General features: G+C 65.6%; 45 protein-coding genes and 4 pseudogenes. 21 read left to right on the top strand and 28 right to left on the bottom strand.

Annotated elements, in window-relative coordinates:
- Window positions 1–367: 367 nt before the first annotated feature.
- From AC3ENJ_RS12680 to AC3ENJ_RS12670, 3 genes are read right to left on the bottom strand one after another with little or no spacing between them, the layout of a single operon-like run.
- A complete protein-coding gene (locus AC3ENJ_RS12680) occupies window positions 368–2,059 on the bottom strand; it encodes an AMP-binding protein (RefSeq protein ID WP_431814298.1) in 1,692 nt (563 codons plus the stop codon).
- A 22-nt stretch (window positions 2,060–2,081) separates the two neighbouring features.
- Window positions 2,082–3,350: an acyl-CoA dehydrogenase family protein gene (locus AC3ENJ_RS12675; protein ID WP_431814297.1), complete on the bottom strand. Its 1,269-nt coding sequence runs from the start codon at window positions 3,348–3,350 to the stop codon at window positions 2,082–2,084.
- A gap of 46 nt (window positions 3,351–3,396) precedes the next feature.
- Window positions 3,397–5,496, bottom strand: coding sequence for a 3-hydroxyacyl-CoA dehydrogenase NAD-binding domain-containing protein (locus AC3ENJ_RS12670; RefSeq protein ID WP_431814296.1), 2,100 nt, complete (start codon window positions 5,494–5,496; stop codon window positions 3,397–3,399).
- Window positions 5,497–5,638: 142 nt separating this feature from the next.
- On the opposite strand from AC3ENJ_RS12670, the gene AC3ENJ_RS12665 reads away from it, so the two are divergent.
- Window positions 5,639–6,193 carry a GNAT family N-acetyltransferase gene (locus tag AC3ENJ_RS12665; RefSeq protein WP_431814295.1) on the top strand — a complete coding sequence of 185 codons (555 nt, stop codon included), beginning with the start codon at window positions 5,639–5,641 and terminating at the stop codon, window positions 6,191–6,193.
- Here the strand turns inward: AC3ENJ_RS12665 and AC3ENJ_RS12660 are convergent.
- Genes AC3ENJ_RS12660 through AC3ENJ_RS12650 form a run of 3 tightly spaced genes read right to left on the bottom strand, consistent with a single transcriptional unit; the run spans window position 6,157 to window position 8,909 of the window.
- Window positions 6,157–6,924, bottom strand: coding sequence for a TetR/AcrR family transcriptional regulator (locus tag AC3ENJ_RS12660; RefSeq protein ID WP_431814294.1), 768 nt, complete (start codon window positions 6,922–6,924; stop codon window positions 6,157–6,159). The genes AC3ENJ_RS12665 and AC3ENJ_RS12660 overlap by 37 nt on opposite strands.
- A gap of 48 nt (window positions 6,925–6,972) precedes the next feature.
- Window positions 6,973–8,145 carry an N-acetylglucosamine-6-phosphate deacetylase gene (nagA, locus tag AC3ENJ_RS12655; RefSeq protein WP_431814293.1) on the bottom strand — a complete coding sequence of 391 codons (1,173 nt, stop codon included), beginning with the start codon at window positions 8,143–8,145 and terminating at the stop codon, window positions 6,973–6,975.
- Window positions 8,142–8,909 (bottom strand): FadR/GntR family transcriptional regulator, encoded by a 768-nt coding sequence (locus AC3ENJ_RS12650; protein ID WP_431814292.1) that lies wholly within the window; start codon window positions 8,907–8,909, stop codon window positions 8,142–8,144. The genes nagA and AC3ENJ_RS12650 overlap by 4 nt, the downstream gene beginning before the upstream one ends.
- A 253-nt stretch (window positions 8,910–9,162) precedes the next feature.
- Between AC3ENJ_RS12650 and AC3ENJ_RS12645 the strand changes: the two genes are divergently transcribed.
- From AC3ENJ_RS12645 to nagB, 5 genes are read left to right on the top strand one after another with little or no spacing between them, the layout of a single operon-like run.
- A complete protein-coding gene (locus AC3ENJ_RS12645) occupies window positions 9,163–10,752 on the top strand; it encodes a sodium:solute symporter family protein (protein ID WP_431814291.1) in 1,590 nt (529 codons plus the stop codon).
- A gap of 10 nt (window positions 10,753–10,762) precedes the next feature.
- Window positions 10,763–11,680, top strand: a complete 918-nt coding sequence (locus AC3ENJ_RS12640; RefSeq protein WP_190807746.1) for a dihydrodipicolinate synthase family protein — start codon at window positions 10,763–10,765, stop codon at window positions 11,678–11,680.
- Window positions 11,677–12,624 (top strand): ROK family protein, encoded by a 948-nt coding sequence (locus tag AC3ENJ_RS12635; RefSeq protein ID WP_308495938.1) that lies wholly within the window; start codon window positions 11,677–11,679, stop codon window positions 12,622–12,624. The genes AC3ENJ_RS12640 and AC3ENJ_RS12635 overlap by 4 nt, the downstream gene beginning before the upstream one ends.
- The gene (locus AC3ENJ_RS12630; protein WP_431814290.1) at window positions 12,621–13,310 is read left to right on the top strand and encodes an N-acetylmannosamine-6-phosphate 2-epimerase; all 690 of its coding nucleotides are present in this window, start codon (window positions 12,621–12,623) and stop codon (window positions 13,308–13,310) included. Before AC3ENJ_RS12635 ends, AC3ENJ_RS12630 begins: the two co-directional genes overlap by 4 nt.
- A gap of 4 nt (window positions 13,311–13,314) precedes the next feature.
- Window positions 13,315–14,106: a glucosamine-6-phosphate deaminase gene (nagB, locus tag AC3ENJ_RS12625; protein ID WP_431814289.1), complete on the top strand. Its 792-nt coding sequence runs from the start codon at window positions 13,315–13,317 to the stop codon at window positions 14,104–14,106.
- Between the two features lie 120 nt (window positions 14,107–14,226).
- Here nagB and AC3ENJ_RS12620 read toward each other — a convergent pair whose 3' ends face one another.
- The 5 genes and pseudogenes from AC3ENJ_RS12620 to AC3ENJ_RS12600 all read right to left on the bottom strand — a co-directional run.
- Window positions 14,227–16,968, bottom strand: a complete 2,742-nt coding sequence (locus tag AC3ENJ_RS12620; protein WP_431814288.1) for an aminotransferase class I/II-fold pyridoxal phosphate-dependent enzyme — start codon at window positions 16,966–16,968, stop codon at window positions 14,227–14,229.
- 150 nt (window positions 16,969–17,118) lie between these two features.
- Entirely contained in the window at window positions 17,119–18,033 is a 915-nt protein-coding gene (locus tag AC3ENJ_RS12615) for an SMP-30/gluconolactonase/LRE family protein (RefSeq protein ID WP_431814287.1), read from the bottom strand.
- Window positions 18,030–18,479 carry an acyl-CoA thioesterase gene (locus AC3ENJ_RS12610; RefSeq protein WP_190782303.1) on the bottom strand — a complete coding sequence of 150 codons (450 nt, stop codon included), beginning with the start codon at window positions 18,477–18,479 and terminating at the stop codon, window positions 18,030–18,032. The genes AC3ENJ_RS12615 and AC3ENJ_RS12610 overlap by 4 nt, the downstream gene beginning before the upstream one ends.
- Window positions 18,480–18,673: 194 nt before the next feature.
- Window positions 18,674–18,757: pseudogene (locus tag AC3ENJ_RS12605) on the bottom strand (hypothetical protein); the annotation flags it as partial.
- A 245-nt stretch (window positions 18,758–19,002) separates the two neighbouring features.
- Window positions 19,003–20,214, bottom strand: a pseudogene (locus AC3ENJ_RS12600) (AMP-binding protein); the annotation flags it as partial.
- Window positions 20,215–20,413: 199 nt separating this feature from the next.
- On the opposite strand from AC3ENJ_RS12600, the gene AC3ENJ_RS12595 reads away from it, so the two are divergent.
- Window positions 20,414–21,988, top strand: a complete 1,575-nt coding sequence (locus AC3ENJ_RS12595) for a molybdopterin-dependent oxidoreductase (protein WP_431814286.1) — start codon at window positions 20,414–20,416, stop codon at window positions 21,986–21,988.
- Between the two features lie 97 nt (window positions 21,989–22,085).
- Window positions 22,086–23,348 (top strand): MFS transporter, encoded by a 1,263-nt coding sequence (locus AC3ENJ_RS12590; RefSeq protein WP_431814285.1) that lies wholly within the window; start codon window positions 22,086–22,088, stop codon window positions 23,346–23,348.
- Window positions 23,349–23,429: 81 nt separating this feature from the next.
- Here the strand turns inward: AC3ENJ_RS12590 and AC3ENJ_RS12585 are convergent, their stop codons facing one another.
- From AC3ENJ_RS12585 to AC3ENJ_RS12575, 3 genes are read right to left on the bottom strand one after another with little or no spacing between them, the layout of a single operon-like run.
- Complete coding sequence (locus AC3ENJ_RS12585; protein ID WP_431814284.1) at window positions 23,430–24,314, bottom strand: SDR family oxidoreductase; 885 nt, start codon at window positions 24,312–24,314, stop codon at window positions 23,430–23,432.
- A gap of 53 nt (window positions 24,315–24,367) precedes the next feature.
- Window positions 24,368–25,063: a class F sortase gene (locus tag AC3ENJ_RS12580; protein WP_095798532.1), complete on the bottom strand. Its 696-nt coding sequence runs from the start codon at window positions 25,061–25,063 to the stop codon at window positions 24,368–24,370.
- A 41-nt stretch (window positions 25,064–25,104) separates the two neighbouring features.
- Window positions 25,105–25,881: a hypothetical protein gene (locus AC3ENJ_RS12575; RefSeq protein WP_095798531.1), complete on the bottom strand. Its 777-nt coding sequence runs from the start codon at window positions 25,879–25,881 to the stop codon at window positions 25,105–25,107.
- Here AC3ENJ_RS12575 and AC3ENJ_RS12570 point away from each other — a divergent pair.
- From AC3ENJ_RS12570 to AC3ENJ_RS12550, 5 genes are all read left to right on the top strand, one after another.
- Window positions 25,787–26,932 (top strand): sigma-70 family RNA polymerase sigma factor, encoded by a 1,146-nt coding sequence (locus AC3ENJ_RS12570; protein ID WP_431814283.1) that lies wholly within the window; start codon window positions 25,787–25,789, stop codon window positions 26,930–26,932. The two genes, AC3ENJ_RS12575 and AC3ENJ_RS12570, sit on opposite strands and share 95 nt — an antisense overlap.
- Window positions 26,929–27,801, top strand: a complete 873-nt coding sequence (locus tag AC3ENJ_RS12565; protein ID WP_431814282.1) for an anti-sigma factor — start codon at window positions 26,929–26,931, stop codon at window positions 27,799–27,801. Before AC3ENJ_RS12570 ends, AC3ENJ_RS12565 begins: the two co-directional genes overlap by 4 nt.
- 132 nt (window positions 27,802–27,933) lie before the next feature.
- Window positions 27,934–28,728, top strand: a complete 795-nt coding sequence (locus AC3ENJ_RS12560) for a ferritin family protein (protein WP_368629687.1) — start codon at window positions 27,934–27,936, stop codon at window positions 28,726–28,728.
- Entirely contained in the window at window positions 28,725–29,519 is a 795-nt protein-coding gene (locus tag AC3ENJ_RS12555) for a hypothetical protein (protein WP_431814281.1), read from the top strand. Before AC3ENJ_RS12560 ends, AC3ENJ_RS12555 begins: the two co-directional genes overlap by 4 nt.
- Before the next feature lie 182 nt (window positions 29,520–29,701).
- Complete coding sequence (locus AC3ENJ_RS12550) at window positions 29,702–30,889, top strand: Fic family protein (RefSeq protein ID WP_431814280.1); 1,188 nt, start codon at window positions 29,702–29,704, stop codon at window positions 30,887–30,889.
- A gap of 119 nt (window positions 30,890–31,008) precedes the next feature.
- On the opposite strand, the gene AC3ENJ_RS12545 is transcribed toward AC3ENJ_RS12550, so the two are convergent.
- The 3 genes from AC3ENJ_RS12545 to AC3ENJ_RS12535 are packed head-to-tail and all read right to left on the bottom strand — an operon-like array spanning window position 31,009 to window position 33,374.
- A complete protein-coding gene (locus AC3ENJ_RS12545; protein WP_431814279.1) occupies window positions 31,009–31,500 on the bottom strand; it encodes a MarR family winged helix-turn-helix transcriptional regulator in 492 nt (163 codons plus the stop codon).
- Window positions 31,497–32,165: a CE1759 family FMN reductase gene (locus AC3ENJ_RS12540; protein ID WP_431814278.1), complete on the bottom strand. Its 669-nt coding sequence runs from the start codon at window positions 32,163–32,165 to the stop codon at window positions 31,497–31,499. Before AC3ENJ_RS12540 ends, AC3ENJ_RS12545 begins: the two co-directional genes overlap by 4 nt.
- Before the next feature lie 30 nt (window positions 32,166–32,195).
- Window positions 32,196–33,374 carry an LLM class flavin-dependent oxidoreductase gene (locus tag AC3ENJ_RS12535; RefSeq protein ID WP_431814277.1) on the bottom strand — a complete coding sequence of 393 codons (1,179 nt, stop codon included), beginning with the start codon at window positions 33,372–33,374 and terminating at the stop codon, window positions 32,196–32,198.
- Between the two features lie 164 nt (window positions 33,375–33,538).
- On the opposite strand from AC3ENJ_RS12535, the gene AC3ENJ_RS12530 reads away from it, so the two are divergent.
- From AC3ENJ_RS12530 to AC3ENJ_RS12505, 6 genes are all read left to right on the top strand, one after another.
- Window positions 33,539–34,018 carry a transporter substrate-binding domain-containing protein gene (locus tag AC3ENJ_RS12530; RefSeq protein WP_431814276.1) on the top strand — a complete coding sequence of 160 codons (480 nt, stop codon included), beginning with the start codon at window positions 33,539–33,541 and terminating at the stop codon, window positions 34,016–34,018.
- Window positions 34,015–34,992, top strand: a complete 978-nt coding sequence (locus AC3ENJ_RS12525) for a cation diffusion facilitator family transporter (RefSeq protein ID WP_190782291.1) — start codon at window positions 34,015–34,017, stop codon at window positions 34,990–34,992. The genes AC3ENJ_RS12530 and AC3ENJ_RS12525 overlap by 4 nt, the downstream gene beginning before the upstream one ends.
- A 71-nt stretch (window positions 34,993–35,063) precedes the next feature.
- Window positions 35,064–35,822 (top strand): LamB/YcsF family protein, encoded by a 759-nt coding sequence (locus AC3ENJ_RS12520; RefSeq protein ID WP_431814275.1) that lies wholly within the window; start codon window positions 35,064–35,066, stop codon window positions 35,820–35,822.
- Window positions 35,819–37,465 (top strand): 5-oxoprolinase subunit B/C family protein, encoded by a 1,647-nt coding sequence (locus AC3ENJ_RS12515; RefSeq protein WP_431814274.1) that lies wholly within the window; start codon window positions 35,819–35,821, stop codon window positions 37,463–37,465. Before AC3ENJ_RS12520 ends, AC3ENJ_RS12515 begins: the two co-directional genes overlap by 4 nt.
- Window positions 37,462–39,207 carry an acetyl/propionyl/methylcrotonyl-CoA carboxylase subunit alpha gene (locus tag AC3ENJ_RS12510; RefSeq protein WP_431814273.1) on the top strand — a complete coding sequence of 582 codons (1,746 nt, stop codon included), beginning with the start codon at window positions 37,462–37,464 and terminating at the stop codon, window positions 39,205–39,207. The genes AC3ENJ_RS12515 and AC3ENJ_RS12510 overlap by 4 nt, the downstream gene beginning before the upstream one ends.
- A gap of 20 nt (window positions 39,208–39,227) precedes the next feature.
- Entirely contained in the window at window positions 39,228–39,935 is a 708-nt protein-coding gene (locus AC3ENJ_RS12505) for a GntR family transcriptional regulator (RefSeq protein ID WP_431814272.1), read from the top strand.
- A 4-nt stretch (window positions 39,936–39,939) separates the two neighbouring features.
- Here AC3ENJ_RS12505 and AC3ENJ_RS12500 read toward each other — a convergent pair whose 3' ends face one another.
- The 6 genes from AC3ENJ_RS12500 to AC3ENJ_RS12475 form a co-directional block, all read right to left on the bottom strand.
- Window positions 39,940–40,740, bottom strand: coding sequence for a putative hydro-lyase (locus AC3ENJ_RS12500; protein WP_431814271.1), 801 nt, complete (start codon window positions 40,738–40,740; stop codon window positions 39,940–39,942).
- Between the two features lie 5 nt (window positions 40,741–40,745).
- Window positions 40,746–42,005 (bottom strand): NRAMP family divalent metal transporter, encoded by a 1,260-nt coding sequence (locus AC3ENJ_RS12495; protein ID WP_431814270.1) that lies wholly within the window; start codon window positions 42,003–42,005, stop codon window positions 40,746–40,748.
- A gap of 133 nt (window positions 42,006–42,138) precedes the next feature.
- Window positions 42,139–42,372, bottom strand: a complete 234-nt coding sequence (locus AC3ENJ_RS12490) for a hypothetical protein (protein ID WP_270264277.1) — start codon at window positions 42,370–42,372, stop codon at window positions 42,139–42,141.
- A gap of 16 nt (window positions 42,373–42,388) precedes the next feature.
- Window positions 42,389–43,708: a S8 family serine peptidase gene (locus AC3ENJ_RS12485; RefSeq protein WP_270451850.1), complete on the bottom strand. Its 1,320-nt coding sequence runs from the start codon at window positions 43,706–43,708 to the stop codon at window positions 42,389–42,391.
- 126 nt (window positions 43,709–43,834) lie between these two features.
- The gene (locus AC3ENJ_RS12480; RefSeq protein WP_190807771.1) at window positions 43,835–44,290 is read right to left on the bottom strand and encodes a DUF4870 domain-containing protein; all 456 of its coding nucleotides are present in this window, start codon (window positions 44,288–44,290) and stop codon (window positions 43,835–43,837) included.
- A 74-nt stretch (window positions 44,291–44,364) separates the two neighbouring features.
- A complete protein-coding gene (locus AC3ENJ_RS12475; RefSeq protein ID WP_190807772.1) occupies window positions 44,365–45,972 on the bottom strand; it encodes a DUF3533 domain-containing protein in 1,608 nt (535 codons plus the stop codon).
- A gap of 96 nt (window positions 45,973–46,068) precedes the next feature.
- Here AC3ENJ_RS12475 and AC3ENJ_RS12470 point away from each other — a divergent pair, with 96 nt between their 5' ends.
- Together AC3ENJ_RS12470 and AC3ENJ_RS12465 are read left to right on the top strand one after the other, a co-directional pair.
- The gene (locus tag AC3ENJ_RS12470) at window positions 46,069–46,713 is read left to right on the top strand and encodes a TetR/AcrR family transcriptional regulator (RefSeq protein ID WP_431814269.1); all 645 of its coding nucleotides are present in this window, start codon (window positions 46,069–46,071) and stop codon (window positions 46,711–46,713) included.
- A gap of 242 nt (window positions 46,714–46,955) precedes the next feature.
- Window positions 46,956–48,569: an ATP-binding cassette domain-containing protein gene (locus AC3ENJ_RS12465; protein WP_431814268.1), complete on the top strand. Its 1,614-nt coding sequence runs from the start codon at window positions 46,956–46,958 to the stop codon at window positions 48,567–48,569.
- Between the two features lie 361 nt (window positions 48,570–48,930).
- Here AC3ENJ_RS12465 and AC3ENJ_RS12460 read toward each other — a convergent pair whose 3' ends face one another.
- From AC3ENJ_RS12460 to AC3ENJ_RS12440, 5 genes and pseudogenes are all read right to left on the bottom strand, one after another.
- Window positions 48,931–49,440, bottom strand: coding sequence for a hypothetical protein (locus AC3ENJ_RS12460; protein WP_431814267.1), 510 nt, complete (start codon window positions 49,438–49,440; stop codon window positions 48,931–48,933).
- A complete protein-coding gene (locus AC3ENJ_RS12455) occupies window positions 49,424–49,993 on the bottom strand; it encodes an ImmA/IrrE family metallo-endopeptidase (protein WP_498957871.1) in 570 nt (189 codons plus the stop codon). The genes AC3ENJ_RS12460 and AC3ENJ_RS12455 overlap by 17 nt, the downstream gene beginning before the upstream one ends.
- 270 nt (window positions 49,994–50,263) lie before the next feature.
- Window positions 50,264–51,333 (bottom strand): annotated as a pseudogene (locus tag AC3ENJ_RS12450) (IS110 family RNA-guided transposase).
- A gap of 285 nt (window positions 51,334–51,618) precedes the next feature.
- Window positions 51,619–52,565, bottom strand: a pseudogene (locus tag AC3ENJ_RS12445) (IS481 family transposase); the annotation flags it as partial.
- Window positions 52,566–52,984: 419 nt separating this feature from the next.
- Window positions 52,985–54,046 carry an IS110 family RNA-guided transposase gene (locus AC3ENJ_RS12440; protein WP_498957873.1) on the bottom strand — a complete coding sequence of 354 codons (1,062 nt, stop codon included), beginning with the start codon at window positions 54,044–54,046 and terminating at the stop codon, window positions 52,985–52,987.
- Between the last annotated feature and the right edge of the window lie 174 nt (window positions 54,047–54,220).

Raw genomic sequence — 54,220 nt, 5'->3', positions numbered from 1 at the left:
ACAATAAACCGTTAGGCTCTTTGTTGGTTGGTCTTGCCGCTAGATTCGGGAGCTTTTCGCTCTCCCCTGCGGCAACCTCTCCAGCTTATCCATCCGTTTACCTTTTCGCAAACTCTCGTTCGCGACTGAGCTGGGCTCGGTAAGTGGTTGGTTGCTGTCGGCGGTACCGGGGAGGCGATCTCTCGCTTGTCCGTCCTTGCGGCGACTCGGAATACATTACACAGGGTTCGGCCACCGCGCAAAGCGGCGGCCGGACCTGTGTTATAAGTGGCCCGGGTCACTACCCGCAGATCATCCGGACCCGCAGAGGTCTTCGGCCGGGTTACCGGAAACTGCGGCGGAGAAGATCCACCCGGGGCCGCGCCGGCTATCCCCGCAGCACGTTCTTTCGCACCTTGCCCGTGGCCGTCCGCGGCAGCTCATCACTGAAGGTCACGGTGTCCGGCACCTTGAAGCCGCTCAGGCGTTCGCGCACGTGCTCCCGCAGCTCGTCCCCGGTGACCGAGGAACCCGCCGAACGCACCACGTATGCCACCGGTCGCTCACCCCACTTCTCATGGGCAACACCGATCACGGCCACGTCGGTCACGTCCGGATGGGAATACAAGGCCTGCTCCACCTCGATGGACGAGATGTTCTCTCCGCCGGAAATGATGATGTCCTTGGCGCGGTCTCGCAGCTGGATGTACCCGTTGGGGTGCATGACGCCCAGGTCACCGGTGTGGAACCAGCCACCGAAGAACGCCTGCTCCGTGGCTTGCGGGTCCTTGTAGTACCCGATCATCACGTTGTTGCCGCGCAGCACCACTTCACCCAGTGTCTCGCCGTCCGCGGGGACATCGTTCATCTCGGTATCCACGATGCGCGCGACCTCCGCCTGCACCATGCCCACTCCTTGGCGGGACATCTGCTGGGCGCGCTCGTGCGGGGACAGTTCTTGCCACTCCTCTTGCGGTTCACAAATGGTGATGGGGCCAAACACCTCGGTGAGCCCGTACACGTGCACGATCCCGAACCCGGCACTCTCGAGGCGTTCAATGATGCTAGGTGCCGGCGGGGCTCCCGCCGTGGTGATGCGAATGGGGTTGTCGAGTGCATGAGCCTCGTCCGCGTCCACGATGATGGAGCACACGGCGGGCGCACCGCACAGGTGTGTGATGGCCTGGTTGTCGAACGCGTCCCAGATCGCATCCGGGCGCACGGCCCGCAGGCACACATGGGTGCCGCCGGCGGCGGTCACGGCCCACGTGGTGCACCACCCGTTGCAGTGGAACATCGGCAGGGTCCACAGGTAGCGGGTCGCCCCGTCGAAGCCGTTGTGGAAGACCTCCCCCAAACTGTTCAGGTACGCCCCACGGTGCCCGTACAGCACACCCTTGGGGCGGCCCGTGGTCCCGGACGTGTAGTTGAGGGTGATGGGCGAGTTCTCGTCCGTCACCCCGTAGCTCACACCCGGCTCGCCCGACGACGCCGCACGGCCGGCCTCCCAGGGCTCCACATCGATGAACTGCTCGAACGTGGGGATCTCACCGTAGGAGTGCTCCCGCACCGGCTCGATGCCGGCCTGCTCATCGGGCAGTTGAACGAGCGTGATGCCCTCTTTGCCATTCATTGCGGAGACCACCGTGTCCAGCACGGACGAGTCCGCGATGACCACGCGCGCCTCGCTGTGCTCCAGGATGTAGTCGAGCTCGCGCGTGGACAACCGCGGGTTCAACGGCACCAGAACCGCACCCGCAGCCGGAACCGCGTAATGGGCCATCAGCATGGCCGGAAGGTTGGGCGCAATCACGGCCACCGTGGGCAGGGACCGTGTCAGTTGCTCTGCACCCCGATACTCGTGTTCGGCGGCGTCACCGGACCCGGCGGCGTCGTCCCCCGAAACCGCAGCGGAAGAAAGATACGGCAGGAGCGCGGTGGCGAATCGCCGCACGTCCCGCTCGAACTCCCGGTAGGTCCACGACTGGTCGCCGTACACAATGGCTTCTCGCCGGGGAAAGACTTCCGCGCTGCGCTCGATGAATCGCAGCGGAGACAGGGGCTGTGCGTTGGCGTACATGGGTGCTCCTGTAATGGGTGACTCAGTTGTAGGCCGAGAAACCGGTGATGGACTTGCCGATGATGAGGGCCTGAACGGTTTCGGTGCCCTCGTAAGTGTGTAGCGCCTCGACGTCTGCAAAGTGACGCGCCACACGATTTTCCACCAGAATGCCGTTGCCGCCCAAAAGATCGCGCGCGTTCGCCGCAACACCACGGGCCGTACGGGTTGCGGTGTACTTGGCCAGCGAGGCCTGAGGCCCGGTCAGCGTGCCGGCGGCTTCCTTGCGGGCCATGGCCATCACGATCGTCTGCATGGAGGTCAACTCACTGAGCATGCGCGCCAGCCGCTCCTGCACGATCTGCGACGCGGCCAGCGGCCGGCCGAACTGCTTGCGCTGCGCCACGTACTGAACGGCGGTCTCGTAGCAGGCCACCGCCTGCCCGACCGCGGCCCAGGCCACACCAATGCGGGTTGCGAACAACACCGCGGAGGTGTCCCGGAACGAACCGGCGCCCGGCAGCACGTTCTCCGCGGGAACAAAGACGTTCTCCATGCGAATGTGGGCCTGGTGGATGGCGCGCAACGCCAACTTGCCGCGAATAGTTGTGCCGCTGTAGCCCTCCGACTCCTGCGGAACCACAAAGCCCTGCACCGCATGGGTGACATCGTTGCGAGCCCACACCACGGTGATGCCGCCCATGGAGCCATTACCGATCCACTTCTTCTCGCCGTTGAGAACAAAGCCGCCCTCGGTGGGGGTGGCGCGGGTTTCCAGGCCGATCGAGTCCGAGCCGTGCGTGGGTTCGGTCAGCGCGAACGCGCCCAGCAGCTTGCCGGAGGCCATGGCGGGCAGCCAGCGTTGCCGCTGTTCGTCGTTGCCGCACATGGCGATCGAGCGCATGGCCAGCCCGCCCTGCACGCCGCTCACGGTGGAGATGGAGCCGTCCCCGCGGGAGAGTTCCATGGCCACCAGTCCGGCGGCCATTTTGGACATCGGCGCGTACCCGGGCACGTCCACACCGTCGCGCAACAGGTCCAACTCGCCCATGCGCGCCACCAGGTCCAGCGGGTACTCGCCGCGGTCCCAGTGTTCGTGGATCACTCCCAGCAGCTCGTCCTGCACGAACGCGCGGGCACGCATCCAGTGGGCGCGGTCCTCGTCGGTGATGTCCGCGTAGACACCGGCGGTGTCCGTGTCGAGGACATCGTTGAGCGAGTATTCGGGTTCCACGGTGCCCTGTGGGAACAGCTGCTGGCTACCCGTGGAGGGTTCGGTGGTGGACTGTGTGGTGGTGGGCTGCTCGGTCATGCCGTGATCTCTTTCGCGAAGTCGTGGTGGTTCTCGGTGGGGTGGATCAATTCTGTGCGGCGTCGAATCGCCGGCCGCGCATACGCTCGGATGCGCCGCAACGGTCCAGGTACGGGGTGATGCCGCCCAGGTGGAACGGGTAGTTGGCGCCCAGGATCATGCACAGGTCGACATCCCGCGCGGAGGCCACCACGCTCTCGTCCAACATGCGGCCGATCTCGTCCGCGAGCGCGTCCTGCACGCGGCTGAGCAACTGACCGTTCGCGCCGTCGTCCCCCGCCGACGACGCCGTCCGCTCGCCCTGCGTGCGATCCCGGGCCTGCTCCGCCTGCGGGGTGAGGTAAGTGTCGGAGTTTTCGCCGCGCTGGGGCAGCACACGGGTGAGGCCGGCCTCGGCCACGGCGTCCAACCACGGGGAGAGCGTGAAGCGGTCCGGGTAGGCCTCGTGCATCGTGTGGGTGATGTGCACGAGTACCGCGGGGCCCACGAAGTCCAGCAGCTGCAACGGCGTCATGGGCAGTCCCATGGGGGCAAGTGCCCGGTCCACGGTCTTGGGGTCACCGCCGGCGTCTATGGCGCGGCCGATCTCGTCGTACATGCGGGTCAGTACGCGGTTGACCACGAAGCTCGGGGCGTCCTTGACGAGCACGGCGATCCGGCGCAGCGTGGCCGCGACATCGAATGCGGTGGCCACCGTGGAGTCATCGGTGGCTTGGGTCGCCACGATCTCGAGCAGCGGGGTGACCTCCACGGGGTTGAACACGTGGAAGCCCACGAGTCGTTCGGGGTGCTGCAGGTCTTCGCCCATGGCGGTGACGGACAGCGATGAGGTATTGGTGGCGAGGATCGCGTCATGGCGCAGCACCGGCTCCCACTGGGCGAAGACCTTCTTCTTGACGTCGAGCTCCTCGAAGACCGCTTCGATCACGAAGTCCGCGTCCGCGAGATCCTCGGGGTTCTTGGCGCCGGTGATCAGTGAGCCCAGCTTCTCGGCCTGTTCTGGACTCATGCGGCCCTTTTCGGCCTGCGCGGTGAACCGGTCGCGGGTGCGCTGTACGCCGGTGGCCAAGCGCTCGTCGTCCAGGTCGGTCATGACCACGGGGATCTGGGCGCCCTGGGCCATGAGGCTCGCGAGCTGGCCCGCCATCAGGCCCGCGCCGATGACCGCCGCCTTGCGGATGGGTCGCACGGGGGCCTCCGGCACGTCGGCGGCTGCGCGGCGTCGGGCGGTGACCAATTCGAAGGCGTAGAGGGAGGCCTTGGCGGCGTCGGTGCGCAGCACGGACGAGGCCAACTGCACCGCCGCTGCGGCATTGGCGTGCCGGGAATCCGTTCGGGCGCGACTCACCAGATCAATGGCCGCGACCGGACCCGGCGCGGCACCGTGCCAGGCGCGCTCGGCCTTGGCCCGGGCGGCATCGACGGCTTCCTGCCATGCGGTGTCGTCGTCGGAGGAGCTGCGCGGCTCGTGCTTGCCCTCGAGAGCATCGACGACCCACCGCTGCCACTGCTGATCCCATTCGGGCGTGCCGGGTACCGCATCCAGTACGGCGTCGACCATGCCGATCTCCAGGGCCTGCTGAGGCTTGAGGTTCCGGCCGCGCATGGAATCGGTGATGATCACGTCGAGGGCGGCCCGGGCGCCAACCAGGTGCGGCAACAGGTAGACGCCGCCCCAGCCGGGGAAGAAGCCCAGGTGGCACTCGGGCAGGCCGAGCTGCGCCTTCCCCGAGGTGGCCAGGCGGTAATCCGAATGCAGCGCGAGCTCCATGCCCCCGCCCAGGGCCATGCCCGTGACGAGTGAGAAGGTGGGCACGGGCATGTCTGCGAGCACGGCGAACGTTTCGTGGCCGGCCCAGATGTAATCCTCCGACACATCGTGGAGCTGAGCGTGCCGGATCTCCTTGAGGTTCGCCCCGGCACCGAAGGATGTGGTGTTACCCGTGACAACCACGGCCTCAACCGCGGAGGTGTCGATTGCCGTGAGCTCGCGGCGCAGCTGGTGCAGCGCCTCGGAGCCCCAGATGATCAACCCGTTGGAGTTCGAGGAATCCAGGCTGACCAGCGCAATCGGGCGTTCGTGCCCGGGCAGGACCGGATAATCCACACCAATGGTCACGGTGGAGGGGAACTGGGTCTCGGTCACGCTGAACTCCTGAGCACTGAGGGAATGGTGGCCCGCGCCACATCATCATCCCCCAGATTGCACTGAGACTGCGTATCACGTCAAGATATTGCGTGTCATCCGGGGCGGCTTACCAGGGTGCACGGTCGATAGGCTGAACGGGATGAAAAATGTGCTGCCCCTGCGCTCACAGCGCCTGACGTTCCGCCGGCTCACCGAGGCAGATATCGAGCCGATGCACTCCTACCAGTCCCGCGAAGACTACGCAGTGCACGCGTGGCGCGGGCCGCGGAACATGGCTGATGTCATTGGCATGACCAAGGACCACATGGGTGAGCGCCGCTGGACCGAGGACGGGGACCAGATTCGTCTTGCCGTGTCGCCGCACGATATGGACGAGCTGGTCGGGGAGATCGTGTTGACACTCGCCGATGCCGAGGCGTGCCAGGTCGAAATCGGTTGGGCCTTGCACCCGGACCACACGGGCAAGGGTTACGCCGCGGAGGCCGCGAACGCAGCCGTAGACGCCGCCTTTGACAGGCTGGGGGCGCACCGCGTTTTTGCGCGCCTGGATAGCCTCAACGTGGCCTCGGCCAAGGTGTGCGAGCGCATCGGAATGCGACACGAGGCCACCCTGCGCGAAAGCCACTTCCAACTGGGCGAGTGGCGCGATGAACTGATCTATGCGGTGTTGGTCTCGGAGCGCGACGCCGACTGACCGCGAGCGGTAACCAGTGCTTCATAGACCGAACGCGCCGTCTGCTCCGCCGCCTCCCGGGGATCGGCCCCTTCCTGAAGCACCACAACCACCGGCGGGGCCGACGCCGTCGCGTCGGATTGCCGCGGCGCACCCGCGAGGCGTGCGGCCCCCGGTGACAGACCGAATGCCGCGCACAGCCAGCCAATGCGCTGGTTGAGACCCGCCGCGAGCTGTTCGCCATTGTTGGCCTGCGGATCCCTCAACCACGTGCGCAGATACGCGTTGTGCACGGCCACCGTTGCCGAGGCCAGGGACACCGCGGTGACGCGCTGATCCGCGTTCTCGGGCAGCGCCCTGCGCAGGAATCCCTGGAACAGTCGCTCGTAGCGATGTGAGGTGGCCAGCTCCCTGTCCCGGAGGGGTTCCACGTCCTGCAGCAGGTGATGCCGTGCAACGGCCCGGTCCGCGTAATCGAGGTTGTGCCGGAACACGAGTTGAACGCCCTCCGCCAGCCCCGCCTGCGGGGTGAGGTTCGGCCGGTTCAACAGCTGTTCGAGGCGTTCCAAGTTGGAGGCGTGATCCGCAAAGACAATGTCTTCCTTGGACCCGTACTTGCGGAAAAACGTGGCGCGACTGACCCCTGCGGCCTGCGCCAATTGATCCACGGTGGTCGCGTGGTAACCCTGCGCGGCCAACAGGCGGATTGCTTGGGTGACGACGTCACTGGTCGCCCCGGGTGCGGTACTCATCTGGCCTCCTGCCGAGATGGTAGCCCGTGTCAGCGCTCGCGCCGCCCCTCATTGCAGTTTCTCGCCGGCCACGTAGACATCGGCAACGGTGAGGTCTTGGGTGAGTACTACAAGATCGGCTCGCAATCCCGGTGCCAACCGGCCACGATCTTCGCCCGCATTGATCGCGCGCAACGGCGCTTGAGTGGCGGCGTAGACGGCCTGTTCCAACGGCAGGCCCACTTCTTCGACCGCGCGCTTGACGGCCCTGTCCATGGTGAGTGTGGAACCGGCAATGGTGTCGCCCCCGGTCAGGCGGGCCACCCCGTCCGTCACGGTCACGGGAAGCGCGCCGAGGGTGTAGGCGCCGTCATGCATACACGTGGCGGACATGGCGTCCGTGATGAGCACGGTACGTTCCGGGGCCGAAGCGAACACCGTGGCTATGACACGGGGGTGCACGTGGACTCCGTCGCTGATCACCTCGATCGAGACTCCCGGGCATTCGAGGGCGGCCCCCACGGGTCCCGGCCGGCGGTGATGCAGCGGATTCATGGCGTTGAACGCGTGGGTCAGAACACCGGCACCGGCGCGAAAGGCTCGCAGTGCGTCGTCGAAGCTGGCGTCCGTATGTCCGACGGCCACCGTGACGCCCGCGGCTCGCAGCTGCTCGATGGCTTCGGCGGCCCCGGGGAGCTCGGGGGCCAGGGTGAGCTGTCGAAGAGTGTCCTCCGCTGCGTCGATGAGCTGCTCAATTGCCGCCGGCGTGGGTGTGACCAGCAGGTCCTGAGCATGAGCCCCCCGATGGCCCGGATCCAGGAACGGGCCCTCCGCGTGCGAACCGAGCACGGTGGGGTTCTCACGCGTGAGCTTAGAGACCCATGCAAGCCGCTCTGCCATGGCCGGCACGGCATCCGCGACAAAGGACAGCACGGAGGACGTGGTGCCGTGCTGTCGGTGGACGTCGATTGCTTTGAGGGCAGCCGCGGGTCCGTCATCGAACGCGTAGCCGCCCGCCCCGTGGCAGTGGATATCCACGAACCCCGGGGTCAACCAGGCTCCCCGCAGGTCAACCTCATGTGTTTGACCTGCTGCATCCTCCTGATTGCCGTTCACCCGCGAGCGCCAAGAATCCCCTGTTCCCAGGTCTTGGATGACACCGCCAGTGAGCAGTAACCATCCGTCCCGGATGATCTGTTGATCGGTGATCAGGTGGGCATGATGAATCAGTGTGTGGGTCATCGGCTCACCGGTTGCAGGGGCCCGGTTTCGGGCTGCGAATTCGCGGTTGCCCGCTCAATCAACCGTCTGATGCCCACGAAATGACCACTTAGCAACCGGGCGGCAGCCGCCGAGTCGCCCGCCTTGACGGCATCAAGAATCTCGCGATGAGCGGCAGCCGTGTCCGTGACGTGCTCAGTGGTCTCCCCCGTGGGCGTCTCCAAGCTCTGGTGGATGCCGCTGTAGACGTGCCAGAACGTGGTGAGCAGTTCGGCCAGGATCGCGTTGTCGATGGGCTCGAACAGTACCCGGTGAAAGTCCTTGTCCTCGGCCCGCACCGTCTCCCCGCGCTGCGCTCGCGCTTCCATGGCGCAGACAATGGCGTCCAACCGCTGCAGGCGTTCGGGGTCCATGGCCGCAATGGCGCGTCCCACTAAGCCGCACTCGAGCGCTTCGCGCACGTCCACCAACTCCTGCGCGGCCACCCCGGAGCTCTGCAAAGACAAGCGGGCCCGGAATTCGAGGGTGCGTCCCAGTGCCGCGAGGGGGTGCCCCGAAACGAACGTGCCGTAGCCGTGGCGGATCTCCACGATCCCGACCGCCTGCAGCATCTTGAGCGCTTCGCGCAAAGAATTACGGGAAACTCCAAAGATCTCGCGCAGCTCGGACTCTGGCGGAACCGGGTCTCCGACCCTCAGACCTCGATCCAGAATCAGGTCCGTGATGCGCTGCTGCAGTTGCTCCATGGTGTGCCGGCCGCGCCCAGGGGCAGCGAGATCACTCATGCGGGGCATCCTCCTTTGGCCGTCGGGGCGGGGTTACTTCTTGATGTCATAGTGCCTCAATTTGTTGTGGGCTCTCACTCCGGACTTTCCGTGCGGGACCACAGTGCACACGGCAGCGGCGTCCGGGTGGCCTCTTGTGTGCTCCGTCACGACCAAGTATATTCCACACGTAGGACGTCCTACGTCCGGAAGATCATTGAGGATCACCCGCGTTTTCGAGGGGCTGGTCCCCGCCCTCACGAAAAGGACTCTTATGGAAACCCCGGGACTCGGCGGGCTCAACTGGGCCGTCATTGTCGTTTATTTACTCGGTACCCTGGCCATCGGCGTGTGGTTCACCCGTAAGGCGAGCACCGGCACCGACTCGTTCTTCACTGCCAACGGACGAATTCCCGCGTGGGCTGCAGGCTTCAGCATTTATGCCACCACACTGTCCGCCATCACTTACATGTCCACACCGGAACAGGCGTTCCTGACGGACTGGTCCTACGCGGCCGGCAACGTGGCGATCTTCGCCATCATCCCGCTGCTGATCTGGTTCTACATCCCGTTCTTCCGCAAACTCAACGTCACCACGGCGTACGAGTACCTGGAGGAGCGGTTCGGTCCGAGTATTCGCGTCATTGGCTCGGTGCTGTTCGTGCTGTTCCACGTGGGCCGCGTGGCAATCGTGATCTACCTGCCCACGTTGGCCATCAGCTCCGTCACCGACATCAACCCAGCGGTGGTGGCCGCGGCGGTGGGCGTACTGTCCGTCGTCTACACGTTCCTGGGTGGCATCGAGGGCGTGATCTGGTCGGATGTGGTCCAGGGCATCATCCTGCTCCTGGGTGCCGTGCTCATCCTGGCCTTCGGTATCGCGGCCATCAATGGTGGTTTGGGCACCGTGGTCACCGATGCGGTCAATGATGACAAGTTCATCACCGCCCGGAACTGGCAGATCGGCGGGGCGGCGGCGGCCATCCCGATCATCTTCCTGGGGTCGGTCTTCAATAACCTGCACCAGTACACCGCCAGCCAGGACGTGGTGCAGCGCTACCAGACGACCACGTCACTGAAGCAGACGTCGCGCTCTCTTCTGGTCAACGGGTTCTTGGCATTGCTGACCATCCCGCTGTTCTACGGCATCGGCACGGTTCTCTACAGCTACTATCAGCACGCGGGCAATCTGCCCGAGGGTTTCAACACCTCGGCACTGGTCCCCTACTTCGTGGTGACCGCGCTCCCCATGGGTGTGGCCGGCTTGTTGATCGCCGCGATTTTCGCTGCCGCTCAGTCAACGATCTCCTCCAGCCTCAACTCGATTTCCGCGTGTGTGACCGTGGACCTGCGCGATCGGTTCTTCCCCCGCGAGGACGGCCAGACACGTCAAGGCGTAGGCTTCGCCCGCGTGGTCATCATCGTCTCCGGCGGGTTCTCCGTGGCGGTGGCCCTCTATCTCTCCGCCACGGATCAGGCCGAGACCTGGAACTTGTTCCTGAGCATCACCGGTCTGTTCGGGGTGCCGCTGGCCGGCGTCTTCGCTCTGGGAATCTTCACCAAACGCGCCAACACCGTGGGCGTGATCGGCGGCTTGGTCCTGGGCGCAGCGACAGCGTTCTGGGTCCAGCAGAACACCGAGTTCACTCCGTTCGCCGTGTCCGCGGCGGCCTTCGTGGGCGCGGTCGTCTTCGGCTACATCGTCTCCGCGCTCGCGGGGGCACTGCTGGGTAAGAACCCCCATGACGTGGTGCCCCTGACCATTTACGGCAAGAACTCCGAGTATGTCCGCCGCACCTCATCCCCGGTAGCACCCGCGGGCACCCCACTGGTGACCACGGCAGCCACCGACACCGTCAAGTAAAGGAGTCATCATGACTGCATTTCATGGAATCGTCCCTCCCCTCCTCACACCCCGTACCACCGACGGCGAGCTGGACCTGGATAGTCTGAACGCGCTGGTCAATCACCTGATCGACGGAGGTGTGCACGGCATTTTCGCGTTGGGTTCCTCCGGTGAAACCCCGTACCTGACCGCGGCTGAGCGTGATCGGGTCCTGGGCGCAACCATTGCGGCGACCGCCGGTCGGGTACCCGTGATGGTGGGCCTCAACGAGCAGTCCACGGCGCGCGTTCTGGACGAAGCGGACCGTGTGCTCGCCATCGGTGGCGACGCCGCCGTGGTCACCACTCCGTACTATGCGTTGTCCGACGCCGCCGAGATCGAACACCACTTCCGCGCGGTCGCCGAACACGTGGATGTGCCGGTCTTCGCCTACGACATTCCGGTGCGCACGCACCAGAAGCTGCCGTTGGACGTGGCGATCCGCCTCGCCCACGACGGCGTCCTGGCCGGCGTCAAGGATTCCTCCGGTGACGATATTTCGTTCCGCCAGCTCCTTCTGGACACCAAGGATCTTCCTGAGTTCGCCGCGTTCACGGGACACGAGGTGGCCGCCGACGGCGCGCTCCTGGGCGGCGCCGCGGGGGTGGTTCCCGGGCTGGGTAACGTGGACCCCGCCGGCTACGTTCGCATGTTCGACGCCGCTCGGGAGGGTGATTGGACCGCGGTCGCCTCCGAACAGGATCGCCTGGCTCGGCTGTTCCGCATCGTACTGGCGGCCACCCCCGGTCGTGTCTCCGCGGGCGCCGCAGGGCTGGGTGGTTTTAAGACCGCGCTGCAGCTGATGGGCATCATCGAGTCCAACCGGATGTCCGAGCCGATGGCCTCACTGGAGGAGGACGAGACCGACGCGATTCGGAAGATCGTTGTCGCCGAAGGACTCCTGTGACCTCAAGACCCGTGATTGCCGTGGATCTGGGCGGCACCAAGATCCGCGCCGGTGTCGTGACCGGGGGCAGGGTCACCAACGTGCATTCCGCCCCCACCCCGGCCCGGCTCGGCGCCTCGTCGGTCCTGGACGCCGTGGCCGATCTGGTGGCTCGGGCACTGACGGCCGTGGCTCCCCACGATCAGGCTCCCCTGCTCCTGGCCGTGGGCTCTGCCGGAGTGATCGATCCCGACAGCGGCTTGGTCATCTCGGCAACCGATGCGCTTCCCGGGTGGGCGGGCACGAATCTCATCACGGAACTACAGCATCGAACGCGGCTGTCCGTTCGAGTGGTCAATGACGTGCACGCCCATACCCTGGGTGAGGCATCCTACGGTGCCTCTGCCACCGCGCGTGATTCGCTACTCGTGGCGGTGGGTACGGGAATCGGGGCGGGCGTGATCTGCAACGGCCGGCTGGTGACCGGACGGCATGCAGCCGCCGGGCACCTGGGACACATGCCCTCGTCTTTGGCGGCGGGACTACCGTGCCCGTGCGGCGGGGCGGGACACCTTGAGGCCATTGCGTCCGGCCCCGCCGTCCTGAACGAGTACCGACGGGCGGGCGGGCGAGCGACGTCGTCGTCCGCGGCGGAGCTGGCGGAGCAAGCTCGGGAGGGGGACGCAACCGCCCGGGAGGCGTTCGCCACAGCCGGCCGCGCCCTCGGGTCGGCGCTGGGAGGCGTCGCGAATATTCTGTCCCCGGAAGTGATCGTTCTGAGTGGTGGATTGGTCCAGGCCGGCGACCTGTGGTGGCCGCACCTCGAGCAGGCCTTCGCGGAAGAGTTGATCCCCGCCGTCCGCGGGTTGTCTGCGCAACGCGCCCAGCTGGGGGCCGATGCCGCGTTGATAGGGGCCGCGAGTCTCTGGGACGGAGCAACCACCGAGATCGAGGAGAGTCAATGACGTATACCCAGCACCAAGTGATCGAGTCCCTGGCCGGGCGGTTGATCGTCTCGGCCCAGGCCTACCCCGGCGAGCCCATGAGAGATCCGCGCACCATGTCCCAGGTCGCCGCATCCGCGGTGCGGGGCGGAGCGGCGGCCGTGCGGGTCCAAGGCATCTCCGATATTCACGCGGTGCGTTCCGCGGTGGAGATGCCGGTGATCGGATTGTGGAAGGACGGGGACTCCGGCGTGTACATCACGCCCACGTATCAGCACGCCTACGCCGTGGCACTGGCGGGCGCGCACGTGGTGGCCATCGATGGCACTCGTCGATCCCGACCGGACGGATTGTCGTTGGAGGAGACCATCGCGCGTCTTCATGGCGAAACCAACGCGTTGGTCATGGCGGACTGCGGAAGTCTCGACGACGCCCTGGCCGCCTCCGATGCCGGGGCGGACCTGGTGGGCACCACGCTCGCCGGGTACACGGGCGAACGGCCGAAAACCGACGGACCGGACCTTGCACTTCTCGAGGCGATGCGTCAGGCGGATATCGGCGTACCGATCATTGCGGAAGGGCGAATTCATACCCCCACCCAGGCGGCGGCCGCCATGGGGGCCGGTGCCCATTCCGTGGTGGTTGGCACCGCTATCACTCATCCCACGACGATCACCTCGTGGTTCGTCAACGCTGTGGAAGGCTGACACCGTGCGACTGGTGCTGTGTGAATCCGCGGCGGAGACCGGGCAGGCAGCTGCGGCGATCTTCGCCGCACGGATCGAGCGGGGTCCGTGCGTGCTGGGGTTGGCCACGGGAAGTTCACCGCTGCCGGTGTACCGGGAGTTGATCCGCCGCCACCGCGAAGCCGACCTGTCCTTCGCCGAGTGCGTGGCCTTCACACTCGACGAATACGTGGGGCTGCAACCGGTTGACGCGCGCTCGTACAGGGCGACCATTCGTGACGAGTTCGTGGATCACGTGGATTTACCAGTGGCAGCGCTGCACTCCCCCGACGCCGCTGACCCGGATCCGCAGGCGTTGCACCGGGCCGCGACGGCCTACGAAGAGACCATCCGCCTGGCTGGCGGGATCGATGTGCAGTTGCTGGGGATCGGGGCCAACGGGCACATCGGGTTCAATGAGCCGTCCTCGTCGCTGGCTTCGCGAACCCGCATCAAGGCGCTGACTCAACAGACCCGCGAGGACAACGCCCGGTTCTTCGGGGAGGACGAGACGGTCCCCAAACTCTGTTTGACCCAGGGACTCGGAACCATCCGGGACAGCCGCCACGCCGTACTCGTGGCCCAGGGAGCCAAAAAGGCCGACGCCGTCGCGGCCGCAGTGGAGGGTCCGGTCTCGGCAGCGTGCCCGGCCTCGGTGCTGCAAATGCACCCCCACGCCACCGTGATTCTGGACGCTGCCGCCGCGAGCCGACTACGCAATGTGGACTATTACCGACACGTGCAGAGACTCAACGACGAACTGGGGCTGCTCCCCTGACCGCGCTGTCGGAGAGCACCTGAGCGGCCACCCTGAGCGGTGAGTGCCCGCCGTCCACGCCCGAGAACGGGAGCACCACGGAGCACCGGTACCGATGCGACGTCGCCCCGCCGAGCCGAACTACGAGTCCCGCAGGACGCGGTAGCCTTTGCGCGGGTCGTAACCGTGGATCTCACGGGTGTCCAGCACGGCCATGAAATCCAGGACGTCCGGGGAGATGACCTGGCCCGGCACCAACACCGGGAAACCGGGCGGGTAGGGAGTCACGAAGCCGGCCGAGACGGGCTTCTCACCGTTGGCCACTCGCTCGCGCAGTTCCTCGTGGCCCACGTGCTCCACCGACGTGCGGCGCTGACCCTTGAAGAATGCGGCGCGCATGTCACCGTCCGGCAGGTCCTTATCGGTCGCGTACCCGTCCGCGAAGGAGCTGAAGTCGGGTAACGGCGGCATGGGGGTGTCATCGACCTTCGCTGCGATCTCGGGATCGAGCTGAGTGCTCTCGTCCTCGAAACGCTGAGCGAGCTTCACGAGCACCTCCACGAGGTACGCGATCGCGCTGCGCGAGGTGCCGATATTGGTCATGAACAGCACGGTGTTCCGGCTGGTCTTGTTGACCTGGATGCCGTAGCGATCCATGAGCAGGTCATGCTTGAACGTATCACCGTCCACACCGGTCCGGCTGATCTCAATGGTGATACGGCTGGGGTCGACCACGAACTCGTCCGTGGTCCACGCTTCCCACATACTGGCCAGCCCGTCACGCAGGGGCATGGGGCGGCCCACCTCACGATTCTCACGGGGCACCAGGTCGTGGGCGGTGAGCACCCGGAAGGTGCGGCGCAGCAGCGGGTGCCGAGCGATGGCCTGGGACAGGCTCGTGGCCAGGTCCAGCTGTCGCTGCACGAGCTCGTAGCCCTCCAGCTCCACCTGCCGGCGCCCGATGTCCAAGGACGTGAGGATCTGATAGTTGGGCGAGGTGGAGGTGTGCGTCATGTACGCCTCGTGGAAGGGTTCCTCCGCCTCGCGGACCCATTCGTCGTCGTGGACGTGGATCATGGATCCCTGCCGCAGCGCCGTGAGGGTCTTGTGCGTGGACTGGGTTGCGTACACACGGATCTTGGCGTCCGGGGCGGGGAGCAGGTGCTCCTCCAACCAGACCTCGTCCGGCGCGGGATTGCCGTGCTCGTCGAAGAGCCGCTTCTGCTGCTCGCGGTAAGCGATCTGGTGCGCTCTTGTCCCCATCCGTTCCTTGAGGTGGGCGGCCGCCCACATGGCGGTACGACGTCGCGTCACCGGATGGAAGGTCGCGAACGCGAACCAGGCCTCGTCCCAGAGGAAAACCAGGTCCGGCTTGATGGCCAAGCACTCCGCCATGACCCGCTCGGGGTCGTAGACGATGCCGTCGAAGGTGCAGTTGGTAAGCGTGACCAGCTGAACCTCGTCCAGGCGCCCCTGGGCGCGATAATCCAGCAGCATCTGCTTGATGCGCGACAGCGGCACCGCACCGTAGAACGCGAACTCGTTGCGCGGGTAGGCCTCCAAATACGCGGGGCGAGCGCCGGTGAGCACCACCGCGTGGTGGTGGGACTTGTGACAGTTGCGGTCCACGAGCACCACGTCATTGGGTGACAACAGTGCCTGGTGCACGATTTTGTTGGCGGTCGAGGTTCCGTTGGTCACGAAGAACGTGTGCTTGGCGCCGTAGGCGCGGGCCGCGAGTTCCTGGGCCTTCTTCAACGTGTGCACCGGCGCCAGGAGCGAATCCAAACCGCCGGAGGTCGCCGAGGTCTCGGCCAGCAGCAGGTTCAACCCGTAGAAGTCCAGGAGGTCCTTGATCCATTTGGAGCCCACCACGGAACCACCGCGGGCAATCGGCAGGGCATGGAACACACCCACCGGGCGACGGGCATGCTCCTGGACCGCGGAGAAGAACGGGGTGTCGTACAGGTGGGACACCCTGCGCAGCAACGTGAGATGCAGCTCAAGCTTGTCCTCGCGCCGGAACACCCGGCGGAAGCGATGGGTCAAGGCACCGGAGAGGCCTTCGATGTGCGCGCCCGCCATGAGGTACAGGTCCATTTCGGGGCGCAGCGCGGCGAGGGTGTCGGCCAGGCGGAGCACCCGCTGGATGGATGCGAGCGGGGTGCGGGCGGAGGCGGATTCCGGGCTCACCAGGTTGCGCGCCATGTGAATGGAGTTCTTGAGATCGCGGCTCAACGGTTGCCGGGTGCGCTCGCTGAACCCCGGGCGGACAACGCACGCGAGAATGTTGGGGTTGGTCAGGACCGCGGCCACGGCGTCATCAGCGGAGGGCACGATCACGTACTCGTAAATGAAGTCATCGGCGGCGGAGCGCATCCGCAGGCCCTCGGCACGTAGACCGTCACGGTCCGCGGGGGCGCTCTCGTCCACGATCAGAACTTCGAAACGGGGACGCGGATCGGTGTCGACCAGCAGGTCCGAGTTCTCCGCATCGTCTGCGAGCTCATCGCGGGCCGTGTCCGGCACGGTGTCACCGCGGAGCCGGTTGACCACCTTGCCAATCCGTTCGAGGGCCATGTGGTAATCGCCCTGTTCCAGCATTTCCCGGATGGCCGCGACGTAGCGCTGACCGAATCCGGCCCAGTACATCTCCACGGTTTCGAGGGCGCGCAAAGAGCGCCGCAGTTCGCTGTCCGCGGCGAGGGCTTCCTTGTCCTCATTGCCGAGCGCAATGCGCTTCATGGCGAACCGCAGGTACTCCCAGGCGTCACTGCGCAACCGCCAGGTACTGGCGGGCATTCCGGGGTCCGGTTCCAGGATTCCCGTGGCACTCCCCCGACGATTGTTCTGACCTTGATGGTCCGTGGCCGGTGTATCCATGGAATGCCTCCGCTTGCTCCATCGCCTGCGCTGAACTCTTGAAAGCTCATCCTATGTCCGGTCCGGTAGGGGCTCGCGGAACATAACGGATTACGACCGCGAGTCAGTCTCGGGGACCGGTCCCGGTGGGCGAGAGTCCGCCGGGCGGCGTCAGCCCGCGAATCTCCCCGCGGGCAGGCCCGGAACGGCCACGCGTACCGAATACAAGGAACCAGCGGTGGGCTGCACGTCATTGGGCAGGTTCTCGCGCGAGGTGGTGATGTACAGGGTGCGCAGGTCCTGACCGCCCAGCGTGCAGGCGGTGGTCTGCTGGGCCCCCGCGCTCACCACCGTGTCCAGTGTTCCGTCCGGCAGGTAGCGATGGACCTGACCGGCCCCGTTGAGCGCAACCCAGACCGCCCCGTCCGAGTCCACCGTCAGCCCGTCCGGGTTGGCCGGCACGCTGCCGGGTTCGTACTCTTCGTGGTCGTCCCAGGCTCCGGCAGCGGCGTCGTCGTCGACAACCGGCGCGACAAAGGTGCGGCGATTGTGCAGTCCGCTCGCGGCCGACCAGTCGAAGACCGAGACCTCTCCCGTGGGGGTGTCGTTGTAGTAGGCGAGTGAACCGTCCGGGGACCACGCGATGCCGTTGGAGATGGTGACGTTCTCGAGCACCGGTTGCCATTCCAGGTCCGGTGAGACCCGGTAGAGCGTGGCCGATCCTTCGGACTGGTCGTAGGCCATGGACCCGATGTAGAAGGTGCCGTCCGGGGCGATCCCACCCTCGTTCATGCGAATCTGCGGCGATTCCCACAGGGTGATTTCGCGCTCGGGATTTCCCGCGGCGTCCGTGAGGAGCACCCCGCGTTCCACGGCAATGATCTGGCCGCCGTTGCCGCGCGGGCGCACGCACGCCGCCACGGACCCCACGTGCTGCCTGCGCGGCTGCTCGTCACGACCGAACGTGAGGATGTCCCCGGCGAGCATGTCCACCCACGCCAGACCGCCCCACTCGGGGCTCCAGCACGGGCCCTCGCCGTGGTAGACCCAGCTCGGTGTCAGACGCTGCGCGCTGAGCCGATTCATCGCTCGGACCCACGCAGTTCCTGGATGATCGGTACCGCCGTGGTGGGGATGCGGTCGCGGTCGTACGTGATTTCCGTGTACCCGTGCGGGGTGGGGCGACCCTCCTTGTCCAGGTTCACGAACACGATCTTGTCGATACTCAGAATCAGCTCTCGCGTGATCATGTTCCGCACCTGCGCGCGCATGGTCAGCGACGTGCGGCCGAACTTGGTGGCGGACAGGCCCATCTCGATGATGTCACCCTGCACGGCGGAGGACACGAACTCGATCTCCGACATGTACTTGGTCACCGCGCGCTGATTGCCCAGCTGCACGATCGCGTAAATCGCGGCTTCCTCGTCGATCCAGCGCAACAGCGACCCGCCGAACAGGGTGCCGTTGGCGTTGAGATCTTCGGGTTTGACCCATTTGCGGGTGCGGAATGTGATGTCCGTGTGCGGCTGCATGGGTTCAGCTTAGTAAGCTCGCGCGGTGAGATCGCGGGTTTCCTCCTTCGGACCTCGCCGACGACGACGCCGCGCACGACCTTCCGGCCGGGCCTTCGGCCTCTGACCAACTGGCGGATGGCCACCTTGTCCAGCTTGCCGGACCCGTTACGGGGCACTTCCGCCACGGTGACGAGGTCCTTGGGGAGCTTGTAGCGTGCCAGGCGGTCACTGCAGAACTGACGAAGTTCCGCGATGGACGGGACCTCGTGCCCGGGTTGCGGCTGTAGGACGGCCACGATGCGCTCGCCCCACTCCTCGTCCGGGGCTCCACCACCGCTGCGTCGGAGATGTCCGGGGGCTCGGCCAGGACGCGTTCGATCTCGGCGGGGTACACGTTCTCGCCCCCGGTGATGATCACGTCCTTGAGGCGGTCCACGATGTAGTAGTAGCCGTCCGGGTCGCGGTAGCCGATGTCCCCGGTGTGGAACCAACCGTCCGTGAAGGCAGCGGCGGTGGCGCCCTCGTCCTCCCAGTACCCGGTGGTGACGTTGGGCCCACGCACCCACAGTTCGCCACGCGTATCGGGTTCGGTAACGACCTCCCCCGTGCCGGGATCCACGATCCGCACCTCGGTATACAGCATGGGCATGCCCGCCGAACCCGCCTTCTCGTAGGTGAGTTCGGTGGGCAGGTAGGTCGCGAACGGGGCGGTCTCGGTCAGACCCCACGCCTGCTGGACGGGCACGTTCTTGGACTCGAACAGGGAGATCACCACGGGCGGCACCGGGGCACCGGCGCAGATCAGGGCGCGCAGGGAGTCCAGCGTGGCTGCCTCGAACTCGGGATCGTGGGTCAGCGACAGCAACATGGCCGGGACGAAGAAGGCGTTGTTCACGCCGTAATTCTCGATGTCCGCGAGCACCTGGGAGGGCACGAATCCGCGGCGGACCACCGTGGTGTTGCCACGCACCAGCGCGCGCACAGTGAAGGAGTTGAGCGCGCCGATGTGGAACAGGGGCGCCACGGCGTAGTTGATGTCCCTGCGGCGGGTGTCCACGAGTGAATCCACGTTGAATGCGTTCCAGAAAATATTGCCGTGGCTCAGCCGCACGCTCTTGGGCTTGCCCGTGGTGCCGGAGGTGAACATGAGGATCGCCAGGGTGTCGTCCGTGGTCTCCACCGGTTCGCCGAGTGCAGCACCCTCCGCGCGCTGCACGAAGCCACTCAGCGGGATCCAGTGCTCGCCAACTTCGAGGCCGTCATCGAGAGGCGCCGCGGGATCCTCGTCGATCAGGACGGTTTCGGTTTGGAAAGGCCACCCCGCACTTTCCTGGCCGGAGGAGTCCTGGGCGCCCAGAGCGGCGTCGACCACCGGGACATGACCGGGCTCCACAATCATCACGCGCGGTGCGGAGCGCACCAGCAACTCGCTGACCTCGCGCGGGGCAAGGCGGAAATTGAGCGGTTCGAACACGCCACCCAGCCACCAGGTGGCGAACATGGTGCGCAGGAACAGCTCGGAGTTCAGGCCCAGGTACACCACGCGGTCGCCTTCGCCCACGCCCGACGCCGCCAGGCTCTCCGCGAGTTCGCGCACGTTGGTTGCGAACTCGTCGAAGCTGAAGGTACGACCTTCGTAAATCACGGCCGCCAGGTCGCGGCTGTAGCGCTGGTTGAAGAGTAGGCCGCGGACGGGATTGATGTTGACCGAGTGGGACACCGGTGATCTCCTGGAATAGAGGACAATCTCCATCGTTGATTTTCTCAACGAGTGATAGACCTCACGCTACCAAGACCCGCGGCATTGCGACACCGGATTTTGGTATCGGAAACGTACTGATTCGTCCCGTTACCGTGTGAACCTCCTCGATCCGTGGGGAATTTCCCCCGCCCGACGTCTCGCAGGGCACGGGCACGAGGGGTCTGGGCCGGTGCCGCATATCCTTGGTGACATGCCCTCGTCCTCACGCCGCACGGATTCTGCCGACGCAGCCACTCCGCCGCTCACGCACCGCAGCTTCACCGGCGCCTGGCAGTTGCTGGGCGTGGCCGCGACCGCCCTGGCCGTGGGGATTGCCGAGTTCTTCGCGTGGCTGACCGGACCCTTGGGGTCCCCCCTGACCGCGGTGGGCGGCGTCGTGGTGGACTTTGTCCCCGCGCCCGTCAAGGACACCGTGATCGCCGTGTTCGGCACCGGGGACAAGATTTTCCTGTTCGTCGCGATGGCCGTGGGGCTCGTGGTACTGGGATTGCTCGTCGGCGTCGTGGAGCGGCGACGACGCCGCATGGGCATCTCGCTCCTCGCCGCGCTGGGGCTGGTCGGACTGGCCGCCGTAATGACCCGAGCGGGTGCGGACGCGGTCAACGCCGTCCCCGTCATTGTCGGCACCGGCGCCGGTCTCGCATTCCTCAGCTACGCGGGTGGCCGCGCGGCGGCGCCCGCGGCCGATAACCCGCTGGATCGCCGTAAATTCCTCCAGCTGTCCGCGGGGGCGCTGACCGTGGGCGTGGTCGCGGGCGCGGTGGGGCGGTGGGCGGTGTCGGCGGCCCGGCAGGTCCCGGACATGCGCGCCGCGCTGGGCATCCCGACCCCGGTCGCTCGCGAGACCGTCCCCGCCGGGACCCAGGTACCAGTCGCTGGCGTCGAGCCATGGTTGACTCCCGCCGAGGACTTCTACCGGATCGACACCGCCCTGCGCGTCCCTCACATCGACGTGAGCCAGTGGCGACTGCGCATCCACGGGATGGTGGACCGGGAGATCGAGTTGACCTTCGACGACCTCATCGGGCGTCCGCTGCACGAACGCGCGGTGACGCTCGCGTGCGTGTCCAATCAGGTGGGCGGCGACCTCGTGGGCAACGCCGTGTGGACCGGTGTGCCGTTGCGAGAGTTGCTCGCGGAGGCCGGAGTGAGCCCGGACGCGGACATGGTGCTCTCGACCTCCGAGGACGGTTTCACGGCCGGAACACCCCTGAGCGCCCTCACGGACGAGAAGCGCACCGCCATGCTCGCCGTGACTATGAACGGAGAGCCCCTGCCTTTCGAGCACGGCTACCCGGTGCGCATGGTGGTCTCCGGGCTCTACGGTTATGTCTCCGCAACAAAATGGCTCGTGGATCTCGAGGTCACCCGCTTCGACCAAGCAGAAGGTTACTGGACGCCCCGTGGTTGGTCCGCGGAGGGGCCCATCAAGATGTCCTCACGCATCGACGTCCCCCGGGAACACGCAAGCGTGGACCCCAACACGACCCTCGCGGGCAGCGCGTGGGCCCAGAACACGGGAATCACTGCGGTTCAGGTGCGCGTGGACGGCGGCGCGTGGAGGGACGCAACTCTCGCCGCGGTGCCGTCCGAAGACACCTGGCGGCAGTGGTCCGTGCGCATCACCGATCTTCCTGCCGGTTCCCACATGGCCGAGGTCAGAGCGGTGGACGCGGACGGGCAGGTGCAGACCTCGGAGCGGGCACGCCCCGACCCCAACGGTTCCTCGGGCTGGCACGAGCGGGCCTTCACCGTGCGCTCCTGACCACCCGCTCACCGGACGGCGACACCGTGCGGCGAGCACGTGACCTCGGTCCGCGCACGAGGATGCGCGCCGGCCCGTGATCGGTCATGATGCCTGCATGACCGATTTTCCGCCCACACACTACACGAAGCCCCCCGCGGGCAGTACCCGGTTACAACGCAAGGTGCTGATCGTCCTCGCCACCGGACAGATCTTGGGCGGGTTGGGCGTGGGCGCCACCTTGGCGCTGGGTGCGCTCCTGGTGACGGAGGTTTCCGGGTCCAGTGCGCTCTCCGGCCTGGCGGCCACCATGAACACCCTGGGCGCGGCGATCCTGGCCATTCCCTTGGCCCGCCTCGCCCAACGGCGGGGGCGGCGGATCTCGCTGACCACCGGCGCTCTGGTGGCAATTCTCGGCGCGTCCGTAATTGTCACGGCCGCCATTCTTGGATCGCTTCCCCTGCTGTTGACCGGCATGGGGCTACAGGGCGCGGCCATCGCGCTGAACCTGCAGTCCCGCTTTGCCGCAACGGACCTGGCCCTGCAGAAGACTCGCGCCCGGGATCTGTCATTGATCGTATGGTCCACCACGATCGGTTCCGTGGTGGGACCCAACCTCTTCGAACCCAGTGAGCTCCTGGGACGCGCCCTTGGACTCCCCCAGTTCACCGGCGGCTTCCTGATCGCCATGGCCGCACAGGTACTCGGCGCGACGGTCTATTTCCTGGGGCTGCGACCGGACCCGCTCAAACTCGCACTCGCCCGGGGCGCCACCATCAAGAACAAGCCCGGCCCCGCCGGCGGATTCGGGAGTCTACGTTCCGTTCCGGCGGCTCGCCAAGCTGTCCTGATCGTGGCGCTCTCCCATGCTGTGATGGTGGCGGTCATGTCCATGACGCCCGTGCACCTGACCAGCCACGGCGCCACTCTCTCGCTCGTGGGGCTCACCATCAGCCTCCACGTGGCCGGCATGTACGCGCTGTCCCCCGTGTTCGGATGGCTCGCGGACAAGATGGGCCGCGCGCAGACCGTACTTCTGGGGCAAGCCACATTCGCCATCGCACTGTTGCTCACGTTCTTGGGCGCAGAGAACCAGGCCTTGGTTCTGGCGGCGCTGATCTTGCTGGGTCTCGGCTGGTCCGCATCCACCGTGGCGGGCTCCACCATGGTCACGGAATCCGTTCCGGTGCAGGACCGGCCGGGTCTGCAGGGCACCTCGGACCTGGTCATGAACTTGTGCGGCGCGGCCGGTGGCGCGTTGGCCGGGCCCATTCTGGCGATGGTCGGTTTCTCCGGACTGGGCCTGGTGTTCCTGGCGGCGGTGCTGGTGGTGACGGTGGTGGCGGTAAAGACCCTCCGTGACACTCGCGTCACCATTTGATCCCGCCTTACTGCACGGTAGGTCGCCCTACCCCGCAGTAAGGCCTCATTAAATGGCTCACCAGGGCCATCAGACCCGGAATTACCCCAGGTAGAACCCACCGTCCGAGGTGAGCACCTGACCGACGATCCAGGCGCCGTCGTCCGTGGCGAGCCAGCTGATCAACTTGGCAGGGTCGCTCGGTTCACCGAAACGGCCGAATGGCTGAGCGTCGAGCAATTCCTGCACGCCCTCGAGCGAGCGATCCGTGGCGTCCGGCGTCAGGTACCCGGTATCGACGGGGCCGGGGTTCACGGTGTTGAGCACGATACCCAGCTCGAGCAGCTCCGCCGCCACGGTGGCGGTGACGCCCGCGAGCGCGGCCTTGCTCGCGGCATAAGCGACCTCGCCGCGCATGGGCCCGTGCCCCTGACCCGATGTCAGCCAGAACACGCGACCGGTCGGCTTGCTGAATTTCTTGTCGTGCCCGTTACCCAATCGATCGCCCGGCCTCGCGGCCTCGGTAGGTCTATCGGTCTTGAGCAGCGCGAAGGCCCGGGTCAGTAACAGGGTGGAGCGGGTGTTCGTGTTCCAAAAGGCATCCAGCGCCTCGGGTGTCATGTCCAGGATGGAGCCGTCCCCGCCGCTCTTGGCGTGATTGCACACCAGAATGTCCAGGGATCCGGTGAGCGCGTGCGCAGCGTCGATGAGCGGCTGGATCTGCCCCGTGTCCCGCAGGTCAGCGCTCATCTCACCCAGCACGGCACCTTCGGTGAGTTCGGCCCGCACTTCGCCGACGACGCCGCTCAGGTCGTCCGCGCCCCACGGCTGGTCCTGGTCGTGCGGGCCGTAGTGGTGGATGAACACGCTGGCGCCCAACCGGGCAAAGGCGCGCGCCACGGCGAACCCGATCCCGCGCCGTCGTGACACCCCGGTGACCAGCGCGGTCTGCCCGGACAGCGGAAGGGACGCTCGCGAAACGCTCATGGCCCCATCCTCCCAGGATGATTTCCCGGGATACCAACGCCGCCCTTGCAGGTTCACGTGGTGAGAGTCGCGTACACCACGTAGTTGTCCCCGAAGTTACCGGTCGCGGGGTCGTAGCCGTCGCAGGTGATCAGCCGCAGCTCGGCCCCCGGGGTGTTGCCGTAGACCTTCAGGGTGGGGAATTCGTCCTTGGCGTAGGCCTCCCCGCGATCGACCGTGAATGTAGCGGTGCTCCCGTCCTGCCGGGCAACCTCGATGGTGTCCCCGGGACGCAGTTGGCGAAGGTCCGCAAAGACTCCGGGGCCACCACCCGTGGCGTTGACGTGACCGAGCAGCACTGCCGGGCCGCGCTCGCCGGGCGTGGGTGAGCCGTCGTACCAGCCGGCCGGGGACCCGGGAGGCTCCGGTGGGACCTCCAGGGAACCGTCCTCGCGCAGGCCCAGGTGCAGTAGTTCGGACCTGGTGCCGGTGGCCGGGATCGACAGGGACTGCGGGTCCGATGCGGCCAGCACTTTTTGCGCGGGCCCGGAAGCGGCTGCCGACGCGGCCGTGGGGCTGGGAACCGGGGCGGCCGCCGAGGTGCTGGGGACCGGAGTGGCTGTCGAGGTGCTGGCCGAGGCCACGGGGACCTCACCTGTGGCCCCGGACTCCGGAGTGCCGCCGGAGGTGCAGCCGGTAAAGCAGAAAAGGGCAGCGATCGCCGCGCAAGCCATCAGGCCTGCGCGGCGATCTGTGCTCGAACCCGTCATGGGAGTCGAACTCCTTCGTGCCGGATCAACATGCGAATCGGTCAGCTCCGGGCGCGGCGGTGGGCCACGAACATCCCGGAGGCGGCCAATGCCACGGCACCGACACCGGCGGCGGCCACTCCAACTGTCGCACCGGTGTTCGTGTCCGTCTCCACGCCGGTGTCGGCTCCGCCGTTCGGCATGGCCGCCATCTGCGACGCGCCCAAGGTGCCACACGCGGCCGGCAGGGTCGCGGCCAGCGGCAGCTTGGGATCCAGACTGGATTTCTTCTCAGCCGCGGCGGCCGGCATCTTCGCGGGGTCCACACCGTGGACGACCACAACCGCGTTGCCGTCCTTCAGGGACTGAGCGGTCTCCGCATTGAGATCGAAGGTCCGCTCATAGGTGTAGGAGCTGCCTCCGGGGAAGCGGTCCACGGCCAGGGCGGAATCCGCACTCGTGTCACCCTCGGTCGTCAGGGACGTGCCGATCATGCCGTAGAACGGGTGGCCCTCGGGCGTGCTGACCACGCCATCGCCGTCGGTGTCGGCGGAGGCCGGCGGACAGACTCCCTGAGCACTGATGTGAATGTGCTGGGCGTGCGGGAACGGCCCGTCCATGAAGGTCTCCGCGGCACCGGTGACATTGACCGTGACGGTGGCCTGGTTGCCGTGGACGTCAACCATGGCCTCACCGGTGGTGCCGGAGTTGTTCATGGTGTTCAGGGTCGTCTGGGTCGACCACATGTCGCCCTCATGGGCCATGGCCGGGGCAACCTGCAGCGCCAGGGCGCTCAGGGCCAACGTGGGAACGGCGAGCAAACGCAACTTCTTGTTCATGATCGGTTCCTTACTGTGCGTGCGGGGGGGTGCTTTGTGCTGGTGTTACACGGAGAGTTCGGTGCCGAGCGCCGCCCGGATGGGTGAGCTGAGAAAAACCTTAAGATTTCTTTTCACGGCGCAACCACGCCCGAGATGGAACCATCCGCCCGGGGTTCGGCTACGAACTCCCCATGTGAACCCTTTCCTCCGGCCCTCTTCGCCTCGCCACGGTCCAGCCCTGCCCGGACGCATCTGGCCAGGAAGCCGCCCGGTCACGGCGCACTCCGGGGGCATGTGCCGGTGGTGCCACGATGTCCTGGGCGTGTGGCAGTATTCACACTGGAACAACATCGACCGCCCCCGTGAGAAATACTCGTGTCGAAGGGATGACCAGTGGGAAAGCATGTTTGAGCCCGGCCCAGGCCGGAGAACCCCCCGTGATCCTCTTCCCGACTCCCCGGACGAGCCAGCCCCCCGACAGCACACAGCCTCACGGGCGCACGTAGAATCCGATGAGGACAGGGGAGAAGACCTTACGGAACTGCTGCTGCGCAGCGCTCGCGGAGACGAAGCCGCCTTCGCCGCGCTCTATGACGCCACCGCGTCCAGGGTTTACGGACTCACGAGACGGCTGACGCGGTCACCGGAGCTTGCCGCGGAGGTTGTCCAAGAGGTCTACCTAATGGCCTGGCAGCAAGCCACCCGCTTCGATCCGAGCCGCGGCTCCGTGGCCGCCTGGCTGTCCACTCTGGCCCACCGCCGCGCCGTGGATCGGATCCGGCAAGTGGTGCAGGAACGGGGCAGAGAACAAGTTTATGAGAGTCGGAGGGTGGGGGCACCGATGGATGCGACCTGGCAGGAGGTCGAACAGGACATGGACACGCGTGACGTTCGGACGGGTCTGGGAGCCCTGACACCGCTGCAGCGCGAGGCCGTCACCATGGCGTATTACCACGGATGCACGTACCAGGAGGTGGCCCAACGGCTGGACATCCCGTTGGGCACGGCCAAAGCCAGGATCAGAGACGGTTTGAAGAGGCTCGGTGCAGCGCTGGGGGCGCAGCAATGAGCCACGACATCCCAGAGCCCGGTCTCGCCCCCGACGATCTTCATGACTTGGCCTCCTTGTACGCCGTGGACGCCTTGGACCCCGCCGAACGGGCGGCATTCGAGTCTCATCTGGCCGACTGCCCACCGTGCCGGGCGGAGGTTGCCCGCTATGCCGAAACCACGGCCCAGCTGGCGGCCGCGGTGGCGCAGGACCCGCCGCCCGCCCTGCGCACCAGTGTCCTGGATGCCATTCACGGCACCCTCCCCTCGCCCGCGCACCTCGACACGAGCGCGGCCACGGCCACGGCCATGGCCATGGCCATGGCCCAGCCTGCTGCCAGGGATCCCGAGCGGCAACCTGCCAAGGGTTCATGGGGAGACCGCGCCCGCTCCGACAGGGGCTCGCACGTGTCGCTGGACGCGCTACGACGTCGTTATCGTCGCGTGCTCGTCGCCGCCGTGTCCACCGCTCTCGTGCCCGGGGTGCTGGCGGGCGGGTGGGGCCTGGGGGTGCAGGCGGAGCAGCGGCAGCAAGAACACATCGTGGCTCAGGAACAGGACCGCGAGAATCGGCTGCTGGCCGCCTCGGACGTCACCACGCGAAGCCTGGATGTGGGGGGCCGGACAGGCACTTTGGTCGTGTCCCGGGAGCAGAACACTGCCATGTTCGTCTCCGATGACCTGCCCGCCCCCGGGGAGAACAGCGAGTACCAACTGTGGTTGATGGACGGCGATACGCCGGTTCCCGACGCGCACTTTGCCGGAGGCCAACTTCGCACCTGGTTGACCGGCGATGTGGCCGAGGCCGATGCCGTGGCCATGACCATTGAACCCGCCGGCGGTTCCACCACCCCCACCTTGCCGCTGGTGGCCAGCACCGAAATTTGATGCCGTAACCCATCCGGTGCGGCGCGGGCTCCGAACATGTGGTGAAACACCAGCAACGACCACCGCACCGCTCGGCGCCCCCGCCTCCCGAAGGCACCGTCGAGTGCGGCGCGGGAATCAGGGAGAGACATCATGGCATTCGATATCGATCGGTACACCCAAGCGGCCACGCCGGTCACCTGGGAGGACCTGGACTACGAGGTCTTCCGCGATCACCCCCTGCCGCCCGACACTCTGCGCACCTTGCGGTACATGTGCGAGATCGAGTTCCACACCGTGTGCTACCTGCGCGACATGCTGGTCAGTCCCTCACGCAAGGATCCGGAGGTGGGCACGTTCATGACCACCTGGAACTGGGAAGAGATCTGGCACGGAGAAGCCCTGGCCCACGTACTGGGCCTGCACGGGATCACCGTGACCTACGACGTGCTCAAGGCCAAGCGGATGAAACTCGGGTGGCGGGATCGGCTCAGCCCGGTCAAGCAGTCACTGCTGTCCAACATTGTGGGCATTGATTTCGTGGCTGTACACATGTTGTGGGGCTCCATCAACGAGCGGTCCACCGCCGCGGCCTACAAGCGCCTGGCCGCGCTTGAGGACAGCCCCGTGCTCGGCGAACTATTGCGTCGGATCGCCTCCCAGGAGGCCAAACACATTGCCTTCTACACCACTCAGGCCCGCGCCCGGTTACAGGACAACACACGCGCCCAGAAACTGGCCCGCCTGGCCCTGCGCACCGCGTGGCAGCCGGTCGGTTCCGGGGTTTCCCCCGAATCCGAGGTCGACCACGTGTTACGACACCTGTTCTCCGGCCCCGAAGGCCGCAAGGAAATCCTCGCCATAGATCGCCATGTCGCCAAACTGCCCGGCATGGCGGGGCTGAACCTGGTGGCAGAGGCCTTGGATTCCCGGGGAGTGCCCGCATGAGTGCTCCCACCTTCGACGTACGCGCGTACATGCGCGACCCCTACGTCTTGTACCCCGCGGACCTGGATATGGGGACGATGGGCTCGTTGTCGGGACCGACGCTGGAGACGCTCAGCTACCTGTGGACGGTGGAGAATCATGTATTGGACAGGATGCGCGACCTGCTGGTCACACCCACACACGCCGAATCCAGGGTGACCGCCTTCCTTTCCACCTGGGCGCACGAACAACACTGGCTGGGCGCAACCCTGCAGGCACTCATGAGCACCAACGTCCGGCCTCTCGAAGAGCCCGGTGATACACGGCTGGGACATATCCTGCGGGTCTGGGATGACCGTTGTCGGCCCACCGTGGCCGCTATCGGCACCAATCTCCTGAAGGCGGACATCACCGGGGCGCACATGGTCACCGGGTGGTTGGACACCGCCGTGGTGGCAACGCTCTACCGACGGTTGGGGCGCTCGGAGCCCGCTTTGGAGGATCTCATGACCGAGGTCGGCCGTTTGAAGGACCGGCACATGGCCTTCTACGCTCCGGAGGCCCACAACCGCCTGGCGGACGCCGCCTCGGCACGCCGGGTCGCCCGCGTTGCGGTGAGCCGATGGCGTTTCCCCGGGACCCGCTACGCCGGCCCGGCACCGGTTCGTACCGCGGTGGCCGGCTTCTTCGCCGACCCCGGTGCCCACGGTGCCGTGGCGGAGCTCGACCGCACCGTGGCCCTGTTCCCCGGCCTGACCGGCGCTCACCCGGCGCGGAAGGCGCTCGGGCAGCTGGCCCCCGAAACCATTTGATGCCGCCTTACTGCACGGTAGGTCGCCCTACCGTGCAGTAAGGCCTCACCATATGGCCCACCCGGGGCCCGAACGGCAGGACAACAGCATGCCTGTGTCCGTTATTGAGACCAGAACGAGCAATTGTCTCAGTAAGATCTTTATTGAGACAATTGGGGGCAAGAGTCTCAATAAGGAGTCCCATGTCCGCAGGCACTTGGCCCCCCATCGGCCACGAAACCCGCCGCTGGGACCGCCGCGACCCCATGGCATCTCATCGCGCGCGGATTCGGAACACCGGGGATTTTGAGGCAGCAGTTGTCCCCCGGATCTCCTCGTTGACTCCGGATCTCCCCCACAACACTCTTGCGTCCGCGCACAATGCCACGGCCGCAATGTTGAGTTTCGACCGCGAGTCGGGCGGATTGGCTTCGCTGCCGTTCGCAGCGGTCCTCTTGCGCGGCGAGTCCGCGACAAGTTCCCAAATCGAGAACCTCACCGTTCATGCTCGCAAGTTGTCCCTGGCTGCCGTGGGAGCACACATCGGCGGAAATGCAGAGTTGGTGGCCCGCAACGTAGCGGCCATGCGCGCCGCCACGGACGCCGCTTCTCGCCTGGATTCCGACGCCATTCTCACCATGCACCGCGTGTTGACCGATGGCGTTCAGAACGATGCGGGTGAATACCGGAAGGAATGGGTGTGGATCGGTGGCAAATCACCGGTCACCGCTGCGTACGTGGCGCCCGAGCATCCTCGCGTTCCCGCCGCCATTGAGGACTTGATCCACTTCCTGCAGCGTCGGGATGTGGATCCCACTGTTCAGGCGGCCATCGCCCACGCCCAGTTCGAGACCATCCACCCTTTCACCGATGGCAATGGCCGGACCGGTCGGGCCATCGTGTCCTCGCTCCTCCGGGCCCGTGGGACGGTGCAGAACATCACCATTCCTATTTCCTCGGGATTGCTCCACGACATCGACGATTACATCAATGCCTTGGACGATTACCGCGCCGGAAACCCAGCTTCCATCGTGGCGTGTTTCTCCAATGCCGTTCTGGGGTCGCTTGCTAACGCGGATCAGCTGATCAACGACATCCGCGCCTTCCACAGGCAGGTCCTGGATTCCCGACGCCGCGTCACCGCACCACTGCGCGCGGTTGCCGAGTTGTGCTGCTCGGAACCCGCCTTTACGGCAGGGATGGTGGAAGACATCGCCGGCATCTCGAAAGCAACCGCCTACCGCACGGTGGATTCACTGACCGAAGCCGGGTTGTTACGAGCAGAGCGGTCCATCAAGGTACAGGGGCAAAAAGTGTGGGTGGTCCCAGCTGTCGTCACGGCTCTGGACGACTTCGTGGAGCGCGCCGGTCGCAGGAACGTCGGCTCCTGACCCCCGAAACCATCTGATGCCGCCTTACTACACGGTAGGGCCTGCTACCGCGCAGTAAGGCGGCATCAGATGGCACGCGCCCGCGGTGACGGGCGGCCAAGACCCGCGGGGAGCAGGGGCTAACCCAGCAACCCGTTCACCCGACGCATCAGCTCGGCCAGGCGAGCGGCGTCGTCGCGGTGGAGGGCGGAGAAGAACAGCTCCTGGACGTCGCGGGCGTGGGCGGGGCGTAGCTCGCGGAAGGCGCGCACACCGTGGGCGGTGAGCACCGCCTCCCAGCCCCGGCCGTCGCATTCCGCCCGACGGCGCTCCACCCACCCGCGTTTGCCCAGCACACCGATCTGGTAGCTCAACCGGGACGGTGAGAACACGAGCCGCTGGGCCAACTCCCCCATGCGCATGCGGTGATCCGTGGCGTTGTACAGCAACAGGAGCAGTTGGTAGTCCATGAGGGAGCAACCGTGGGCCTTGAGTCGGTCCTCGATCCGCGCCGTGAGCCGGGCGGTGGTTTCGAAGTAGAGCTGCCATGCATCCCATTCCTGTTGGGACGCATCGCCCGAACCCATTGCGGGCTCGGACGGCTCGGACGCGCAGATCACCGTGCCGCTCATGATCCCACCGAGGCCAACAGACTCGCGAAATCGGGGACGTTGCTGAACTCGTCCTTGACCTCGCGGCGCAGGCCGGGGCGGGCGGCGGCGGCGTCGTCGTCGAGCGAATCGGGCGCACCACCGGGCGAACCCGCCAGTACGACGGCCGCGAGCGAGGCGCCCACGCGGTCGATGCGCCGCTGCAGATCATCGTGTCCCCAGTCCTCGGAGGCCGCGTAAATACCCAGCGGCAGCACGAGCGCCTTGAGGTAGCTCAGCAGCGGGCGCAGGGCGGTGTCGAGCACCAGCGAGTGGCGCGGCGACCCGCCCGTGGCGGCGACCACGGTGGGCAGATTTTCGAGGGCGGATTCGTCGATCACGTCGAAGAACTGTTTGAACAGCCCGGAGTAGGACGCCTTGTACGTGGGCGAGGCCGCAACCAGGGCGTCCGCGGTGAGCACGGTGTCGATCGCGTCCTGCACGGCCGGGGAGGCCACGTGCGTGATCATCATGTCGGTCAGCCCGTGGGCCAGATCGCGCAGCGCAATGACCTCGATCTCGATGTGCCGTCCGGCATTTTCGACCGCGCCGCTCGCGGCCTTCGCGATCGCCTCGCCCAAACGGGTGGTCGTGGAGTCTTCCGACAGCCCAGCGGTCACCACCGCGAGGGTCAAACGATCAGTCATGGTGTCCTTCTCTCTGCTTACTGCTTGGAATTACTTGGCGTTCTCGTGCTCGCGGTGAGCGGCCTCCGCCTGCTTGGTGCGATCCTTGGCTGCCTGGGACTCCGGGCCGCCGCCGGGGATCGGGTCCTTACCGGCCTGGTGGCGGGCCACCAGGGACTCATGGGTCGGAGCCTCGGGCACGTGAGCCGGGCGCAACGCGTCGAATTCCTTGCGCAGCACCGGGAAGACTTCCTCGCCCAGCAGGTCCATTTGCTCGAGCACGGTCTTCAGGGGCAGGCCGGCGTGGTCCATGAGGAACAGTTGCCGCTGGTAGTCACCGGCGTAGTCACGGAAGGACAGGGTCCGCTCAATGACTTCCTGCGGTGAGCCCACGGTCAGCGGAGTCTGGGACGTGAAGTCCTCCATGGACGGGCCGTGGCCGTAGACCGGTGCGTTGTCGAAGTACGGGCGGAACTCACGCTTGGCGTCCTGCGAGTTCTTGCGCATGAACACCTGCCCACCCAGGCCCACGATCGCCTGGTCGTAGGAACCGTGACCGTAGTACTCGTAGCGCTGACGGTAGAAGTCCACCATGCGCTCGGTGTGCTCCTTGTTCCAAAAGATGTTGTTGTGGAAGAAACCGTCGCCGTAGAACGCGGCCTGCTCCGGGATTTCCGGGGATCGAATGGAGCCGTGCCACACGAACGGGGGCACATCGTCCAACGGGCGCGGGGTTGCGGTGAAACCCTGCAACGGAGAGCGGAAACGACCGGAGAAGTCCACGTTCTCCTCGTGCCACAGGCGGTACAGCAGCTGATAGTTCTCCACGGCCAACGGGATGCCCTGCCGGATGTCCTTGCCGAACCAGGGATACACGGGTCCGGTGTTGCCGCGACCCATGGTCAGATCCACGCGACCGTCGGCAAGGTGCTGCACGTAGGCGTAGTCCTCGGCAATGCGCACCGGGTCCGTGGTGGTGATCAGCGTGGTGGCGGTGGACAGCTGGATGTTCTTGGTCTGCGCGGCCACGTGCGCCATCAGGATGGGCGGATTGGCGGGAGCCACGAACGGCGGGTTGTGGTGCTGGCCGGTCGCGAACACGTCCATGCCCAACTCTTCGGCCTTCTTGGCGATCGCCACGGTCGCCTTGATGCGCTCGTGCTCGCTGGGGGTCTTGCCGGTGGTGGGGTCCATGGTGACGTCACCAATGGTGAAGATGCCGAGTTGCATGAATGCCTCCTGTGTCGTGGCTGACGACGCCGCTGCGGTCGTACCGCGGCCCCGCCTCCTTGGTATTTCAAATTTGAACTACTTTCATAATGCATCAGAGCAGGGATTTATTCCACGGAAAGTTTCGGTGTGTGGGCAACGGCACGTCGGCATATGGTGTTGCCATGAGATATGCCAGCAGGTGGCTCATGGTGCTCCTGGTTCTCGTGTTCTCCCTGACCGGATGCGTGACGCACTACCCGACTGATCCCCACGGCACCCTTGACCGGGTGTCCGGAGGGGTCCTCCGTGTGGGCGCCATTCACAATGAGCCCTATGTATCAGTCACTGACGGTGAGCCCACCGGCGAGGAAGTGCGCCTGGTGGAGGACTTCGCCACCGCCTTGGATGCGCGCATCGAGTGGACTACCGCCAGCGAGGAACACTTGGTCACCGAGATGGAGCACGGTCAACTGGATCTCTTGGTCGGCGGGATGACCATGGATACGCAATGGCAGCAAAAGGTCGGCCTGACTCGGCCCTACAACCAAACGACCAACGAGTACGACGAGACCGAGAAACACGTCATGGCCGTGGCCAATGGTGAGAACGCCTTCCTCCTGAAGCTCGATCAGTTCCTGCAGGGCAGCGGAGACCACTCATGAAGCGCATGGAAAGCCCTGCGGACAATGAGCACCTGCCCGATGAGATCTCCCGCGCGGTGAAAAGGGCGGTGCGCCTGGAGTGGGTCACCCTGGGCACGCTGAGCCTGACGGTGGTTGTGGTCTTCCTGGTGCTGGGCAATTCCCAAGCCATGAAAACGGCGTGGATCGAGGACATGCTCTCCCTGGTTCCACCCCTTGCCTTCTTGATCAGCGTGCGCGTCACCCGCAAACCCGCCAACGCCAAGCACCCGTTCGGCTATCACCGCGCCATCGGCATCGCTCACCTCGTGGCGGGAACGACCCTGTTGGTCATGGGCAGTTACTTGATCGTGGACTCGCTGATCAAATTGCTCACGGTTGAGCACCCCACCATTGGCGGCATCAGCCTGTTCGGTCACACCATATGGCTGGGCTGGCTCATGATCCTGGTGCTCCTGATCACCGGTATTCCGCCCGTGATTTTGGGCCACATGAAACTCAAGCTCGCCGAGCCATTGCACAACAAGGTGCTGTACGCGGACGCCGACATGAACAAGGCGGACTGGATGACCTCGTTCGCCGCCATTGTGGGCATTGCGGGTATCGGCCTGGGTTTGTGGTGGGCGGATGCCGTTGCGGCCATCGTGATTGCCACGTCCATCGTGAAGGACGGCGCCAGCAATCTCTCGGCCGCGGTGTCCGGCCTCATGGATGCCCGGCCCACCACGGTGGACAACAAGAAACCCCACCCGCTCATCAGCGATGCGCAGGAATTCCTGCAGAACTTGGACTGGGTGCACGCGGCCAACGTGCGCCTCCGCGACGAGGGCCAGGTGTTCCAGATCGAGGGATTCGTCATCCCCGCATCCCGGGAACTCGCCACACCCGAACGCCTCGAAGCAGCCGAGAGTGCCTTGCTCGACCAGGACTGGAAGATTCGCGATGTCGTGATCGCACCGGTCACGCACCTTCCGAACGTGGTGGAATCGAAATAACCGGCCCAAATTGTTGAACAATCTCCGCCGGTGGGGCATCCTGGAACTCACCAATGAGACGGAGGTCACGCATGACGGTCATCGATATGAACAGCGACGTGGGCGAATCGTTCGGCAATTGGAGCATGGGGGATGACGCCGCCATTTTCCGTTCCGTGTCCTCCGCCAACGTGGCGTGCGGGTTCCACGCGGGAGACCCGAGCGTGATGGCGCAGACCTGCCGGGACGCCGTGGCCGCCGGTGTCACCGTGGGGGCGCACGTGGCCTACCGTGACCTAGCTGGGTTCGGTCGTCGTTTCATGGACTGCTCCCCGCAGGAACTCGCGGATGACGTGCTGTATCAAATGGGCGCCCTCCAGGCGATGGCCCGTTCGGCCGGCACCGAGATCAAGTACGTGAAACCGCACGGCGCGCTCTACAACACGATCGTTCATCACGACGCCCATGCCCAGGCCGTGGTGGACGCCGTCAAGGCCTTTGGCGGCGATCTTCCGCTGTTGCTCCTGCCCGGTTCCGTCGCACTGCAGAAGGCGGAGCAGGCCGGGCTGCGCGGCGTGGCCGAGGCATTCGCGGATCGCGGATACACCCCCGAGGGCACTCTGGTCTCCCGCCGCGAAGCAGGCGCCGTCCTGCATGATCCGGCGGAAGTCACCGAACGCATGATCCGCCTGGCCGAGGACGGCACCTTGGGCGCCGTGGATGGTTCCACCGTGCGGATCCAGGCCGAGAGCATTTGCGTGCACGGTGACACCCCCGGTTCCGCCGCAATGGCCGCGGAGGTTCGTGCGGGACTGGAGCGCGCCGGAGTGCAGATTCGGTCGTTCGTATGAGCCAGGATCCAGCCACCGGCTCTGCGCCATCACCGACCTCGCTGCGCTGGGCGGGGACGCGGGCCTTCCTGATCGAGTGCGCATCCCTTGAACAGGTCATGCGCTGGCACACCCACCTCAGCGCACATCCGTATCCCGGTCAGGTGGACGTCCTCGCCGCGGCGGAAACGGTGCTGCTGGCCTTCTCGACGCCCGCGGCCGCGCGCAAGGCCGCCAACGACGTCGTCACCGCTCGCCTTGACGACGCCGACGCCGCCACGGGCAAGACCGTGGAGATCGACGTGGTGTACGACGGCGAGGACCTGGCCGACGTGGGTGAGCTGACCGGACTCGGCGAGCGCGGTGTGATCGAGGCGCACACGGGTGCGGAATGGACGGCCGCGTTCGGCGGTTTTGCACCGGGGTTCGCGTATCTCGTGGCTCCCGGGGATCCACTCAAGGTGCCGCGCAGGGATTCCCCGCGTACTGCGGTGCCCGCCCGATCCGTAGCGCTGGCGGGGCGGTTTTCCGCTGTGTACCCGCAGCGTTCACCGGGTGGCTGGCAGCTGATCGGGCACACGAACGCCCCGCTGTGGGACGTGAACCGGGACGAGCCGGCCCTGATCCGCCCGGGTGACACGGTCAGGTACCGGGCCGTGCGAGAGCTCGTGGAGGTCAGGACCGAGACGCCGGCGAGCGCTGCGTCAACTGCCACCGAGAAGCTGTCTCACGCTCTCGTGGTTGACGACCCGGGCATGCAGTCACTGCTCCAGGACGCCGGCCGACCCGGCCTGGGCGACCTGGGGGTGGTGGCATCGGGGGCGGCGGACCAGTCCTCGGCGGCACAGGCGAACCGTCTGGTGGGCAACTCCCCCACCGCAGCGGTGGTCGAAACAATGCTGGGGGGCCTTGTCGTGACGGCCAGCGGGCATCACGTCCTGGCCCTGACCGGCGCGCCCACCCCCGCGCAGATCAACGGCCCCCACGGCAAGCGTGCTGCTGCCGCCAATGTGCCATTCGCCCTGTACCACGGTGAGCAACTGAGCCTGGACGCGCCGACCGTCGGCCTGCGCAGCTACCTTGCCGTGCGCGGTGGCCTTGCAACACCCAAGGTTCTGGGAAGTCGGTCCACGGATGTGATGTCCGGGATCGGCCCCGAGCCGCTGAGCGCCGGAGATGAATTACCGGTACCACCGGTTGCTCCGGGACACGCCGTGGGCCAGCCCGAAGCACCCGCCCTGGAACTTCCCGAAAAGGGCGGAGCCACCGTCCTACGCGTGACCGCGGGGCCGCGCGACGACTGGTTCACTCCCGAGTCCTTGGAGAACCTCACCACCCGGGAATGGGCCGTGAGCAGCCAGTCCAACCGGGTGGGAGTGCGGTTCGAACCGCCGGAGAACCAAAGCGTGCTCAAGCGTTCCCGCGAGGGCGAACTCGCGAGCGAGGGCGTGGTCACGGGATCCCTGCAGGTCCCCCACTCCGGAGTTCCGGTCCTGTTCCTCGCCGACCACCCCGTGACCGGCGGGTACCCGGTGATCGGTGTGGTCGTCCCGGAGGACCTTCCGCTGGCCGCGCAGCTCCCGCCGGGCTCAGCAGTCCGGTTCACGCTCGTCGATTCACCCCGCCCCGCGCACGCACCCGAAACCCCAGGAGAGTCAGCATGAAGAAGGTCTTGATCGCCAACCGCGGGGAAATCGCGGTCCGCATTGCACGCGCATGTACGGATGCGGGCCTGACCTCGGTGGCCGTCTATTCCGAACCCGACGCCGATTCCTTCCACGTGCGCATGGCGGACGAGGCCTACGCCCTGCCCGGCTCGTCATCCGCGGACACCTACCTCAAGATCGAGGCGCTGCTCGCCGTGGCCGATCGCGCGAACGCGGACGCCGTGCATCCCGGCTACGGTTTCCTGTCCGAGAACGCGGATTTCGCCCAGGCCGTGGCCGACGCGGGTCTCACCTGGATCGGCCCGTCCGCCGAGGTCATCCGCGCCCTCGGCAACAAGGTGACGGCGCGCGAGATCGCCGTTCGCACCGGTGCCCCCTTGGTGCCGGGCACGGACGGTCCCGTCGACGACGCCGCTGCCGCCCGGTCCTTCGCCGAGGAACACGGATTGCCGATCGCCATCAAGGCCGCCTTCGGCGGCGGGGGCCGTGGGATGCGCATTGCGCGCACCATGGACGAGGTCGAGTCCGCATTCGACGCAGCCGTGCGCGAAGCGACGTCCGCGTTCGGACGGGGTGAATGCTTTGTGGAGCGTTTCCTCGACAAGCCGCGCCACGTGGAGGCCCAGGTCATTGCGGACACCCACGGCAACGTGACCGTGGTGGGCACCCGCGACTGCTCACTGCAGCGGCGCAACCAGAAGCTCGTGGAAGAGGCTCCCGCCCCGTTCTTGAGCGATGAGCAGCGGGCAACCATTCACGAATCGGCCCGGAACATCTGCCGCGAGGCCGGCTACACGAGCGCGGGCACGGTCGAGTACCTGGTGGCTCCGGACGGGCTGATTTCGTTCCTGGAGGTCAACACGCGCTTGCAAGTGGAACACCCCGTGACCGAGGAGACCACCGGGGTGGACCTCGTGCGCGAGCAGTTCCGCGTGGCCGACGGGCAGGCCTTGAGCGTCACCGAAGACCCCGAACCGCGCGGTCACGCCTTTGAATTCCGACTCAACGCGGAGGATCCGGCGCTGGGATTCTTGCCGACGCCCGGGGCCGTGGAGGTCTTCCAGACCCCCACCGGCGCGGGAATCCGGGTGGACACCGGTGTCCGTTCGGGCTCCGTGGTGCCGCCCCATTACGACTCGCTGCTAGCCAAACTCATTGTCTGGGGCCAGGACCGGCAGCAGGCACTGCGGCGCTCCCGGGCTGCCCTGGCGGAGCTGAGCATCAAGGGATTGCCCACGGTGGTGCCGTTCCACCGCGCGGTGGTGGAGCACCCCGACTTCACCTCTCCTGATGAGCTGGGCGTGTACACCACGTGGATCGAGGACGCGTTCACGCAGGAGCTGGAAGCGTCCCCGTACGTGACCTCCGGCGCCTCCGAGCGCACCACCCTGACCGTAGACCTCGACGGCAAGGCCGTGCAGCTCGGGCTCCCCACCGCCATGGTGGAGGCGCTGCTACACGGCGGCGGGGCCGGTGCGGACGGTGGCGCGGCGTCGGCGGCGTCATCGCTCGAACCTGAAGCATCGGACACCACGCTGGCCGCGCCCATGGACGGAACGGTCGTGAAGTGGGTTGCGCAGGACGGTGCAGAGGTCTCCGAGGGCCAGACCGTGCTCGTGCTCGAGGCCATGAAGATGGAAACTCCCGTGCGCGCGCATCGCTCCGGCACATTGACTCGCGGCGAGTCGAGCGAGGGCGTTGCCGTCAGCAAAGGGCAGGCGCTGGGCGAGATCGCCTAGTGCGGTGAGAGGATGGGCCGGTGACCAGTAACTTCACAGGCGAACCCCCCTCGGCAGCGGTTGAGCCCGCTCAGGGCTCGCCGACGCCGCTCGGTGCGCAGCGCGCGCAGGCGCGCTCGCTCGCCGCGGGCCAGCTGCGCGAGCGCATTTCCGGAGGGCATTGGGCCCCCGGGACCAAGTTGTCGGAACACGTCATTGCCCAGGAATTGGGCGTGTCCCGGAACACGCTGCGCGAAGCGTTCACAGTGCTGGCCGGGGAATCCCTGGTGGATCGACTCCCCAACCGCGGGGTTTTCGTGGCTCGTCCGACGGCCGACGACGTGCGGGAGATCTACAACGCGCGGCGCATCATCGAGCCGGGAGCGGTGTTGTGGGGCTCGTGTTCGGAGCAGGTGCTCACCCGATTGTGGTCTGTCATCGAGGCGGCTCGGACTGCTCGTGGGGCCGGGGACATCACCGGTATGGGTGATGCCAACCAGCGTTTCCACGGGGGCCTCGTGAGCCTCACCGGTTCGGACACCCTGGTCACGACGATGGACCGGTTGCTTGCGCGCATGCGGCTCGTGTTCCACTCAATGTCCACGGACCCCGGTTTCCACGGGGACTATGTGGACCGCAATGCCGAGCTGCTGCGGCTGTTGGAGGCCGGTGAACGCGAACTGGCTGCGCAGACACTGCGGGAGTATTTGAGCTCCGCGGAAACCCAGTTGCTGGACAACATGGGCTAGCGGCTCAGGGCACCTGGTAGTCGGAGTCCTTGGCGTCCGTGATGAGCATATGCCCCGGTGCGTGAGAGATCGCGAACTGCGGCCGGGATTCCATCACGGCGGCCTGCGGTGTCACGCCGCACGCCCAGAACACCGGGATGTGACCGGGCTCGATCCGAACGGGGTCCCCGAAATCTGGTTGATTGATGTCTTCGATTCCCAGCTCTTCGGGGTTGCCCACGTGCACGGGAGCACCGTGGACGGCGGGATAGCGGGAGGTGACGCGAACGGCGTCGGCCACCTGTGACGCGGGAACAGGACGCATCGAGACCACCAAGGGACCGGAGAGCGATCCCGCCGAGGCGCAGCGGCGACGGGTGCGATACATGGGAACGTTCACGCCCTGATCGTTGTGCACCATGCGGATGCCGTTGTTCACCAGGGCGTTCTCGAACGTGAAAGAACAACCGAGCATGAAGGTGACCAGGTCGTCCCGCCAGTAGTCCGTGATGTCTGTGGGGCGGGCGATTTCGCGGCCGTTCTCGTAGACGACGTACTGCGGGAGGTCCGTGCGGATGTCACCGTCTCTGAGGAGCTCGCCGGCGGTCTCCCCCGCATCCAGCACGCCGAGCACGGGGCACGGTTTGGGGTTGCGTTGAGCGAACAAGAGCACGTCAAAGGCCAGTTCACGCGGAACGATGATCAGGTTGGCCTGAGCATAACCGGCGGAGATTCCGGAGGTGGGGCACAGCAGGCCGTGGCGGAATTGTTCCCTGGCCTCTCGGGGTGTGAGACGTGCCAGGTCTGCGGGTTTCGTTGTTGTCATGTCCTTCAGCTCCACAGTTTGGTGAGCCCGGCCAGGGAGTTCCAGCCGAGGTACAGGGTGAGCAGCCACGCGAGCACGCCAATGGTCAGGAGCCACTTGGGATACACGTACCCGTGCAACAGATCCCGGCGGCGCCAGGCGACCCACAGCAGGATGGCGAAACCGAACGGGAGGATCAGCCCGTTGAACGCGCCCGCGAAAATCAACAGGGTCTGCGGGGCCTGACCGAGGAAAAGGTAGGCCACGGCGCACACGAAGATGAACGCGACCGTCAGCAGGTTCCTGGTGCGCGGGTTACCGGAGGACTTGGTCACGAAGGAGATGGACGTGAAGGCCGCGCCGATCACGGAGGTCAGGGCCGCGGCCCAGAGCACCACACCGAAGATTCGAACACCAATCTCTCCGGCGGCTGCGCCGAACGCTTCCGCGGCCATGTTGTCGCTGGTCAGCGCCACACCACCGGCAACCACACCGAAAATGGCCAGGAACAGCAGCACGCGCATGATGCACGTGACCAGGATGCCCAGTACGGAGCTGCGGCTGATCTGCTTGACGTTCTCCACACCGCTCACACCCGAGTCGATCATGCGATGGGCACCCGAGTAAGTGATGTAGCCACCCACGGTGCCGCCGATCAACGTGGTGATCACCAGGAAATCGACTTCCTCGGGGAGCACGGTGTTCTTCAACGCCACGCCCACCGGAGGGGCGGCCACAATCGCCACGTAGAGCATCAGCAAGATCATGACGGCGCCCAGCAACACCACGATCCGGTCGAGTGCCATGCCGGCTCGTTTGGACAGGAAGATGAGAATCGCGATGACTGCGGAGATGCCGCCACCAATCTTGGGGTCCAACCCGAGCATTGCGTTGAGGCCGAGCCCGGTTCCGGCAATGTTACCGATGTTGAACACGGCTCCACCCACGAACACGAGGGCCGCCAGCACAATACCCGCACCCGGCAGGACCTTGCTGCCCAGTTCCTGCGCGCGCTGACCGGAGACGCCGATGACCCGCCACACGTTCAGCTGCACGGCAATGTCCACCAGAATGGACACCAGGATCGCAAAGGCGAAGGCCGCCCCGAGTTGGACCGTGAACACGGTGGTCTGGGTGATGAATCCGGGGCCGATCGCGCTGGTGGCCATGAGGAACATGGCACCGAGCAACGCGGTCCGGTGCCCTCCGGAGTTCGCGTTGACCGGTTCGGTTCCGGGTTGGGAGGGCTGACCGGGTTGCGCCGGCCGGGGTGCTTCTGTCGACATGTCTTCATCCGATGTGTCGGGTGACTGGCGTCACAGATTGATGTAATGCCGGAAGACTACAGGTTGTTGAACAATCTCCACAAGAGATTGTTCAACAATATGGGGATGAAACGGTCTGTCCCGCAGCTCACGTCTACTGGATCTCGGAGTCGGGGTGGGGGACCCGGAACTGCTGCTGTTCAGCGACAGAGTCCACCCCCGTCACGGCACCCAGCGCGGAACAGTCGTGGTCGGGGATGCGCCCGGTGATGATGCCCACCGAGTACAGCACCTGGTCCACTCGCATTCCATGGGTTCGCAGCTGCTCGACCACGTCCTTCATGGCGACAAGGTGTGCGTCGTCGACGGTCACGGTGATGTTCTTCATGGCATGTTCCCGTTGGTTATTGCGGCGCGATGACCAGACCGGCCCCGACGTCGACGGAGGGCGCGAGCAAGCGGCGGGCGTTCTGAACCATCTCCGACCACAGCTCCCGTCCGCGGTATCCGGTCTTTTCCGCCAGAAGTGCCGCGACCCCCGCCGCGTGCGGTGTGGCCATGCTGGTGCCGCTGATTGTGTTGTAGCGCTCGGGCATGGGCCAGGAAGAGTAGACCTGGAAGCCGGGACCGGCCACATCCACCTGGCCGCCGTTGACATCCAGGGTCCGTGCGGAGAAGAACGCGACGTCCAGCTGCTGGGTCAGGGCCCCGACCGCCATGATGTAGGGACTGTTGGCCGGGGACCCGACGAATCCGAAGTTGCCGTTGACCCGGTCGGCGTTGTTGCCGGCGGCGGCCACGATCAGGCTGCCCTGGTCCAGGGCACGGCGCCCCGCGGCCGTGTACGGCGGATGGATCTCGGCGACGTCCGCACCCAGCGACATGGAGATCACCGCGCACCCCTGGTCGATGGCCCAGCTCATTCCGGCCAGCACCTGGGCGTCACTTCCCGAGCCCTCGTTGCTGAGGACCTTGCCCGCGTAGATCTCGGCCTCGTAGGCGATCCCGTAGCGCCGTCCCGTGCCGGGGGCGCGGGGCCCGCACGAGGTGCCGATGCAGTGGGTGCCGTGCCCGTGCCCGTCCTGCGGGCTCTCGCCCTCGATGAAGGACTGCGCCGTGACGGAGCGTCCGGCAAAGTCCGGGTGCTCGAGGTCGAATCCGGTGTCAAGTACCGCAACCTTCACGCCTTTGCCGGAGTACGGGGAGGAAAGCGCCTGCACGGCCTGCAGACCCCACGTGTACTCGTCCGTGTCCCGGAAGTATGGCGGGGCGGCAGGCGGGGGCTCCGCGGGGGCCGTGGGCTGCAGGTGCTGGGCCAGGTCCCCCACGACCAGCCGGTAGGCCGCGGTGAGCTCCTCCGGCGATGCCGGCGCAAGCACGTGGTGGATCAGTTCCGGCGAGACCGACAGCACGGCTCCCGCGTGCGCTGTGGAGGTCTGCAGCGCCGCCAGCTGGTCCGCCTCGGCGCTGACCACGGCGATGTTCAGGTTGTGGAAGACGATGGCATCGGCCCCGCGGGCAGCGGATACGTCCATGCCTTCCCCGAGATCACGGGAATCGGCCACCCGGTCCAGTCCCGCGTCCCGCAGCAGGTGCTGCGGCGCGTCCTCCTGTTCGGCGAAGACCACCACATGACGCCCGGTGGTCTCGGACCGTCCCGTCCCCGGCAGGTTCCCGCCGGGCTGTCCTATTCGGAAATTGTCAGTGGAGCCGTTGTCGATCATGACAACCTCTTTCGCCTTCAATGGTGCCGCGCACGAGCTCGAAAGATCTGCTGGACATCAGTTTCCCACGTGCATACACCCTTGTCAGCCCCGTTCGGGGTGCTCTTCGCGCCCGTGTTCACGGGCTCAGCGCAGGATGGGCAACTGCATGGGGTAGCGGTACACCTCACCGTTGTTGGCGCGCACGGCCGCCACGATGTGGCAGACCAGGAGCAGGACCCAGTAGGCGGCGATCAGGATGAGTCCCACCGGGAACAGGATGACCGTGAAGATGCAGATCCAGCCGATCACGTTGATGATCCATAAAGTCACGTTGAAGTTGAAGGCACCGGCGGACGCGGCTCGCAAGAACGGGCTCTTGTCCTTGTAGATGAACCACACGATCAGCGGGCCCAGGAAGCCCAGCCACCCCACCGAGATGATGGCGGCTATGGGTCCGGACAGGTGCGTCAGGATGGCCACGGTCTTTTCATCGTTCTGGGGGCCACTGGAACCGGTCCGGCGGTGGGTGTCGTAGGCGTCGTAGCCGCCGGCACCGCCGGAGCGGTAGTCCGGGCGGGGTTGCTGCGGTTCGTAACTCATGGCATCTCCGTCAAGGTTGTGATCCACCGGCGGTGGAGGGGTGGGGCTTTTCCGTCACCTCCAGCCTAAGGTCGTCAACTCAGCACTGCATTGGGGTTTTCCCCACTCTTCACCGCAGGCTGGCCTCCGGTCACTGCCGCAGCGGTCGCATCCGCCGAGGGCGATTCCACCCGGTGCGCCGCGTGCTTGCCCGGCCCGCGGGAGCCGCGCCTGCCGAACTTCCGGTCGTACACCCAGCCGCCGGCGAGCGCCACGAGAACGGCACTGATGAGGATCAATGAAACCCCGATCACCCCGGACTGCAGCCCGGCATCCGCGTGAGCATCGAAGTACAGGATGGAGCGCACCATCATGTAGATGTGGTGCAGCGGTTCGATCGGAGCAATCACCCGGAAGAAGTCCGGGACGGCCTGCAGCGGAACCACTGCGCCCGCGGACGGCAACCCCATGAACACCAGGTAGATCATCGACACCAGCATGCCCGCAGAACCGCCCAGCGTGATGAGGGCGAGCACAACGGCCGAGACCGCCGACAGCGACAGCCACCCCGCAAAGAACAAGGCCACCCCGTGCGGCACCGGCATGCCCACGCCCGAAGCAACCCACAGCATCAAGGCGGAGGTGGGCGCGGCGGCCACCGTGAAGAGGCCCCACTTGATCAGGAAAGTCAGCCACCGAGGCAAACTCACGCGGGGCAGATCCCGGAAGGCTGGCCCCATTTCCAACGGGGCCATGCCCGCGCGAGCATCCATCAGCACGTTGACCGCAATGGAGCCGGAGAGACCGATGACCAACAGAATGATCGCGTAGTAGAAGGCCCCCATGCCCAGCGCCGTGCCCTCTTCGAGTTCTTGGTACGGCTGGATGACCACGTTCAACGGATCCCGCAGGAGATCGGTGGACACGGAGCTGACCTTGGGTGCCAGCTGATCCGCCACCTGCTGGGGCGTGTCGGCCTGAGCCTGTTGAACCTGCTGCGCGAACTGCTGCACGGCCGGACCGCCCCGAGCCGCCGAGCGCTGCAGCTGTTCCGACTGCTGATCCTGCTGCGACTCGAGCTCCGAGAGCACCTGGTCGTAGGCCTGCTGCTGCGCGGACTCCGCGGACTTCACCAGGGACTCACCCATCCTGGAGCTCGCCTCGTCAAGGCCGGGCTGCACCGCCTCCGTGGCGACCCTCGTGCCCAGTGAACCCGCCTGCGGGTCCGTGTACAGGGTGATTTCCGGCTGCGCTGCGGACTCCTGCGTCAGTGACCCTTTGACCATGCTCACCGTGTCCTCCGAGAAAGACTCGGGGATGACCACCACCGCGAACAGCTCGCCGCGCTCCAGTTGCTCACGAGCCTCGTCCCAGGTCAACTGTCGCAGGTCTAAGCGCTCGTCCTGGCCCGCTTCGGTTGCGAACTCGTCCTCGATGCGCTGACCGTAGTTCTGCTGCTCGGTGCCGCCGCCGTCGCTTGGCACGTCCGCCCCGCGGTCCTGGTTCACGATGGCCACCGGAAAATCCTTGAGGTGACCCGTCGGGTTCGAGAGCCCACCCAGATACAGTGCCGTTCCGAGAACCGCCAGGGCCATCACAACCACCGCCGGAAGCACCCAGAAGATCGGCGAGTAGAACGGTCCCCGCGCTTTGCCCGCGGCCTGGTGCGAGGAATTTCGCGCCTTCTGAGTGGTAATTTTCATCGTGCCTCCGAAAAGGTGTTGGATACACTACTGTATCGAGTTTTCACATTCACGATACACTGATGTATCGAGCAAGCAAGAGGGGAGCGGGCGAAAGTGATCGAGCAGACAGCACACACTGCCGAGGAGGACGCGGAAAAGCGGTCCCGGACGGCCACGCGCAGACGACTCGTGACGGCGTCGGCGGGGGTTTTCGCCGAGAAGGGGATCGACGGCGCGTCCGTCGGTGAGCTGTGTGCGGCCGCCGGTTTCACACGCGGGGCCTTCTACTCCAATTTCGCGACCAAACTGGACCTGGCGGTGGCGGTCTTCGAGGATCTGGTGGACAGCCTGATCGATCGACTCGGCTCGGGGCTGGAACAGTGGCTCGATTCGGACGCGGCCACCCAGGAGGTCGTCACCCGCATCATCGAGGGCGTCACGGACCAGACAGCCAACATGAACGTGCAGGCCGTACGCCTGGAACTGTTCCTCGCCGCATTCCGGTCCTCCGAGGTCCGTGACGTGGTCCGTCCGCTGCGCAACAGGCTCTACGGCGCTGTCGAGACCGCCCTGGGCCGCGTGGCGCAGAGCCAGCACCTGGAGTTCACGATTCCCGCTGCGGACATGACCCGGCTCATGCTCACCAGCTACAGCGGTCAGCTCACGGATCGGATGGCGGTGGGTGACATCACTGACCAGAAGGTCATCCCGGCCATGTGGCTCGCGTTCACCCGTCCCGCCGACCGGTCGGAGCACTAGATATCTCACCGGCCCGGGGTTACGCTTCTGGGGTCTTGTCGTCCACGAAAGGTGCGCGCCGTGAAGCTTGCCGGTTCTCTCTGAGCCCGCCGCTGCACGCGCTTCTCCACGCCTTCGTTCTTTCAACGACGACGCCGCTCTGGCCTCCTAATTTTCCGACGCCCCCTTTCGCGGGCGGACGCCTTGGGGCCATGTCACGGCGCGGCAGCGGATCATCCTTCGTGTTCTTTCAGGAGATCCTCATGCCCCCTTCACAACAGACCCTCATCACCTTCTCCGGCCTCACCGTCGCCTGGCCCGACGGCACCGAATGCTTCACCGACCTCTCGGGGTCCATTCCGCGGGGGGTTACCGGACTGATCGGAGACAACGGGAGCGGCAAATCCACGCTGCTGCGCGTCCTCACGGGGCAGCTCGAACCCACCTCGGGGTCGCTGCACCGTGAAGCCAGCACGGCGTACGTTCCGCAGGACATCACCGCGCACTCCGACTCCACCGTGGCCCAGCTTCTGGGCATTGATCACATCCTGACCAGTCTCCGCGCGATCGAGGCGGGCAGCGTGGCCGAGGTGGAGTACGACGTCGTCGGCGATGACTGGGACATCGAGGAACGCGCGCGAGCAGTACTGGCCGCCCGCGGGCTGCCCACCGATGTGCGGCGGCGAGTTGCGGAGCTGTCCGGCGGCGAGATTGTGCGGGCGGCGCTGGCCGGACCGGTGCTGCGGCGAGCGCAACTGACCGTGCTGGATGAGCCCACCAATAATTTGGACGCCGCCGCGCGCGAGGATTTGTTCGCGACCGTGCGGGGTTGGCGGGAGTCGCTGTTGATCGTCAGCCACGACCGACAATTGCTGGAGCTCGTGGACCAGATCGTGGAACTGCGGGGCGGGCAGCTCACCGAGTTCGGCGGAACGTACAGCGAGTACGAGGCGTACCTGGCCGCCCAGCAGGAGGCGGCGCTGCGCGACGTCTCCCGGGCGGAGGCCGAGGCTAGAAAGCAGAAACGTGAGCGCATCGAGGCGGAAACCACGCTGAGCCACCGGGCGACCCGGGGCGAGAAGTTCAAGCGCGAGAAACGCAAACCGGGCATGGCCATGGGAAACGATGCAAGATCCGCGCAGGTGCAGGCGGGCAAGTTGCGCGGTGTCCTGGCAGACCGGGAAAAGAAGGCCACCGAGGCGGTCTCGGCGGCCCGAGATGCCGTTCGTGCAGACCGACACATCCGCATCCAATTACCCCGGACCGCCGTGGCCAACGGGACCAAGGTGCTCGAACTGGAACGGTCGCTCCCGGGTGGTGGGACCGAGAGGTTCGATATAACCGGGCCGGAACGGGTGCGGCTTGCCGGGCGAAACGGTTCGGGGAAAACCACGTTGCTCGAACGAGTGGTGAGATGGCCCGTTGAGGTGCCTCCCGCTCGGGAGGAGGTGGCTGGCGCCAATCCGTGGGCGGTGCGCTACCGCTTGCCCGCCGTGGGCTACCTGCCGCAGCGGCTGACCGTGGACCGTCCGGCTCGCACCTTGGTGGAGGACTTACGAGTGGGCAACCCCTCCGCGACGGAGCACGCGTGCCGTGAGACGCTGGCGCGATTCCTGTTCCGCGGTGCACAGGCCGGCAAGAGCATGGGCGAACTGTCCGGAGGTGAATTGCTGAGATTCGAGCTCGCACGGGTCCTGACTACTGACCCCGCACCCGGGCTGCTCATCCTGGATGAGCCCACGAACAACCTGGACCTGCGGTCGGTGGATCAGCTGGTCGAGGGGCTCACCGCATTCGAGGGTGCGCTGCTGGTGGTCAGTCACGATGACAGTTTCATTGACCGGATCGGGGTGACGGGGGTGTTGGAGCTGAGCTGAGTTCGTGCCCTCAGCGTGTTCCAGCCAGATGACAATTCGAGCATCTACTCATAGGGGCAGAACTTTGACAGCCTTATTACATGACGAACACCTCGGAACCTCACGCGACGGAGGGCCCACCTCAGGGAGCCTCCAATGCGATCGGCGCAGAGCACTCCGCTTGTGCAGGCGGGGCCATTGATAGCAGCCTTAGAGTCAGCCAGCTATCGGCTGCTGCCCGTGAGCGATATGCGGACCTACTCGATCGCCTGGCAGACCGGCAGATTCATTCGCTGCCTCCCCACGAAACTTGAATAACCCCCTCCCCACCAATGAATCATAAACTGATAATTTGGTTACGGCCTGGTAACGAACGAGCAAGTCACTTAGTCAATTTAGAATTACGGTTGGGGAAAAAATAGTTCCCTAAAATGTAGGATAATCCGACCACCTCAGCAACAACGCTTGCAAAGAACGCGGAATAGGTAAAATCCGTTGCAGATGATCTAACGACTAACCACACAAAACCAAAAGACCCTGCGGCCACTGGAACTGCAATAACTATAGCGGAAAATCCGAAAAACAATCGTTGATATCTTAGTCGTTGAGCCGTTTCATCATTTTTGAGTTGTTTACTTCGAAGAATTTCTTTCTCAGCATTTTGCGCATTAGGATCTACTGGAACGTCCGCATCAATTTGTTCCTCGCTATCAATAAGCTGTTCCTCTTGCTCTGCTTCCGGCAAGATTGGCGCAGACACACTTTCGAGCCATTCAAGCCTGTTTGACCACGCCTTATCTCGAGAAGTGCGTGAGGCCTTTTCTAATGGCTTATTTGCTTCTAAATTTTCCTCATTTTGGGGAGGACCGCCAGTTTCATCCGTAGGAGGCACAACTGCCCGCTGGGACTGGTTGTAGTGGAGGGTTTTTCTTCAAACGAATAAGTCTACGGTTTACAGCTGGTACCGACACATTAAAATAGCGCGCCGTTCCAAATGCGCCATTTTCTTGGTAAGTATCAATGAATTCGGCTGCCGGCATGAGCAGTTCCCCTGCAAACTCATCAGCAAAAAATTCATGCAGATTGTATCCTTCTGATTTGCGGTAATCTATAAAGGAATAATCCGAATCTGAACTGACTTCTGCTCTTTCAACCAAATGGCCGATTTCATGCGCCAACGTGAATCGCTGTCTTTCCTCAGTGTCTTGAGAATTGATGTAGATTCTAGGGTCAGTGCCATGCTCTTTGATAATAAAGCCCGACAGGTTGTTTTCGAGAGGGGTCACCGTGACAGTCGCATTCCATCTCTCTGCAATTTCAATAAGTTCGTTAAGGCCACACGTAATCCTTGTCGCTGCGCGAATCTCTTGCGCCTCGCGGCGAGCAATCTCATAGACAGGTGGCTGTGACACTGCCTTCTCGATAGTATGGACTGGTTGCGACATTGCCTTGCTCACCTCGCATCTCGTGACATTCTAATGTGATCGGCATCGCGTTCGGATCATTGTACGCCATCCCACCACTTGACAGGTACCCGCCTGCGGGTCTTTGGCCTTTGCTGGTCTACAGCCACTTGAGGCATCGATTCGAACCGTCCTGGGATCGGAGGGGTCAGCGGATTGGACTAGGTGCGATGTCCGGGGAGGTTGGTCAGTTGGATGATCGGTGGCTGGCCTCCGATAGCGGAGTGGGCTCGGTGGACTCTTCTATGTCTGTCAAGCGGTGAGGGGGGCCGCATGGGAGGCTTCGAGGGACGGTAGATCCGGCGGGCGAGGTAGCGCTTGAGGCAGCGTCGGATCTCTTTGTTCGTGAGTCCTTCAGCCCGTCGTTTGGCGACTTAGGCGCGTGTCTCGAGGTCGTGGGCCATGAGAGCGACCGTGGCCATGTGGAGTGCACGATTGAGCCTTCGGTCGCCTCCGCGATTGAGCCTGCGGCGAGTGGTATTTCCCGAGGACGCCGGGATGGGGCTCACCCCGGCCAATGCAACGAAGGCGGCATCATCGGGCACTCGCCCGGGGTGTGACCAAGCGGCATAGGCAACCGCCGCGGTCACTGGTCCTATCCCGGGGTGGTCCAGCAGCACGGCGGCTTTGCTCTGCTGAAGAAGGCTTTCGGGCTGTGAGCGGTTCTGCGCGAGTTCAACATCAAGAGCGTGGATCCTCTTGGCCAATCTGATGGTCTCGGCGCGTGCCACCGAGAGTGCGAGGTCTTCAGCGCGGGTGCGCCAGGCCGTGACCTGGGTGATCTGCGCGTTGGTCAAGGGTTTGCGGGCGTCGTTGCCGAGATCAGCGGTGCGCAGCAACGCAGTAAGCGCATTGATATAGGCCGTGCGTTCGGTGCTCATATGATCTCGCGCGGTGACCAAGACCCGCAACGCGGGGCGCACCCCCTCATCGGAGCGTGGATGACGTAAGCGGTCAGTTTCCAGCGGCAGCACGGCGGCGCCGATGCGGTGAGCGTCGAGCGGGTCAGACTTGCCGAGCCGACGGTGGGCGCGTGAGTCCATACGGGCCGCTTCGGCCACCGGGTAGCCAGCATCAGTCACTGTGCGCGCCAGTCGGGCGCCGAAGGTGGCTGCGCCCTCTATGACCCACAGCGTGGCCAGGTCGCCACCCGTGAGACGAGAAACCCAGTCCACGGCTCGTTTCAGGCCGGTGGGCGTCGTCGGGAACTCTTTGGCTGCGATCCGTTCGCCCGTGGCGGCGGTCAGGATCGCGTAACTGTGACTACGGGCGTGGGTATCGACTCCGATGACGAATGGGTGGGTATGCGCGATGGTGGCCATGACGGTCCCTGCTTCCTTCCAGGTGGGGATGTTGGCGCGGCCGCTGCGGGTCGGCGCGGGCCTGGAAAGCAGTCACTTCGGGGCAGCACTGTGATGAGTCACGACCGCGCCCATGTGGCGCGGAGCGGACAGTCTTCTGATTAAGCCATCGGAGTGGGCCGGGTCAGCGCCGGCCACCCTGCGCCGAGCCGGACAAGTCCACCGAAACGCACCCAGACGGGGCGAATAATTGTATGAGTCACGACCACGGTGCAGAGCGACACGACGCTCATCCTGCCAGCCAGTCCCAGACCAGCCACCCCAAGACTCACAATGATTGTAGAAGTGGAGCCAGTCCGGTAACAGTGCGTCACGCTGCCCGGTTGACTCGTAGAGTCGCGCGTAGGCCCACCCGTCGCCGAGAGTGCGATGGAAGCGCTCGATCTTTCCGTTGGTCTGGGGGCGGTAAGGGCGGGTCCTCTTGTAGCTGATGTTGAGCTCCGCGCATGCCTGGCGCCGGGCGGTGGAACGGTAGGCCGACCTGTTGTCGGAGAGGACTGCCTCGACGGTGACGCCGCGCTCGGCGAACCAGGAATCGGCCCGTTGGAGGACACCGATCGCGGTTTCCGCCTTCTCATCGGTACAGATCTCGGCGTAGGCCGCTCGGGAGTGGTCGTCGATGACGGTGTGCACGAATGCGGTGCCGATCACCGGCCGGTAGTTCTTGCCTCGCTGACCGGTGCGGCGAGCCGTCGTGAGGCTGTTGGCCTTGCTCTGTTGGCGGCTGAGGAACTTGTGCCCACCACCATCGGGGATGTTGGCGAACTTGGTGACATCGACATGGATCAGCGAGCCCGGGTGCGGGTGCTCGTAGCGTCGCAACGGCTCACCGGTGACACGATCGATGCGGGACAGCCGGTTGATCCGGCACCGGACCAGTACCGCGTGCACGGTCGAGGCCTGCATACCAAGCCGACCGGCGATCTGGACCGGTCCCAGGCGCTGCCGCCACCGGAGCCGCACGATCTGGCGGACGACGGCGGGACTGGTCTTTCTCGGAGACCTCTTCGGACGCGAGCTGCGGTCGGCCATGCCGCCGCGCCTTCGGCCCGGTAGCGATCGGCCCACTTCTTAGCGGTACGTGCAGCGATCATGAACATCTTGGCTGCGGCGTGCGTCCATCCGCGCTCGACGATGAGCTGAGCGAGCCGGAAACGGGCGCGGGGGGTCAGTGCGGCATTAGGGTGGGACATGAGGGCCGCCGGTCGGTGAAGCGGTGAATTAGACAGCTCCACTTCACCACCGGAGGTCCTCATCTGTCAGACAGACTCAACGAGGCCGGGCGGTACAACCTCCCTGGACATCACAACTGATATGTAGGGGAGTTCTGTCAAGAGGGCAGGGTGAGGCGCCGTCCGGAAGCTATCCGGGCGGCGCCTCTTTTGGCCTGGCCGGTGCTGACCGGGGAGCGTGTCAGGCGGCGACGCGCGGTCAGAGAAGATATGCGCGGGTTGGGTACCGCAGGACGGTGTTCGGCTGGAGCGGACCGCGTGTCTAGGATCGAGCGTGGCACCGCAACTGGAACGTCGTGGTGCTGCTCATAGATGTTTCGCGGATCGCTCCACGCGCTGCCTCCCGGGGCCACCGGCGGGCCAGCTTGTGGGGCGGGGGCCTATTCGGTGGTGACCTCGTCCATCACGGCCAACGACCAGCACCATCCAGCCAGCTCCCGGGCGATAGCCACGTTAGCGATCGTGGAACGCTTCTTCCGCTCGAGCATCCGCACCCAGCGTTCGTGTAGCCTGCGGTTGCCCGCATCGCCTCGGGCCCGGGCGGCGGCCGGAGCCAAGTCCCAGCGATCGCGCATGGTCTTGCCGATGCGGTATGCCGGGCGATGATGCCAGGCAGCTTCGACCAGTAGCCGCCGGGCGTGGGTGTTACCGGTCTTGGTAATTGGTCCTTGTACTCTGCTGGCTCCGGAGGAGTGCTCGGAAGGCACCAACCCGACGAAGGCCCCGATGGTGTTACCGGTAAAGCGGTGCCAGTCCCCGATCTCCACCGCCAGCCCGAACCCGCTCAGGGTGGAGACCCCACGTAAGCACCCCAACCGGTGCACCACCTCGCAGAACTGGGGCTGGGCGGCCATTTTATTGATCGCTTGATCCAGCCGGTCGCGGCGGGCCGCAGTGGCCAGCACCGTCTCGTGCTCGGCGTCAAAAGCCATCCGAGATGCCGGGGAGCCCAGGTGTTGGCGGGCCAGCCACGCATGGTGGGCCCCGGTCCAGGCCTGCCCACCGTCATAGACGATCCCGTAGCGTAATAGCAGCTTCGAGATCCGGTGGCGTGCGCGCATCAGCTCCGAACGGCAGTCCTCTCTGGCCCGTACCAGATCCCGGGCGGCTTCTTGTTCCACCGAGGGCACCACTACGCCGGTGACCTCGTCCAAACGCAGTAACCTGGCCAGGTGCACCGCGTCCTTCGCATCGGTTTTCACCCGGTCACCGGCGGGTCGTTGCAGCTTTGACGGGGCCGCGACCACGCACCGGATCCCGTCTGCGTTTAATATCCGGGCCAGGCCAAAACCTGTCGGGCCGGCCTCATAGGTCACCGCCACAGGTCCGGGCAGATCGCGGATCCAGGACTGAATATGGTCATAATTCGGGGCCAACCGGGCCTGGCACAGCTCACCAGTCACACGATCGATGGCCGCTGCCGCCACCGATCGCGCGTGCACATCCAGCCCCACACTCGTACGCTTGCGTAAACACCGGGGCCTCCCACAACTGTTGGATAGACCGGGCAAGGGACATCTTGTCCGGTAACCCACGAATCTGTGTGAGCGAGGCCCCGGCCCGCAACCCCCAGGACACCCGGGCGGTCACTACATACCGTCTAGCGCAGGTTTAGG

The sequence above is a fragment of the Kocuria sp. cx-455 genome (genome assembly GCF_057707085.1).
Note: the sequence above shows the minus strand (reverse complement) of the source record. Positions and strands in the feature narration are given on the sequence as shown.

Excerpts from the sequence above, each read along its gene's own strand:
- AC3ENJ_RS12630 (WP_431814290.1), top strand. The coding sequence starts at position 12,621 with ATGACGTATACCCAGCACCAAGTGATCGAGTCCCTGGCCGGGCGGTTG.
- AC3ENJ_RS12550 (WP_431814280.1), top strand. The coding sequence starts at position 29,702 with ATGTCCGCAGGCACTTGGCCCCCCATCGGCCACGAAACCCGCCGCTGG.
- AC3ENJ_RS12640 (WP_190807746.1), top strand. The coding sequence starts at position 10,763 with ATGACTGCATTTCATGGAATCGTCCCTCCCCTCCTCACACCCCGTACC.
- AC3ENJ_RS12520 (WP_431814275.1), top strand. The coding sequence starts at position 35,064 with ATGACGGTCATCGATATGAACAGCGACGTGGGCGAATCGTTCGGCAAT.
- AC3ENJ_RS12560 (WP_368629687.1), top strand. The coding sequence starts at position 27,934 with ATGGCATTCGATATCGATCGGTACACCCAAGCGGCCACGCCGGTCACC.
- AC3ENJ_RS12510 (WP_431814273.1), top strand. The coding sequence starts at position 37,462 with ATGAAGAAGGTCTTGATCGCCAACCGCGGGGAAATCGCGGTCCGCATT.
- AC3ENJ_RS12480 (WP_190807771.1), bottom strand. The coding sequence starts at position 44,290 with ATGAGTTACGAACCGCAGCAACCCCGCCCGGACTACCGCTCCGGCGGT.
- AC3ENJ_RS12620 (WP_431814288.1), bottom strand. The coding sequence starts at position 16,968 with ATGGATACACCGGCCACGGACCATCAAGGTCAGAACAATCGTCGGGGG.
- AC3ENJ_RS12545 (WP_431814279.1), bottom strand. The coding sequence starts at position 31,500 with ATGAGCGGCACGGTGATCTGCGCGTCCGAGCCGTCCGAGCCCGCAATG.
- AC3ENJ_RS12570 (WP_431814283.1), top strand. The coding sequence starts at position 25,787 with ATGTCGCCCTCATGGGCCATGGCCGGGGCAACCTGCAGCGCCAGGGCG.
- AC3ENJ_RS12485 (WP_270451850.1), bottom strand. The coding sequence starts at position 43,708 with ATGATCGACAACGGCTCCACTGACAATTTCCGAATAGGACAGCCCGGC.
- AC3ENJ_RS12585 (WP_431814284.1), bottom strand. The coding sequence starts at position 24,314 with ATGAGCGTTTCGCGAGCGTCCCTTCCGCTGTCCGGGCAGACCGCGCTG.
- nagA (WP_431814293.1), bottom strand. The coding sequence starts at position 8,145 with ATGACCCACACACTGATTCATCATGCCCACCTGATCACCGATCAACAG.
- AC3ENJ_RS12535 (WP_431814277.1), bottom strand. The coding sequence starts at position 33,374 with ATGCAACTCGGCATCTTCACCATTGGTGACGTCACCATGGACCCCACC.
- AC3ENJ_RS12675 (WP_431814297.1), bottom strand. The coding sequence starts at position 3,350 with ATGACCGAGCAGCCCACCACCACACAGTCCACCACCGAACCCTCCACG.
- AC3ENJ_RS12490 (WP_270264277.1), bottom strand. The coding sequence starts at position 42,372 with ATGAAGAACATCACCGTGACCGTCGACGACGCACACCTTGTCGCCATG.
- AC3ENJ_RS12650 (WP_431814292.1), bottom strand. The coding sequence starts at position 8,909 with ATGAGTGATCTCGCTGCCCCTGGGCGCGGCCGGCACACCATGGAGCAA.
- AC3ENJ_RS12455 (WP_498957871.1), bottom strand. The coding sequence starts at position 49,993 with ATGTCGCAACCAGTCCATACTATCGAGAAGGCAGTGTCACAGCCACCT.
- AC3ENJ_RS12575 (WP_095798531.1), bottom strand. The coding sequence starts at position 25,881 with ATGAACAAGAAGTTGCGTTTGCTCGCCGTTCCCACGTTGGCCCTGAGC.
- AC3ENJ_RS12540 (WP_431814278.1), bottom strand. The coding sequence starts at position 32,165 with ATGACTGATCGTTTGACCCTCGCGGTGGTGACCGCTGGGCTGTCGGAA.
- AC3ENJ_RS12590 (WP_431814285.1), top strand. The coding sequence starts at position 22,086 with ATGACCGATTTTCCGCCCACACACTACACGAAGCCCCCCGCGGGCAGT.
- AC3ENJ_RS12475 (WP_190807772.1), bottom strand. The coding sequence starts at position 45,972 with ATGAAAATTACCACTCAGAAGGCGCGAAATTCCTCGCACCAGGCCGCG.
- AC3ENJ_RS12680 (WP_431814298.1), bottom strand. The coding sequence starts at position 2,059 with ATGTACGCCAACGCACAGCCCCTGTCTCCGCTGCGATTCATCGAGCGC.
- AC3ENJ_RS12530 (WP_431814276.1), top strand. The coding sequence starts at position 33,539 with ATGAGATATGCCAGCAGGTGGCTCATGGTGCTCCTGGTTCTCGTGTTC.
- AC3ENJ_RS12500 (WP_431814271.1), bottom strand. The coding sequence starts at position 40,740 with ATGACAACAACGAAACCCGCAGACCTGGCACGTCTCACACCCCGAGAG.
- AC3ENJ_RS12565 (WP_431814282.1), top strand. The coding sequence starts at position 26,929 with ATGAGCCACGACATCCCAGAGCCCGGTCTCGCCCCCGACGATCTTCAT.
- AC3ENJ_RS12555 (WP_431814281.1), top strand. The coding sequence starts at position 28,725 with ATGAGTGCTCCCACCTTCGACGTACGCGCGTACATGCGCGACCCCTAC.
- AC3ENJ_RS12465 (WP_431814268.1), top strand. The coding sequence starts at position 46,956 with ATGCCCCCTTCACAACAGACCCTCATCACCTTCTCCGGCCTCACCGTC.
- AC3ENJ_RS12595 (WP_431814286.1), top strand. The coding sequence starts at position 20,414 with ATGCCCTCGTCCTCACGCCGCACGGATTCTGCCGACGCAGCCACTCCG.
- AC3ENJ_RS12615 (WP_431814287.1), bottom strand. The coding sequence starts at position 18,033 with ATGAATCGGCTCAGCGCGCAGCGTCTGACACCGAGCTGGGTCTACCAC.
- AC3ENJ_RS12645 (WP_431814291.1), top strand. The coding sequence starts at position 9,163 with ATGGAAACCCCGGGACTCGGCGGGCTCAACTGGGCCGTCATTGTCGTT.
- AC3ENJ_RS12660 (WP_431814294.1), bottom strand. The coding sequence starts at position 6,924 with ATGAGTACCGCACCCGGGGCGACCAGTGACGTCGTCACCCAAGCAATC.
- AC3ENJ_RS12495 (WP_431814270.1), bottom strand. The coding sequence starts at position 42,005 with ATGTCGACAGAAGCACCCCGGCCGGCGCAACCCGGTCAGCCCTCCCAA.
- AC3ENJ_RS12665 (WP_431814295.1), top strand. The coding sequence starts at position 5,639 with ATGAAAAATGTGCTGCCCCTGCGCTCACAGCGCCTGACGTTCCGCCGG.
- AC3ENJ_RS12610 (WP_190782303.1), bottom strand. The coding sequence starts at position 18,479 with ATGCAGCCGCACACGGACATCACATTCCGCACCCGCAAATGGGTCAAA.
- AC3ENJ_RS12515 (WP_431814274.1), top strand. The coding sequence starts at position 35,819 with ATGAGCCAGGATCCAGCCACCGGCTCTGCGCCATCACCGACCTCGCTG.
- AC3ENJ_RS12525 (WP_190782291.1), top strand. The coding sequence starts at position 34,015 with ATGAAGCGCATGGAAAGCCCTGCGGACAATGAGCACCTGCCCGATGAG.
- AC3ENJ_RS12580 (WP_095798532.1), bottom strand. The coding sequence starts at position 25,063 with ATGACGGGTTCGAGCACAGATCGCCGCGCAGGCCTGATGGCTTGCGCG.